This is a genomic window from Paralteromonas sediminis (genome assembly GCF_003820355.1).
Lineage (GTDB): Bacteria > Pseudomonadota > Gammaproteobacteria > Enterobacterales > Alteromonadaceae > Alteromonas_F > Alteromonas_F sediminis.
In genome coordinates this window covers 287324-344994 of record NZ_RPOK01000003.1, presented here as the reverse complement: position 1 = coordinate 344994, position 57671 = coordinate 287324, and the positions used below count along the sequence as shown (strand labels likewise).

General features: G+C 45.7%; 45 protein-coding genes (2 of these 45 running past the window's edge). 26 read left to right on the top strand and 19 right to left on the bottom strand.

Features of this window, described 5'->3' with window-relative positions; genetic code table 11:
- Positions 1 to 2283, top strand: the 3' portion of a protein-coding gene (locus tag DRW07_RS10635; protein WP_124028179.1) for a zinc-dependent metalloprotease. Its footprint begins 36 nt before the window's first position; the window shows 2283 of its 2319 coding nt (coding positions 37-2319); its start codon lies beyond the left edge, outside the window; its stop codon occupies positions 2281 to 2283.
- A gap of 96 nt (positions 2284 to 2379) precedes the next feature.
- Here the strand turns inward: DRW07_RS10635 and DRW07_RS10630 are convergent, their stop codons facing one another.
- Positions 2380 to 3408, bottom strand: a complete 1029-nt coding sequence (locus DRW07_RS10630) for a response regulator (RefSeq protein WP_124027895.1) — start codon at positions 3406 to 3408, stop codon at positions 2380 to 2382.
- A 169-nt stretch (positions 3409 to 3577) separates the two neighbouring features.
- Here DRW07_RS10630 and DRW07_RS10625 point away from each other — a divergent pair, with 169 nt between their 5' ends.
- Positions 3578 to 9682 (top strand): response regulator, encoded by a 6105-nt coding sequence (locus DRW07_RS10625; protein ID WP_124027894.1) that lies wholly within the window; start codon positions 3578 to 3580, stop codon positions 9680 to 9682.
- Between the two features lie 121 nt (positions 9683 to 9803).
- On the opposite strand, the gene DRW07_RS10620 is transcribed toward DRW07_RS10625, so the two are convergent.
- From DRW07_RS10620 to DRW07_RS10610, 3 genes are all read right to left on the bottom strand, one after another.
- Positions 9804 to 10298: a hypothetical protein gene (locus DRW07_RS10620; RefSeq protein ID WP_124027893.1), complete on the bottom strand. Its 495-nt coding sequence runs from the start codon at positions 10296 to 10298 to the stop codon at positions 9804 to 9806.
- 68 nt (positions 10299 to 10366) lie between these two features.
- Complete coding sequence (locus DRW07_RS10615; RefSeq protein WP_124027892.1) at positions 10367 to 11404, bottom strand: AraC family transcriptional regulator; 1038 nt, start codon at positions 11402 to 11404, stop codon at positions 10367 to 10369.
- A 102-nt stretch (positions 11405 to 11506) separates the two neighbouring features.
- Positions 11507 to 13513, bottom strand: a complete 2007-nt coding sequence (locus DRW07_RS10610) for a winged helix-turn-helix domain-containing protein (protein WP_124027891.1) — start codon at positions 13511 to 13513, stop codon at positions 11507 to 11509.
- 123 nt (positions 13514 to 13636) lie between these two features.
- Here DRW07_RS10610 and DRW07_RS10605 point away from each other — a divergent pair, with 123 nt between their 5' ends.
- Positions 13637 to 15454 carry an alpha/beta hydrolase gene (locus DRW07_RS10605; RefSeq protein ID WP_124027890.1) on the top strand — a complete coding sequence of 606 codons (1818 nt, stop codon included), beginning with the start codon at positions 13637 to 13639 and terminating at the stop codon, positions 15452 to 15454.
- A 27-nt stretch (positions 15455 to 15481) separates the two neighbouring features.
- On the opposite strand, the gene DRW07_RS10600 is transcribed toward DRW07_RS10605, so the two are convergent.
- Positions 15482 to 16039, bottom strand: a complete 558-nt coding sequence (locus tag DRW07_RS10600; RefSeq protein ID WP_124027889.1) for a PepSY domain-containing protein — start codon at positions 16037 to 16039, stop codon at positions 15482 to 15484.
- Positions 16040 to 16263: 224 nt separating this feature from the next.
- Complete coding sequence (gene ilvC, locus DRW07_RS10595; RefSeq protein ID WP_124027888.1) at positions 16264 to 17742, bottom strand: ketol-acid reductoisomerase; 1479 nt, start codon at positions 17740 to 17742, stop codon at positions 16264 to 16266.
- A 126-nt stretch (positions 17743 to 17868) separates the two neighbouring features.
- Here ilvC and ilvY point away from each other — a divergent pair, with 126 nt between their 5' ends.
- On the top strand, positions 17869 to 18741 hold the full coding sequence (ilvY, locus tag DRW07_RS10590) for an HTH-type transcriptional activator IlvY (RefSeq protein WP_124027887.1): 873 nt from the start codon (positions 17869 to 17871) through the stop codon (positions 18739 to 18741).
- Here ilvY and DRW07_RS10585 read toward each other — a convergent pair.
- Positions 18709 to 20229 carry a YifB family Mg chelatase-like AAA ATPase gene (locus tag DRW07_RS10585; protein WP_124027886.1) on the bottom strand — a complete coding sequence of 507 codons (1521 nt, stop codon included), beginning with the start codon at positions 20227 to 20229 and terminating at the stop codon, positions 18709 to 18711. The genes ilvY and DRW07_RS10585 overlap by 33 nt on opposite strands.
- An 81-nt stretch (positions 20230 to 20310) precedes the next feature.
- Complete coding sequence (locus tag DRW07_RS10580; protein ID WP_124027885.1) at positions 20311 to 20922, bottom strand: trimeric intracellular cation channel family protein; 612 nt, start codon at positions 20920 to 20922, stop codon at positions 20311 to 20313.
- 245 nt (positions 20923 to 21167) lie between these two features.
- On the opposite strand from DRW07_RS10580, the gene DRW07_RS10575 reads away from it, so the two are divergent.
- The 3 genes from DRW07_RS10575 to ilvA are packed head-to-tail and all read left to right on the top strand — an operon-like array spanning position 21168 to position 25492.
- Positions 21168 to 22100, top strand: coding sequence for a branched-chain amino acid transaminase (locus tag DRW07_RS10575; protein ID WP_124027884.1), 933 nt, complete (start codon positions 21168 to 21170; stop codon positions 22098 to 22100).
- Positions 22101 to 22115: 15 nt separating this feature from the next.
- Positions 22116 to 23966: a dihydroxy-acid dehydratase gene (ilvD, locus tag DRW07_RS10570; protein WP_124027883.1), complete on the top strand. Its 1851-nt coding sequence runs from the start codon at positions 22116 to 22118 to the stop codon at positions 23964 to 23966.
- A complete protein-coding gene (ilvA, locus tag DRW07_RS10565) occupies positions 23963 to 25492 on the top strand; it encodes a threonine ammonia-lyase, biosynthetic (RefSeq protein ID WP_124027882.1) in 1530 nt (509 codons plus the stop codon). The genes ilvD and ilvA overlap by 4 nt, the downstream gene beginning before the upstream one ends.
- Before the next feature lie 7 nt (positions 25493 to 25499).
- Here ilvA and plsB read toward each other — a convergent pair whose 3' ends face one another.
- Positions 25500 to 27938 carry a glycerol-3-phosphate 1-O-acyltransferase PlsB gene (gene plsB, locus DRW07_RS10560; RefSeq protein ID WP_124027881.1) on the bottom strand — a complete coding sequence of 813 codons (2439 nt, stop codon included), beginning with the start codon at positions 27936 to 27938 and terminating at the stop codon, positions 25500 to 25502.
- Positions 27939 to 28064: 126 nt separating this feature from the next.
- On the opposite strand from plsB, the gene lexA reads away from it, so the two are divergent.
- The 5 genes from lexA (at position 28065) to DRW07_RS10535 (ending at position 33311) form a co-directional block, all read left to right on the top strand.
- Complete coding sequence (gene lexA, locus DRW07_RS10555) at positions 28065 to 28688, top strand: transcriptional repressor LexA (protein ID WP_124027880.1); 624 nt, start codon at positions 28065 to 28067, stop codon at positions 28686 to 28688.
- A gap of 385 nt (positions 28689 to 29073) precedes the next feature.
- Positions 29074 to 30183 (top strand): cytochrome c oxidase subunit II, encoded by a 1110-nt coding sequence (gene coxB / locus DRW07_RS10550; RefSeq protein ID WP_124028178.1) that lies wholly within the window; start codon positions 29074 to 29076, stop codon positions 30181 to 30183.
- Between the two features lie 10 nt (positions 30184 to 30193).
- Entirely contained in the window at positions 30194 to 31825 is a 1632-nt protein-coding gene (gene ctaD, locus DRW07_RS10545) for a cytochrome c oxidase subunit I (protein WP_124027879.1), read from the top strand.
- 3 nt (positions 31826 to 31828) lie between these two features.
- Positions 31829 to 32410, top strand: a complete 582-nt coding sequence (locus DRW07_RS10540) for a cytochrome c oxidase assembly protein (protein WP_124027878.1) — start codon at positions 31829 to 31831, stop codon at positions 32408 to 32410.
- Between the two features lie 22 nt (positions 32411 to 32432).
- Positions 32433 to 33311 (top strand): cytochrome c oxidase subunit 3, encoded by an 879-nt coding sequence (locus DRW07_RS10535; RefSeq protein WP_124027877.1) that lies wholly within the window; start codon positions 32433 to 32435, stop codon positions 33309 to 33311.
- A 5-nt stretch (positions 33312 to 33316) separates the two neighbouring features.
- On the opposite strand, the gene DRW07_RS10530 is transcribed toward DRW07_RS10535, so the two are convergent.
- Entirely contained in the window at positions 33317 to 33529 is a 213-nt protein-coding gene (locus tag DRW07_RS10530; RefSeq protein ID WP_124027876.1) for a DUF2909 domain-containing protein, read from the bottom strand.
- Positions 33530 to 33556: 27 nt separating this feature from the next.
- Between DRW07_RS10530 and DRW07_RS10525 the strand changes: the two genes are divergently transcribed.
- The 7 genes from DRW07_RS10525 (at position 33557) to DRW07_RS10495 (ending at position 38886) form a co-directional block, all read left to right on the top strand.
- Positions 33557 to 34282, top strand: a complete 726-nt coding sequence (locus DRW07_RS10525) for an SURF1 family protein (RefSeq protein WP_240630600.1) — start codon at positions 33557 to 33559, stop codon at positions 34280 to 34282.
- Entirely contained in the window at positions 34275 to 34838 is a 564-nt protein-coding gene (locus tag DRW07_RS10520; protein ID WP_124027874.1) for a hypothetical protein, read from the top strand. The genes DRW07_RS10525 and DRW07_RS10520 overlap by 8 nt, the downstream gene beginning before the upstream one ends.
- A gap of 15 nt (positions 34839 to 34853) precedes the next feature.
- Positions 34854 to 35840: a COX15/CtaA family protein gene (locus DRW07_RS10515; RefSeq protein ID WP_276310714.1), complete on the top strand. Its 987-nt coding sequence runs from the start codon at positions 34854 to 34856 to the stop codon at positions 35838 to 35840.
- A 12-nt stretch (positions 35841 to 35852) separates the two neighbouring features.
- Positions 35853 to 36770 (top strand): heme o synthase, encoded by a 918-nt coding sequence (gene cyoE / locus DRW07_RS10510; RefSeq protein WP_124027873.1) that lies wholly within the window; start codon positions 35853 to 35855, stop codon positions 36768 to 36770.
- Positions 36767 to 37426, top strand: coding sequence for an SCO family protein (locus DRW07_RS10505; RefSeq protein ID WP_124027872.1), 660 nt, complete (start codon positions 36767 to 36769; stop codon positions 37424 to 37426). The genes cyoE and DRW07_RS10505 overlap by 4 nt, the downstream gene beginning before the upstream one ends.
- Positions 37413 to 38054: a GNAT family N-acetyltransferase gene (locus DRW07_RS10500; protein WP_124027871.1), complete on the top strand. Its 642-nt coding sequence runs from the start codon at positions 37413 to 37415 to the stop codon at positions 38052 to 38054. The genes DRW07_RS10505 and DRW07_RS10500 overlap by 14 nt, the downstream gene beginning before the upstream one ends.
- A gap of 79 nt (positions 38055 to 38133) precedes the next feature.
- Positions 38134 to 38886, top strand: a complete 753-nt coding sequence (locus DRW07_RS10495) for a substrate-binding periplasmic protein (protein WP_165870472.1) — start codon at positions 38134 to 38136, stop codon at positions 38884 to 38886.
- A gap of 181 nt (positions 38887 to 39067) precedes the next feature.
- Here the strand turns inward: DRW07_RS10495 and DRW07_RS10490 are convergent, their stop codons facing one another.
- Positions 39068 to 39793, bottom strand: coding sequence for a CPBP family intramembrane glutamic endopeptidase (locus tag DRW07_RS10490; protein WP_124027869.1), 726 nt, complete (start codon positions 39791 to 39793; stop codon positions 39068 to 39070).
- A 107-nt stretch (positions 39794 to 39900) separates the two neighbouring features.
- Here DRW07_RS10490 and DRW07_RS10485 point away from each other — a divergent pair, with 107 nt between their 5' ends.
- A complete protein-coding gene (locus DRW07_RS10485) occupies positions 39901 to 40809 on the top strand; it encodes a LysR family transcriptional regulator (protein ID WP_124027868.1) in 909 nt (302 codons plus the stop codon).
- Positions 40810 to 41241: 432 nt separating this feature from the next.
- Here DRW07_RS10485 and DRW07_RS10480 read toward each other — a convergent pair whose 3' ends face one another.
- The 4 genes from DRW07_RS10480 to DRW07_RS10465 all read right to left on the bottom strand — a co-directional run bounded on the left by DRW07_RS10480 (position 41242) and on the right by DRW07_RS10465 (position 46686).
- The gene (locus DRW07_RS10480) at positions 41242 to 41433 is read right to left on the bottom strand and encodes a DUF3185 family protein (protein ID WP_124027867.1); all 192 of its coding nucleotides are present in this window, start codon (positions 41431 to 41433) and stop codon (positions 41242 to 41244) included.
- Positions 41434 to 41475: 42 nt separating this feature from the next.
- Positions 41476 to 41766, bottom strand: a complete 291-nt coding sequence (locus DRW07_RS10475) for a hypothetical protein (RefSeq protein WP_205665390.1) — start codon at positions 41764 to 41766, stop codon at positions 41476 to 41478.
- A gap of 130 nt (positions 41767 to 41896) precedes the next feature.
- Positions 41897 to 43387, bottom strand: coding sequence for a tryptophan halogenase family protein (locus DRW07_RS10470; RefSeq protein WP_124027866.1), 1491 nt, complete (start codon positions 43385 to 43387; stop codon positions 41897 to 41899).
- A gap of 47 nt (positions 43388 to 43434) precedes the next feature.
- Positions 43435 to 46686: a TonB-dependent receptor gene (locus DRW07_RS10465; protein ID WP_124027865.1), complete on the bottom strand. Its 3252-nt coding sequence runs from the start codon at positions 46684 to 46686 to the stop codon at positions 43435 to 43437.
- A gap of 291 nt (positions 46687 to 46977) precedes the next feature.
- On the opposite strand from DRW07_RS10465, the gene DRW07_RS10460 reads away from it, so the two are divergent.
- Positions 46978 to 47892 carry an alpha/beta hydrolase gene (locus tag DRW07_RS10460; protein WP_240630563.1) on the top strand — a complete coding sequence of 305 codons (915 nt, stop codon included), beginning with the start codon at positions 46978 to 46980 and terminating at the stop codon, positions 47890 to 47892.
- On the opposite strand, the gene DRW07_RS10455 is transcribed toward DRW07_RS10460, so the two are convergent.
- A complete protein-coding gene (locus DRW07_RS10455) occupies positions 47889 to 48944 on the bottom strand; it encodes a polysaccharide deacetylase family protein (RefSeq protein ID WP_240630561.1) in 1056 nt (351 codons plus the stop codon). The genes DRW07_RS10460 and DRW07_RS10455 overlap by 4 nt on opposite strands.
- Positions 48945 to 48982: 38 nt before the next feature.
- On the opposite strand from DRW07_RS10455, the gene DRW07_RS10450 reads away from it, so the two are divergent.
- Positions 48983 to 50299: an MATE family efflux transporter gene (locus tag DRW07_RS10450; protein ID WP_338067760.1), complete on the top strand. Its 1317-nt coding sequence runs from the start codon at positions 48983 to 48985 to the stop codon at positions 50297 to 50299.
- Here the strand turns inward: DRW07_RS10450 and DRW07_RS10445 are convergent.
- Both DRW07_RS10445 and nfuA read right to left on the bottom strand, forming a co-directional pair.
- The gene (locus DRW07_RS10445) at positions 50291 to 50527 is read right to left on the bottom strand and encodes a hypothetical protein (RefSeq protein WP_124027864.1); all 237 of its coding nucleotides are present in this window, start codon (positions 50525 to 50527) and stop codon (positions 50291 to 50293) included. The genes DRW07_RS10450 and DRW07_RS10445 overlap by 9 nt on opposite strands.
- Positions 50508 to 51086 (bottom strand): Fe-S biogenesis protein NfuA, encoded by a 579-nt coding sequence (nfuA, locus tag DRW07_RS10440; RefSeq protein WP_124027863.1) that lies wholly within the window; start codon positions 51084 to 51086, stop codon positions 50508 to 50510. Before nfuA ends, DRW07_RS10445 begins: the two co-directional genes overlap by 20 nt.
- 166 nt (positions 51087 to 51252) lie before the next feature.
- On the opposite strand from nfuA, the gene DRW07_RS10435 reads away from it, so the two are divergent.
- Positions 51253 to 53862, top strand: a complete 2610-nt coding sequence (locus tag DRW07_RS10435) for a M14 metallopeptidase family protein (protein WP_124027862.1) — start codon at positions 51253 to 51255, stop codon at positions 53860 to 53862.
- Here DRW07_RS10435 and DRW07_RS10430 read toward each other — a convergent pair.
- Entirely contained in the window at positions 53859 to 54443 is a 585-nt protein-coding gene (locus DRW07_RS10430; protein WP_124027861.1) for a ComF family protein, read from the bottom strand. The genes DRW07_RS10435 and DRW07_RS10430 overlap by 4 nt on opposite strands.
- A 115-nt stretch (positions 54444 to 54558) precedes the next feature.
- Here DRW07_RS10430 and bioH point away from each other — a divergent pair, with 115 nt between their 5' ends.
- The 3 genes from bioH to zapE all read left to right on the top strand — a co-directional run.
- On the top strand, positions 54559 to 55389 hold the full coding sequence (bioH, locus tag DRW07_RS10425) for a pimeloyl-ACP methyl ester esterase BioH (protein ID WP_124027860.1): 831 nt from the start codon (positions 54559 to 54561) through the stop codon (positions 55387 to 55389).
- A gap of 116 nt (positions 55390 to 55505) precedes the next feature.
- Complete coding sequence (locus DRW07_RS18525; RefSeq protein ID WP_124027859.1) at positions 55506 to 56588, top strand: methyl-accepting chemotaxis protein; 1083 nt, start codon at positions 55506 to 55508, stop codon at positions 56586 to 56588.
- A 532-nt stretch (positions 56589 to 57120) separates the two neighbouring features.
- A protein-coding gene (gene zapE, locus DRW07_RS10415) for a cell division protein ZapE (RefSeq protein WP_165870471.1) crosses the window boundary here: on the top strand, positions 57121 to 57671 show its start. The gene runs 865 nt beyond the window's last position; the window shows 551 of its 1416 coding nt (coding positions 1-551); its start codon is at positions 57121 to 57123; the stop codon falls past the right edge of the window.

Here is a 57671-nt window from a genome sequence, read left to right as displayed (position 1 = left end):
GATGGCGCTGAAGACAAGGTCTATTTACAACTGATGGATTTTGACCAGGCAATGATATTTCAAAGCAGCTTGCCCCAAGGGTTAGGATCAAACGATATTGGTTTAGACCGCGGGCAATTAGGCGAAACCCGTTTGATTGAATTCGAACGGTATGGCAATAAGGTATTGTTAAAGCAACTCAACACACAATATCGCGCAGTTTCCGATAATACAGCCGAACAAGCCTCAATTGATGAAGCCTTTGCTGATTCGGTGATTGCAGGTTTGCCTGTTGTTGCAGAGAGCGACGGCGTTGTATTAGTCGATTACACAGATTTTTTGTTTAGCGACATTCATGGTATTGCGGTGCGATTAGAGCGTACCAAACAAGGTAACTTTAAGGTTGATGCTAAGCGCAGCGGTGTGTATCTGCCCCGTACCAAAGCATTTCCGAAGAATACTGAATTAGAGGCTTTAGTGACGTTTTCTGGCAACAATCCAGGTAATTACGTCCGTCAGGTTAGCCCAGACCCTGACTCGATTTCCGTGCATTTACATCACAGTTTTATCCAGTTACCAGACGATGGCTATGAACCTCGGCGCTTCCATCCCTTTTCTGGATTTTGGAAACACAGCTATATGGATTATTCGGTACCCATCGATCAACCCATGGAGCAAAAACTGATCCCTCGGCACCGTTTGGCTAAAGTAGACCCAACTGCGAGTAGCAGCCCAGCGGTTGAACCGATTGTGTATTATCTGGACCCCGGTATTCCTGAGCCAGTTATGAGTGCCCTGCGAGATGGCGCACTGTGGTGGAATGACGCATTTACCGCGATTGGCTACGAGAATGCCTTCCAGGTAAAAGTACTGCCTGCTGATGCCGACCCAATGGATGTGCGTTATAACGTGATCCAATGGGTACACCGTGCCACACGCGGGTGGTCTTATGGCACCTCAGTGGTAGACCCCCGTACCGGTGAGATTATCAAGGGTCACGTTACACTCGGGTCGCTACGCGTGCGTCAAGACTACTTAATTGCCTTAGGCTTAACCAGTCCGTTTGGTGAGGCAAATACCGATACCTCAGCACAACAAGAAATGGCATTAGCACGTATCAGACAGTTATCTGCGCATGAAGTAGGGCATACCTTGGGTATTGCCCATAACTTCGCCGCGAGCGAAACGGATCGCGATTCAGTAATGGATTATCCACACCCCAAAATTCAAATAGTACGCGGTAAAATTTCTTTAGAAGGGGCTTATGCTGTAGGTATGGGGCGCTGGGATATGCACACCATAGAATATGGTTATCAAGATTTTACTGACGCTGAAGCGGAAGTATTGGGCTTAGCACAGACGATTACTGCTGCCTATGAAAGTGGCATGCGTTACAAGTCAGACCCAGACTCCCGTTCAGGTCGTCACCCCAGTGCAGATGGTCATCTATGGGATAATGGTGCCGACCCTATTGCAGAATTTGAGCGAGTGGCTGCCGTGCGCCAGCACGGGCTTGAACACTTCGGACTAAATACAATTCCAGAGGGGACGCCGCTCTCTGATCTCGAAGAATTTTTAGCGCCTTTATATTTTGCTCACCGCTATCAGGCCGACGCCGTTGCTAAGTTAATTGGCGGTATTGATTATCAATATGAGGTGAAATCAGAACGCCCAATTCAAGGTCAAACCATAGTGTCACCTAAGCGTCAGAACAATGCGCTAAAAGCCTTGTTAGGTAGCTTATCACCCGAATTTTTAGCACTGCCAAACAGCGTTACACAAATCATCATTCCAAAGGTTTATGGCAGTAGTCGAAACCGTGAGTCTTTTGTTGGAAGAACTGGGCTAATGTTCGACCCGCTCAGTGCCGCGGAAGCGTCAGCAGCTAATACTGTGCAGCTGTTGTTACATCCTGAGCGTCTAAATCGGCTAACATGGCAGCGGACCATTGATGAACGACATCTGAGTGCCGAGGGTTTGCTTAATCAACTGTTGGACAAAACCTGGAAAGCGCCTGTTTCAGGTTCTGATGGCATAAGTAAAGCGTTGGCGAAGGGCATCAATGAACGGGTAAAATTGGTTGTGTTATACGCTGCTGTGGATACGCTAAATGCAGACAGCCTTAGCCCTGAAAATCGGCTTGCTGTGATGGGCACACTACAAGAGTTTACTGCGTGGTTAGCTCGCAACAATAATTCCAGTGTTGACAAGGCACTTCTGCGATTGCTCGAAACCTATTGGCAAACTGGTGAGTGGCATGGCACGTTTAAGCCAGTTAATATGCCACCTGGCTCACCCATTTAATGTATCTGGATTTTGGTGCCGCTGTGCAAACGAGCGGCACCTACTAAAGACTCACTCAAGGAACAATACACAGTCTTGATGTTGATTTACGTTGTTCTACTCATCGAATATGTCTCGGTACTGTTGCTGAATCTCACGTACTTTGGGTAAACAAGAGATAAATAGAGGAACTAGGGTGGGATCAAAGTGCTCACCGGCCTCTTCTTTTAATAATGCGACTGCTTTTTCTTCGCTCCAGGCTTTTTTATAGGGACGTTCACTGGTTAACGCGTCAAAAACATCGGCAATTGCAACAATTCGAGCGGATAAGGGAATTTCTTCACCTTTAAGTCCATTTGGATAGCCTTTTCCGTTCCATTTTTCATGGTGATTGATCGCTACTTCTTTAGCTAATTGCAATAAAGGTGATGGATGTTCGCCGATGATTTCCGCACCATAATTTGCGTGCATCTTCATGATTTCCCATTCATCTTCGTCTAGCTTTGCGGGTTTGAGTAACACGCGGTCTGGGATCCCTATTTTGCCGATGTCGTGCATCGGTGCTGCGTTGTAAAGTAGTTCACACCAGTCTTCAGGCTCACCAAGCGCCTCAGCAAGAAAACGTGAAAACCAGCTCATGCGAATTACATGCATGCCGGTTTCATTATCTTTGAACTCTGCAGCTTTACCCAAGCGACGAATAATCTCGACACGTGTTTCTTCTAGTTCTTCGGTGCGCTTTTTAACCAGATTCTCAAGATGCCTGGCTTGATCGAACATGGCTAGCTGTGTCTTTACCCGAGCGAGGACGATGGGTGGGCTGACAGGCTTGGTAATGTAATCGACAGCGCCTAAATCAAAACCTTTTTGCTCGTCTTCAATTTCTGATTTTGCGGTGACAAAGATTACGGGTATTTTGGCGGTGACAGGATCCGATTTCAGTTTTTGACAAACCTCATAGCCATCCATGTCTGGCATCATGATGTCTAGCAGAATTAAATCAGGTCTGTTTTTACCAGAGGCGAGTTTAAGCGCTACCTTGCCATTTAACGCCGCTTTAACCTTGTAGTGCGACTTCAATACTCCTGTCAGCACATCGATATTTTCTGGCGTGTCGTCGACAACGAGAACCGTCGCTTTATCCATTTACCACCTTCTTATACCTCTCACCGTCGTCTGTTACCTATAGTCAGTGGTTAAAAAGTTGTCAATGTAGATGAAATGAAAACCTCAAAAAATTCATCTTGTTATCGAAATAAACGCTAAGCTTATGACTGAAGTTTTGTATTGGAAATACAGTACATTGGGGTAGTAAATGAAAATGCGAATAATGTTGCGATGGTTCATAGCGAGTCTGTTACTGCTATGCGCACCTAGTTACGTTTCAGCAAAAGCCACTGAACTGGCTTTGACCCAGGAAGAACGCGCTTGGCTATCACAACATCCAGTACTTAGAGTGTCTAGTGAGAGAGACTATGCGCCCATGGACTTCCAACAAGACGGTGTATCAACAGGTTATTCAATTGACTACATGCACCTGCTGGCTAAACGTTTGGGTGTCGAACTTGAGTTTGTTTCCGATTCTTGGGCCAATTTAGTCGAAAGAACGCGCCAGCGTGAGATTGATGTACTGCACACAATATTTGATGTGGAGAGCCAAGATCGCCCTTTTCATTACACTCGAGCCTACAAAGACACCTCGACAGCGCTTGTTACGCGTTCGGATATAAGCAATTTAGCGACCATTGACGCCATTTCTAATTATCGTTTTGCAGTGATAAAAGGTGATGCTGTCACTACCCGGATACGTGAACGCTATCCCAATGGGCAGTTTGTTGAAGTAGAAAGCTATGAGGAGGCGCTAAAAGCATTGGCTTTTGATCGTGCTGATGTCACTGTCACGGAAAGGCCTGTAGCAAATTACCTTATTCGCAGTTTATTGCTAAGCAATGTCCAAATAGCGTTTGATGTAAAACTGGAAGGAAATGAAAACCAACAATACAAGATTGCAGTGAGAGATGACTGGCCAGAATTAGTACCGATTCTGGAAAAAGCGATGGACAGTCTTACTCCGCAGGACTTAGCAACACTCGATAATAGGTGGCTAAGCCTTACACTGCCGAGCGTAGACCCATCGTTGGAATTAACAATGGCTGAGCGTCAGTGGCTATTGCAAAACCCCGCAATTCGATTAGGCGTTGATCCACAATGGCCGCCCTTTGAGTGGATGGACAACGAAGGTGAATTTAAAGGCATTTCTGCAGACTACATTACGCGAATTCGAGAAATAACGGGTTTAAATATCACACCTGTCCAAAATCTTACCTGGCCGCAAGTTGTTGATGGATTAAAAAGTGGCAATGTCGATATGGTTGCTGCAATGACTTACAGTGATGAACGTGACACGTTTTTAGACTTTACGGCACCTTATACTGCGTATGCCACAGCATTTGTTACACGAATGGATACCCATGTTCGTGGTGGGCTTGATGATTTCGAGGATGAGCGTATTGGTACGACAAAGGGCTATATCTTTGATGACTTAATGCGCTTAGAAAATCCGTCAGGTAGCTTCAAACGCTATGCAACGCCTTCATCAGGGCTTGAAGCTCTCGCGCTGGGCGAAATCGATGCGTATGTGGGAAACCTGGCCGTGTTGACCTACTTCATGCAACAGAATAACTTGAATAACCTGCGTGTAGGCGGACGAGTAGAGGGTTTTGTCGCTACAGATTTGCACCTCGCCGTCCGGCATGAATTACCGCATTTAGCAAGTATACTGGATAAAGCTCTTGCATTAATTGACGATGAAGAGCGTATTGCAATTGCTAGAAAGTGGCGAGCAGAACAAAACTTTCAACCACCTGTAAGTCATCAAACTGCGTCCAGATTAGAATTTCGACATATAGTTAGTCTGGGCGCTGCATTTGTTCTGTTTGTTGGCTTAGGGCTTTTATTAGTCAGGTTACTTGAACGGTCCAAACAAAATCCACTTGCCTATCAGTTTACTTCTCGCAGAGCCAGACGCACGGCGATCTTGGCCAATGCACTCTTGTTCGTTATTTTAGTGGTAATGGGGTGGTATGCATTGAAGGCCATTCAAAACGATGTTCGCACCGATGCCAAAAATGCGCTATTGAACGGGTTAGATACGTCAACACAAGCATTAAGTGCTTGGGTACAAAGTCAGAAAAGAGAGTTGTCAGCAATAGCAAACAGGCCAAGACTTTCTAATCTTGTCAGCCAACATTTAACCTCTTTCAACACGATACAACAAGCAACTGACCAGCAGCCAATCGTACAACTAAAAACGTTGCTTGATGCGCTTCAGCAATCTACTCGAGATTCTCATTATGCTGTGGCCACTCTCTCGGGCGTAGTGATAGTGTCAAATGACGCCAGAGAACATGGCGCTTATCATCCATTGGTTAGCAACAAGCCTCGTTTATTTGAGCAATTACAACAAGGGCAGAAGGTACTTTCTCCTCCCACTCTTGACGATTCAGGAAAACCAGCGCTGTATTTTGCAGTGCCGATTACGGATAGTCAGGGTTCAGTGATTGCTGGGCTCATTAACAGTCTGGACGCAGGGGCAGAGTTCACTGAAGTCATTCAACGTGGTCGTGTAGGCAATAGTGGGGAGGTGTTCGCTTTTAACCGAGATGGTGTCATTTTATCGGAAAGCCATTTTGCTGACGATTTGGTACGCGTAGGGCAATTCCAAAATGCCCCAGTAAGTAATGCCAGTTCAAACCTCACAATGTATCGAGATGACCGCGGAGTGAAGATGGTTGGTGCTTGGTTATGGAATGAACAACTCAACGTTGGGTTAGCAACAGAACAAAACTACGACGAGGCGTTTGCTGTTTTGCGCACCGCCACCTGGACAATTATTATCATTATTGGCATTACCAGTACTATTGTAATGGCATTAACTGTCATGACGATTGTATTAGGTAGCCGGGCTAATAAAGCGCTGAAACAAGCTCATGACCAGCTAGAAGACAAAGTTAATGAGCGCACTGAAAAACTCAGTGAGGTCTTGAAAGACTTATCCATTCAGGAGGCGCGTTATCATTCACTGGTCAATAACATCCCCGGGTTGGTTTATCGTTGCGAACTGGATGAGCATTGGACAATGCGATTCATGTCCACCTTTTGTGAGGAATTTACGGGTTATCCTGCCACTGACTTTATTGAAAATTCTGTACGTACCTTCGCCAGCGTCATTCATGTTGATGACCAAAAATATGTTGATGACACAATAGCTGCCGCTGCCGAGGATACCGGTTTCTATATGATCGAGTATCGATTATTGCATGCTTCTGGTGAAATCAAATGGGTTATGGAAAAAGGCCAAGTTGTTAAAGATGAAGATGGTGTGGCAACGCATTTAGATGGCTTTATTTTTGATATTTCTCAGCGCAAAGCGACTGAGCATGCATTGTTGGAAGCGAAACAATCATTGGAATTTGTGCAATATGCTGTCGATAATGCGGTTGATATGGTGTTTTGGCTGGAAGCTCATTCCGGTGACTTTATATACATCAATAAAACAGGGGCAGACCGATTGGGTTATTCGCCAGGTGAAGTAAGAAAACTCAATATCGCTGATGTGGATTGCCAAATTACCCGTAAAACATGGCCCGAGTATCTTGCGCGATTAGCGTCTGGTGATCTCTCTCAATATGAATCCGAGTTCATATGTTCGTCGAAAGAAAAGTACCCTGTTGAAATATCTGCACGTTTTGTCAATTTTGGACATTACGGACGAGTAATTGCATTTGTACGAGATATTCAAGAACGCAAGCAAGTAGAGGAGCAAATCCAGTTGGCCAACCAGCGCCTGGAAGTGGCTGCAGACGCGTCCAAGCTAGGTATTTGGGACTGGCATGTCGAAGATAATTATACGGTATGGGATGACCGGTTATTCGATATGTATGGTCTTGAAAAACAAACACCTTTGAACTACGACAGCTGGAAGAATGCCATTCATCCTGATGACTGCGATGCCGTTATGGCACTCATGAACGACGTTGTAGAGAAAAAGATTAGTGCTCGCCATGAATTTCGCATTTTACGGCCAGACGGCACTGTGCGTCACATTTATGAAGCGGCATTGCCCCATCTTGACGATGACGGCCGAGTGCGTCATGTGATTGGGACAAATCTCGATGTCACGCGTCAAAAAGAAATAGAACAAGAACTGCAACTTGCCAAGAGTGCAGCTGAGTCTGCGAATCAGGCTAAGTCCGACTTCCTTGCCAATATGTCTCATGAAATACGAACACCCATGAACGCGATCATTGGAATGTCTGAATTAGCGCTAAAAACTGACCTTGACAAGCGTCAACGCAACTATGTTGAAAAAGTCAATCGTTCAGCAGTTAACTTGCTCGGTATTATCAACGACATATTGGACTTTTCCAAAATTGAAGCAGGCAAAATGGACCTGGAGGAAATCGAATTTTCCCTAGAAGATGTCATGCACAATTTGGCTAATCTTCTTAGCATTAAAACGCAAAGCAAAGGATTAGAGGTATTATTTGATATTGCACCAGATGTACCGCAAAGACTGATTGGTGACCCGTTACGCCTAGGGCAGATATTAATTAACTTAGGCAATAATGCCGTGAAATTTACGGAGGAAGGTGAAATTGTTGTCAGCGTTCGCATAGATAAGAAGGCTCCAAACGCTGTCACATTATACTTTTCGGTGACCGATTCAGGTATTGGGATGAACCAGACACAACAGCAACGACTGTTTCAGTCTTTCAGTCAGGCAGATAGCTCAACAACTCGGCGATATGGTGGGACTGGTTTAGGGTTAACGATTTCCAAGAATCTCAGCGAGATGATGAACGGTAAAATTTGGGTCGACAGCAAAGAAGGGGAAGGCAGTACCTTTCAGTTCACTGCAGAATTTTCACTCCCAGACCCAGAGCAGCCTTCATTATTGCAAAGCACCAGACACAACCTCGAAGGGCTGCGAGTCATTGTTATAGACGACATTGATGTCGCGCGCGACATCATGCGCGAAATGTTGGAAAGCTTTAACTTCACCGTGTCTGAATACTCAAGCGGCCAAGTATTGCTGGAGCAACCCGGTGAAGTGTTTGATGACTGTGACTTGATTGTAATGGATTGGATAATGCCTGACCTAGACGGTGTACAAGTGAGTCGCCGTTTACAGCAAATGGGGATTGCCGTTCCAATTATACTTGTGACAGCCTATGCAAGAGAAGACGCCATTGAGGCTGCTAAAGATATAGAGCTTGCGGGAGTCATTAGTAAACCCATAACCGCATCCACAATGTTAGATACGGTCATGCAAGTGTTTGGTCGTCAAATAATCAAGGCCAATAAGGTCGAACAAACAAGCATTGATGAAATGAACGCCGCGAACAAAATCCGCGGAGCCAAATTGTTACTGGTGGAAGATAACGAGCTAAATCAGGAACTCGCTGTTGACTTGCTAGAACATGCTGGCGTCAATGTTGATGTGGCTGAAAATGGACAAGTGGCGTTAGATATACTGAAAACAGAGACTTACGATGGCATCTTGATGGACTGCCAGATGCCTGTATTGGACGGATACACAACGACAAGACGAATTCGTTCGCAAACCAAATTTGCTGATTTACCTATTATTGCCATGACTGCCAATGTGATGGCCGGCGATAAGCAAAAAGCCCTAGAGGCGGGTATGAATGATCATATAGGTAAACCAATTAACGTTGTTGAAATGTATCAAACTATTGCCAAGTGGATAGTACCAGATGAAACAGCGCAAACAGATACAACAAATACGCAGGTTGTTCGGCCTGCCGATTCCGCAGAAACACTTCCTTCTTTGCCGGGTATCGATACTGTGGCGGGGTTATCTACCGCCAATCAGAATGTTGCACTTTACCGGCGCTTATTGAGTAAGTTCAATCACAACCAGAGAAACTTTATTCAGCAATTTTCTCAAGCCTTGTATGACAATGATTTAGCCTTAGCAGAACGCAACACACATACACTAAAAGGGCTAGCTGGAAACATAGGCGCTACCAAAATCCAGTCAATCGCGGCGGAACTTGAACGGGCTTGTAAAGCCAACCAAACGTCACGGTTAGGTAATTTACTCTCAGCCCTAGAGAAAAAATTGGACGAGGTTTTTGAAGGGCTCACAGCGCTATCTGACAAAACACAGGACAATACCGAAAAAGAAATAGATTTTTCTTCCATCCAGTATGAGCTTGTAAAGTTACGTGAATTGATTGAAGAGAACGATACGGAAGCGTTAGATGTCATAGCTGATCTACAACCCGTACTGACAAAGAGTGAACACGCTGATGTCTTTAGAAAAATCATCAACAGTGTGGAAAATTACGATTTTGACACTGCGCTATCCCTGTTAGAGGGGATTGAAAGATAGATTAGACCAAAGATAGCATGATAATGCCCAGTGACTTCGGGACTGCAACCACACTTAGGTTACTAGGCTCGCGAAATGAAACTAAGAGTAAATCGGCACTGCAAGGCAGCGCCGAACATTACTATGATTGATGTTCAAGCCACTGCTTGTAAAAAGGTTTTAGTCGGTCAGAGAAGTAGAGGTACTCTGTGGGTTGATAGCGAAAACCAAATCCTCTTTCTAGGTAAAAGTCTGCCATATTGCCCATTGAATAATCTGCACTAATACCCTGTTGCGTGAGTGTTGCTTTGGTGTGCTGTAAGTGCGCCATAGGGCTTAGCACCCATACGATGTCTAAGCTGTCATCAGCAAATACCCACTCGCTTAGCCCATCGTGTTTCAACGGTGCATAGTTTTTACAATCAACCTGAGTCTGCGACTCTGTTGCTGTGGGAACCTCTAAATCTAAATTTCTCTTTACCGACACTGACGTGCAATGCGTCTCAAGGTGAGTTAATACTGCTGACAGCTTTTGGCCGAACGGAAAAAAGGTATTTTCGGTAATAGTAAGTGGATTGGCCACTGCATGATTAACGGCCAACAAGGAAAATAAGAAAGGGAGTATCGCTTTTCGCATAATTAAGTCTCTATGTGATTAAAGGCCTGATTATGGGGAATTGCTACATGGTTTCGTGCGCTTTTACGCTATTTGCGGATATCCGAACGTTCGGATTTACGATATTGCGTAGGTGTTTGTCCGGTAAATTTCTTAAAGGCCGTATTGAAGCTGGTTTTAGAGTTAAAACCTGCTTCAAGCGCAATATCCAACACACTTTTAGAAGGTGTGTGAATTAAGGCGACCTCACAGTCTTGTACTCTCATTTTATTGATGAAATCTGCAAAGTTTACATTGAGCCCTTGGTTCAGCAATGTTGAGCACGTTCTTTCTGTCTCGCCAAATGCTTCGGCTAACCGAGATAAGGTCAGATTTGGCGTACGATGCAGTGCGTTTGACTGTACAAAACGCACGAGTGCATCAACTTTATCTTCATTGTGAAGTTTGTTTGTTTTGACGGTAGGGGCGTCTGTTCTAAGAGAATCAGCTTCAATGAGAGCGGGTAATTGTGGGATGGTAAGCTGGCGCAAGAACATAATGTGCAGCATGACAAAAACACCAATTAAGGTGATTTCATGTTGCTCGAGGCCCAGCAATACCGGCGATTTCACTTGCATATTAGCCCACATATCGTACATAAGTAGCGAGGCAAACAGGATCACCATTATTCGGGTATAACTCAATGTCACACTTACCGGCTCTGAATGCTGATGAGGCAATAATTTGTAGGCGCGATAGACTGTAAGCGCAGATAAACCAACATAGATAAACAGTTGTATACCAATGACTGGCGGCAACCAAGCAGGTTGTATCCCAAGCAGATTTAGCGCATTGATCACAAAAAACAGAGCGAAGTGAAGCACGTCAGGCCAGAGTGAAAGATGGCTGAGAGTCAGGCTTCGTATATAAATGTAAAATGCTGGGCCGTAAAAACTGGCCCAACCGTAACTGTAGTCTATAGCAGTACCAAAAGAGACATAGATGAGGTTTAGCGTCATGTGCAACGCCATGCCTAACAGGAAAAGTGTTAATCCGACAGGGGACTTTTTCAATAGCGTATACACACCGTAGATGGCAGCCTGAAGCAACACAATAATATAGACAAGCTGAAGAAACGTGATACTCATTGTTTGTAATAGGTTGCCTGTTCTGGTTTTTGCTTTGCAATATATAAAATTGACGTCATCAAAGAAAGTCTATGGCCGTTTGCCCTTAGCATAGACAATAAACTAATTGAAAACTAAGGCCTGAATATCACCTTGTAAGGGTTGCAACTGGGCATAGACAATACTTTTCTCATCTTGACTGACAACGTATTGATGAAGAAATCTGTCAGGTGTTGGCATAACAAGATGCTCGGCTCCTGAATCCAGGTCAAACCGCCAAATACCTGAGTCGGGTCGGTAAAAGTATACTCGGCCATTTATGAGTTGCCAGTTGAGCCAGTTAATATTCTGGAAGTCTTCCACAAGCTTACGCTCTTGCCCATTGTCTAATGCCCAAAGACCATCGTGGTTACGCTTGGAGTAGATCAGGCGTTCTTGGTGCATATAACCGCTGTATCCGCCTTGCTGGGTAATTTGATGATGTTTTTGATTTGCCTTATCAAACAACCATATTTGCCATTGGCCTGACTTATTGCTGCTGTAGATAACGCGATTGGCGGTGGCATGATAATTCGCGACATAGGCCTTGTGGTTTGCTTCAAACACGCTAGTGACATTCTGAGCATCTAGATTATATTCATATAATGCACCTCCACGTTCAAACAGCAGGAACTTTCCGTCTGGGCTGGAGGTAAAACGTCTGAATCCAAATTCAAAAGGTGCAGGTAGGGAGGCGGAAACCTTGTTTTTTAATTGCCATAAGTCATGCGTGGCCAACGCATCCGAAATAAAAATCAAACTACCGTCAGGCATTAAACGGGGAAGTCGGTTTAAGGCTGCGCTGCTATGGATGACTTGCGTTGATTGGTCGTTCACACTGTAACGAAAAAGAGTGCTGCGAGGTTGATACTGAGTGGCTAAAATACTGGGGTGTTGGCCTGACATGCTGCCTGTGAGTGATTCGATGGGGTAGCTGAACTGCTTAACCAGCCTGGTAATCTGGTCGTCTGCCAATAGGTGTAAGTCTCTTTTATTGGCGACAAAGAGCTGCTCATTCTCTAACGCCCACGCCATGGCGTTTACAGTATGCGAAAGAGAATAGGTCGACTTTGTGACAAGTGAAACGGTATCCAGCACATGGATTTCGCTTTGTTCAGAGCCTAGATATCTGGCAAAAGCCAGTAAGGGCAGTGAGGGGTGTGAAGCCAGCAAAAAGTCACCCTTCATCTCACTTAGCCCAACAGGCAAAGACACTTGCTCTAGCGCCTGAGTAGCTATCTTCAGTTTATAAATGGAAAACGGAGAAGCGTTACTCTCTCTTGCTTGAAGGAACAGCGCCTCTTCATCATGGGCCCAAGCGAGCTTAACATCTGAAAATCGGTCACAGTTGAAGACAGTATTTGCATTTGCCCCATTGATATCTGTGGTCAGAACCCTACACTGGCCGTCATCCTGCGTGACCAGCGCGATGTTTGCTGACAAAGGGGATAAGCGAACAGAAGATACGCCGCCGAGTGGTAGAGGGATGATTACTGGCTCAGTATTCGCGCGCTTTAGCAATAACTGACGTTCACCGTCTTGAGTGTGAGATACATACAACACATCGCCATTTGCTGCACTGCTCAGTTGAATTTCAACACCGTCATGAGCGCTAAACCGCATTAATTGAGAGGAGACGTGGTGCCCAGTTGAGGATTCTTCCTCTATGGCTGAATGCCACATGTTGTAGGCTAGGGCGATACACACTGTGAACACGACTACACTAAGGAGTAGAGCAATCGTCGACCTATTTGGTTTTGCTTGCTTCTCTTTTTTTGACGGTGCCTCTTTAACTTGCGCACTAAAACGGTACCCAAATTTAGGTTTGGTTTCTATAAAAACGGCATTTGGTACCAAGCGCTCGAGATGGTGACGCAGTTTTGAAATGGCTTTATTGACAGCGCCATCCGTGATCACCTGCCCTTGCCATGCCAGTGCGACCAACTCGTCTCGTGATAACACTTTGTCTCTGTGGTCTATGAAAACGGTCAATAGTTGAAAGGATTTGGCTTCTAGAAATACCTTGTTTTCACCGTGAGATAGGCTGCGATCTTCGGTGTTAAAGACGATTCCATTGATGAGGTATTTCATTAGTAATTATATGATTATTCGTACTATTTTGCTTGGTAAGCAAAAGGTAACAGAAAATTCCGCAAAGCGTTATGATGTCAATGTACCAGTTTACGTAACCTCTTGGCAAAACAGGAGGAACAAATGAAAAAATCAAGATTACTTTGCTTATGCGGTTTGCTAAGTCTGATGGTAGGCTGTGGTTCAGCGACCAAACCCGATACCAGTTTACCCCCAGAGCAGGGAGATAACCCTCCCACCAGTGTGAGAAACACGCTCAATGGTTTGCAGTATACGTTAGCAATGCCAAAGGGGGGCCTTAAGCAAGGAAAAGCCTATAAGCTACTTCTTGCTTTTCATGGGTCTGGCGGTACGGATTCAGGTATGCAGAATATGGCCCGTTTTGAGCAGCTCAGTGACGATTTTCTGGTGGTATACCCCAAGTCTCAGGAAGTAGAGTGGGATGAAGGATGTGAATGTAACATCGCACACAGGCTTGGTGCGAAAGACGTTGAGCGAATAACTCAACTGATTGATGAACTTCACAACACCTACACGCTGCTCCCCAATGAAAACTATGCGGTAGGTTTTTCTCAGGGAGGGTTGTTTAGTCAGAATATGCTTTGCAAACACAGTGCGCTTTTTCGTGCAGTTGTAACTGTAGCCGCGCCTATGTCAGAGCAATTGCACGCAAATTGCCATGTGAACACCCCAACGCATTACATGTTAATTCAGGGTACCCGAGACCAGGTTCTGCCTTATTACGGAAGAAAAGACAACAATTTTGGCCTTATTTCTGCGCCTGAAGCCGTGCAATTTTTTGCCTATCAAAATATGCAGGCACCGGAATACAGTGAGCAGGTTATCAGTAGTCGAGTAACAGAAGCCGTATATCAACAAGGTGATATGGTGAATAAATTGGTCAGCATTGAGGGCGGTGAACACAGCTGGTCTTTTGAGGGGTACCGCACCAGTGAACAGGTACTCACATTCTTCAATCAAAGCAGTGCTTATCCGCTACCTGATTCGTCTTCACTTTATTCTGTAGGTTCCGATTATTATCATGTGAGAACCTTGGGGGACAGCACAGAGAAAGGCGACATAGTGATCCTGTCTGGTGCAAATCGTTTTTTTCATAGCGATTCTGCCTGGGCCGCGTTGATTCAGCCGTTGCTGGCCGAACATGCCAGAGTGCATGTTATTGACAGATTGGGCAATGCATGGAGTTCGAATACGGATGCGCCGTCGTTTTCTCGGTTTGCCACAGACTTGCCTGTCTTACTCAAACAACTAGGTAGTAAACAGGTGACGTTTCTTACTTTTGCAAATGGCAACCTTGCTGCCTTGATGTATTTAAATCAGGATAACCCTGATATTAATGTGAAAGGAATGGTATGGGTAGACCCTGATATTTTACTACCACACGCTGTTGCACAGTATCAAAGTGGTGCAGTGGCGGGTTTACGTAAATACCGAGATGAATATATTGCTCACGTCGCCGAAGGTAATTGGACAACAAAATCGGCAGACAGGATAGCCATAGAACGGCAAGAGATCGCTGCGTTAATTCCACCACACCGACAACCAACAATGGACTGGGCGTATTACGATAAAGTGACGGCACTCAGAGTGAATCTAACCCATCAGTTGGTGCGCATAAAGGAGATGATGCACTACCATGATGATTTAAATACCGCTTTGAATATGCAGCACCAAATCACAGTCCCAATTAGTGTGATAGACAGCGACTTTGAACGGCTGGACATTGCGCAGGCCTCTGATGAAGTCAGGCCGAGACTGGTTAAGTGGCAACAACAAGGCACACAGTGGAGTAAAGACATCACTTATCAAACTGGCGGACAATACTATCCGCTGGAAAATGCCTCTCATCAGGTGTTGTTTGAACATCCTGACGTGGTGTTGAGGGCAGTATTGGCGATGACAAACAATGACAATAACTAGCTGATATACCGCATTAGCGATGATGTGTTAGCTGATTAATACAACCAATAAAAAGGAAGCAAAACCAATCAGGGACGATGTTAAGGCTAGCTTTTTTAAGTGTGGTACTTGAAGAGCCATCATAAAGCCAGATACAAGTAAAAGCCCTAAGGATATGGCAAATAGTGACGCGAATATCTTGAATGCAGTTCCGCCTTTCGCTTTGTGCAATTGAACAAATGTGCGATACCAACTTGTGTGCTTGATGGTGAGTATCGCCTTTTTTTCGGTTGGCCCAGGCATTAAGGTAATGTCTTTCGACGAACCTGACCACTCTAAGTAGAAGTGCTGTCCAATGGTTTTTATCTTTGCCTTGCCTTCCGGCTTTGAGAGACCTTTACTAGACAACTCTGATAATGCCAGCGCTTTCAATACATCAACATCAGACGTTAACGGGGTTTGTAAAGCAATGTCATAAGATTCTTCATTATAACTTCCCTTTATACCCCACGTGTAAAGCGAGCCCGTTAAGGCAAACATCACAGTAACTGGCAAAATAAAGGCGGCAAGTATGGAATGCACTTTCATTAACTGTGGGCGCTTCATGGCAACGGAACCCTTTGAGACCAAAAGTTTACGTTGGCATTATATCTATTAGTGTGCAGGACGTGTGGAAAACTAAGCTGATGTTTGATTTGTATCATAGTTTGACCGTTAACTATTTCTGAAGGGAAAAACAAAAAAAGCCCGGCCAAAATGACCGGGCAAAAGGGCTTGGTTTAAGCACCTAACGACAGAAAAAGGTTCTCGCTGCCAAGCGGATCAAGGATTTATTCAACAATTGCTTTCATATCAGTCATGTACTGACGCAATTCAGCCCCGACCACTTCCACGCCGTGTGAACGGATGGCTGCGTTTACATCTACGAGTTTTTTGTTTTCTACAGAATTAGATTTCACGGATATTCCTTTGCCGATAACGTCTGTAGAAACTGACGGCATAAAGGATTCGCGTAATAATGGTATCGCGGTATTAGCAAACAAATAGTTGCCGTACTCCGCAGTGTCTGAAATCACAACGTTCATTTCATACAAGCGCTTACGTGCGATGGTGTTTGAAATCAGCGGAGTTTCGTGCAGTGACTCATAATACGCGGATTCAGGCAGAATTCCGGCTTCGACCATGACATCAAATGCTAATTCAACACCGGCTTTTATCATGGCAACAATAAGGATGCCGTTATCAAAAAACTCTTGTTCATCAATGCTACCGGTATAGTTAGGCGCATTCTCAAAGCCTGTTTGGCCAGTTTCTTCACGCCATTTCAACAAGTTTGCGTCGCCATTGGCCCAGTCTTCCATCATAGTGCGGGAGAATTCTCCGCTGATAATGTCGTCCTGATGTTTCTCGAAAAGTGGGCGTAACTGCACTTTAAGTTTTTCGCTCAATTCGTGTGCGACCAATTTTGCCGGGTTACTCAGGCGGTCCATCATGTTTGTTACACCGCCAATTTTTAATGCTTCGGTAATGGTTTCCAGACCTTGCTGGATTAGCGCACCGGCATATGCCGCGTCAACGCCTTCTGCTGTCATCTTTTCGAAGCAGAGTACAGCGGCGGTTTGTTGCATACCGCACAATATTGTTTGCTCGCCCATCAAATCGGATTTTACTTCCGCAACAAACGACGATGCCAGAACACCCGCTCGGTCACCGCCAGTTGCACTTGCCAGCGCTTTAGCAATATCCCAGCCCTTATTCTGCGGATCATTTTCAGGATGTACGGCAATCAGTGTCGGCACACCAAACCCGCGCTTATATTCCTCACGCACCTCTGTGCCAGGACATTTAGGCGCACACATGACAACCGTGATATCACTGCGAATTTGCTGACCTTCTTCAACAATGTTGAAGCCGTGTGAATACCCTAATGCAGCACCTTCTTTCATTAACGGCATCACGGTTTCAACCACGTTAGAATGCTGTTTGTCAGGGGTTAAGTTGTATACTAAATCTGCTGTTGGGATGAGTTCTTCATATGTACCAACGGTAAACCCATTGCCTGATGCACGTTGGAACGAATCGCGTTTTTCATCTATTGCCGCCTGACGCAAGGCATAGCTTACATCAAGACCTGAGTCACGCATGTTCAACCCTTGATTCAGGCCTTGTGCACCGCAGCCAACGATGACAATTTTTTTGCCTTTGAGCGCATCACAGCCCGCCACAAATTCATCGCGACGCATAAAACGACACTGACCAAGTTGAGCAAGTTGATCGCGCAAAGATAAAGAGTTGAAGTAATTAGCCATAATTTTCCTATTCAAACTTTTTCATCGAAATAACAAGCGTTCGACGATGGTTGTGACTCTACGCTAGTCATAGTGTTTTTAAAAATGATATATTCGCAATACAGTGTTGCAAATAATGAAATAATAATGGATTTTCGTAGTCTTCAGCTGTTCCGACATCTGGCTTCAAGCTTGCATTTTGGCGAAACCGCCTCGGCGCTTTACGTTTCACCCTCTACCTTAAGCCGAATTATTCAACGGATGGAAGATGAATGCGGTTGCAGTTTGTTTACCCGTGACAATCGTAGCGTCACTTTAACCCATGCTGGTGAACGCATGGCAAGGTTTGCCGACAGTGTGCTGGGCGAATGGGAAGGCTTACAACAAGATATGCAAAGGGAACAAACCCAACTGCAAGGTGAGGTGTCTTTATACTGCTCAGTAACCGCGAGTCAAAGCCACTTACCTAACATTATTCGGCAACTTGCAGTGAAGCATCCAATGGTAACGCTCAAACTTCAGACCGGCGATCCCGCGTTTGCCATACGGCATGTTGTAGAGAAGCAGGTTGACGTTTCCATTGCTATCAAGTCACCGCAAATAACCAATGACTTGCATTTTATGCCTTTAGACGACGTGCCTTTAGTCATGATAGCACCACGGCAGTGGCGCATTAGCAGCTTGGAGTCGGTTGATTGGGCGTCACACCCTGTTGTTATGCCTGAAACGGGTCCATCAAAAGGGGTGGTTTATCAATGGTTTAAAAAACAGGGTATCCAGCCCAACATTTATGCGAATGTCGGCGGTAATGAAGCCATTGTGTCTATGGTAGCGTTGGGCTGTGGATTGGGGTTTGTGCCGCAAATTGTACTCGACCACTCAACCGCAGCCAGCCAAGTGTCGCGCGTGCCAGTGCGAGACATAGGTGCCTACACGCTGGGCTTCTGCTGCTTGGCCTCACGAAAAAATCAACCTCTTGTGCAGGCCCTATTTAACATGGCTACTGAACTCTCTTATTAGTTTGTCCAATGCTCTGTAGCTCATGGCTTCAGCAAAGTGATTGCGACCCACAGCATCACAATTGGCCATGTCAGCAATAGTGCGTGCAATGCGCAAACAGCGATGGAATACCCGCAAAGACAGTTCAAGTTGTAGGGCAACGTCTTGAAAGTATTGCACATCGGCGGTGGTGAGTGCGCAGGCTTCTTCAAGTTTGTCGATGGGGAGTTGAGCGTTTAAACAGCCTTGCCGTAGTCGTTGCTTTTCTCTTGCCAACTCGCATTGGTTATACGCTTCTTGCGCCGTAAGCGAAGAAGGTGGGCGTAAGCGTCCAAAACCAAAATCGTCGAGCTTAGGAACTTCAATTTGTAAATCGATCCGGTCTAATAGCGGGCCGGACAGTCGATTTAAATAGCGTAATATCTGGTCAGGTGAACTACGCCCATCCAGTATGTCACCCGTTGGACTTGGATTCATTGCTGCAACAAGCTGGAAGCGCGCTGGATAGCGGGCTTGTGCATTTGCCCTGGCAATGTTGATGTCGCCGCTTTCCAAGGGTTCACGCAGTACGTCCAAGGTGTGTCTGCCGAACTCTGGCAGTTCGTCCATAAATAGCACCCCGTGATGTGCTAGGCTCACCTCGCCGGGTTTGGGTGGGCTACCGCCACCCGTTAATGCAATTGACGATGCGGTATGATGCGGCCGCCGGAAGGGTCTTTGGGCCCACGTTTTCTCGTCTAACGATTGACCCGCTACTGACCGAATACTGGCGACTTCCAATGCCTGTTCGACACTAAGCGGAGGCAGTAAATCAAGTAATCGGCTAGCGAGGAGGCTTTTACCTGTGCCCGGTGGACCAACAAAAAGCAGGTGGTGGTTTCCCGCCGCAGCAATCATTAGTCCTCTTTTGGCGTGCTCCTGGCCAACAATGTCACACCAATAGGGTTCAGGAGGCGATGGTGCATGGCACGCCTTCTTACAATGGGTGAAATGTAAATGACTACCTGATAAATGGGTAAAGGCGTCTAGCAAACTGGCTACAGGTAAGCATTTCAAGCCATTGACCAAGCTTACTTGCGGCACGTTATCCTTAGGTAAAATCAACGGCGTACCCTGCTTTTGGCAGGCAACTGCAAAAGGCAGCGCACCCGCTATCGCACGTACGTCACCACTAAGAGCAAGCTCACCAAACACTTCAATATTTTCACAAGCGCTTGCAGGAATTTGCTCACTGGCACAAAGAATACCTAGCGCAATAGGGAGATCAAAGCGCCCTCCTTGTTTGGGTAAATCAGCTGGCGCTAGGTTGACGGTGATCCGTTTCGCAGGCAATTCAAAACCGCTGTTTATCAGAGCTCCTCTTACTCTGTCTTTGGCTTCTTTTACCGTGGTTTCTGCCATACCCACAATATGAAAGCCGGGGATACCGTTGGCCAAATGTACTTCAACGTTGACGGGAGGCGAATCCAAGCCAACGATGGCGCGTGTGCGAATAACAGCCAGTCCCATAACACCTCACGGGAAGTTTTACATCTGGCTAAGCCTACGCTGAGGTTTGGTGGTTTCATACTGGACACGGGGCCAGTATTGTTAAGAGTGTTGTTTAAACACGGGCACCTGCCAGTGCCAGCGCATGGCAGCAAAACGAAGCAATACCGTCGTGACGAGTGCACCAATCCCGCACCACAATGCTTCCAATCCCACAGCGAAAAGTGCTGCGTAACACAAGCCGCCAATAATACAGGTTATCGCATAAAGCTCGCCGTTAAATACCAAAGGTACTTCTCGGCAAAGAACGTCTCTGATAAGGCCGCCAAATACGCTAGTGATGGTGCCCATTGCTATGGCAACCTCCATGGGCGCACCGGTTAGCAATGCTTTTTCTAGTCCAACTACGTTAAACAAGGCTAAACCAAACGCGTCGGCAATAAGCAAGTAGTGGTAGGGAAAACGCACAGACACGCGTAACCAGATAATGGTTGCCAGTGCGGCAAACAAGGTGACATATAAGTAATCTGTGTTCTGGATCCAGAATATTGGCAGGTCCAACATCACATCGCGCAACGTTCCGCCACCAATGGCTGTCACTGAGGCCAGTACTACAACACCAAACCCGTCCATCTTTTTTTGATACGCCATCAGTGTTCCTGAAATGGAACAAACTGCCACGCCTGCCAGATTTAACCAATGGAACCAATCCATCCAAATCTTCCCTATAAAAATACTTGCAACAATAAATGCCTTCATGCTACTTATACAGGACATCCCGATATTAGCCAATCGGGTCAGCCTTTCTTGTATTCAAACTTTTCTTGAGCGAACAGCTAAGCGTCGTCTTACGTCCACTTTTGTCGAACTAATACACGTTTGATGGTTGGGACCGAGTGTTACCTAGGGTATTATCGGCCGGTAAATTTTCAGTCGATATACCGTCAAAGGACAATTTTATGGCTAAACAACCTGCAGAACACATTTGGTTTAATGGCGAAATCATGCCGTGGAAAAACGCAACCGTGCATGTTATGACGCATGCAATTCACTACGGCTCTTCTGTGTTCGAAGGCATTCGTGCATACAACACTCCGGATAAAGGTACTTGTGTATTCAGATTGCAGGAGCACAATCGCCGCCTGTTTGATTCTGCAAAAATCTATCGCATGACCATTCCATACACGCTTGATGAAATTAACCAGGCGACGCTTGATATCATTCGCGCAAACCAGCTTAAGTCCGCTTATATCCGTCCTATCGCCTTCTATGGTGACATTGGTATGGGTCTTCAGGTGCCTTTTGGGCAGGAAACTGAAGTGACAATTGCGGCTTTTGAATGGGGCGCTTACCTGGGTGATGAGGCACTGAAAAATGGTGTGGATGCGGGTATTTCTTCTTGGAACCGTTTGGCTGCCAATACTATGCCTACGGGTGCTAAAGCAGGTGGAAACTACTTATCTTCACAGCTTATTTCCATGGAAGCTCGACGTCATGGTTATGGTGAAGGCATCGCACTCGATCGCAATGGATATGTGAGTGAAGGCGCAGGCGAGAACATTTTTGTTATCCGTAATGGTGTGGTCACTACCACGCCGAAAACGGCAGCAATTTTGCCTGGCATTACTCGTGACACAGTAATGACCTTGCTAAAAGAGATGGGTTATGAAGTGCGCGAAGAAAATATTCCACGCGAGTCTATGTACGTTGCCGATGAGATCTTAATGTGCGGTACCGCGGCAGAAGTGACACCTGTTCGCAGTGTTGACGGTATACCTGTAGGTAATGGCGGTCGTGGAGAAATCACTAAAGCCGTTCAAGACCAATTTTTTGGTTTATTTAACGGTAAAACAGAAGATAAATGGGGCTGGTTGACGCCCGTTTACGAATAAATGTAGAGAGGAACTATGCCGGTTTTACGCTCGAAGACGACCACTCATGGTCGCAACATGGCTGGCGCGCGTGCTTTGTGGCGCGCGACAGGTATGAAAGATAACGACTTTGGAAAGCCAATTATTGCTGTGGCTAACTCGTTTACCCAGTTTGTGCCAGGTCATGTACACCTTAAAGATCTTGGTCAGTTGGTTGTTAAGAGCATTGAAGAAGCCGGCGGCGTTGCCAAAGAATTTAATACCATAGCGGTGGATGACGGTATCGCGATGGGGCACAGCGGTATGCTTTACAGCTTACCGTCCCGAGAAGTTATCGCTGATGCCGTAGAGTACATGGTCAATGCACATTGTGCTGACGCGTTGGTGTGTATTTCAAACTGCGACAAAATTACCCCCGGCATGTTAATGGCTGCCATGCGTCTCAATGTACCTGTGGTATTTGTTTCCGGTGGCCCAATGGAGGCCGGCAAAACCAAGCTTTCTGACCAAATTATTAAGCTCGATTTGGTTGATGCTATGGTCGCGGCCGCTGATGACAATGTGAGTGATGAGCAAACCGACCAGATAGAACGGTCAGCCTGTCCGACTTGTGGTTCTTGCTCAGGCATGTTTACGGCTAATTCCATGAACTGCTTAACCGAGGCCCTGGGTTTGGCATTACCAGGTAATGGCTCATTGCTCGCGACGCATGCCGACAGAGAAAATCTGTTTAAACAGGCGGGTAAAGTAGTAATGGATTTGTGTGAACGCTGGTACAAAAATGACGATGCAACAGCCTTGCCGCGAAACATTGCTAATTTTAATGCGTTCGAAAACGCTATGAGCTTGGACATTGCAATGGGAGGTTCCACCAATACCATTTTGCATTTGCTAGCGGCTGCCAGTGAGGGTGAAATTCCTTTTACTATGAATGATATCGACCGGTTGTCGAGAGGTGTTCCGCATTTGTGCAAGGTGGCGCCGTCAACACCCCAATACCACATGGAAGACGTTCACAGGGCGGGTGGTGTGCTTGGGATCCTCAAAGAGCTGAGCGTGGCGGGACTGCTTCATGACGACAGTCATCATATATTGGGCGGTACTATCAGGTCAGTGATTGAAACTTGGGACATTACCCGTGAGGACAATCAGGTCGCCCGCACTTTTTACAGCGCAGGACCTGCTGGAATACGCACAACAAAAGCCTTTAGTCAGGACTGCCGATATCCGACGGTGGATGATGATCGCGAAGGCGGGTGTATCAGAAGTAAAGACAAGGCTTACAGTCAAGACGGTGGCTTGGCGGTATTGTTTGGCAACCTCGCTGAGAACGGCTGCATCGTAAAAACAGCGGGCGTTGACGAGTCTATTCTTACGTTTACTGGTCGTGCGCGTATTTTTGAAAGTCAGGACGATGCAGTGACCGCCATTTTAAATGATGAGGTCGTTGCAGGCGATGCGGTAATTATCCGCTATGAAGGGCCGAAAGGTGGGCCAGGCATGCAAGAGATGCTTTATCCTACATCGTATCTCAAATCCAAAGGCCTAGGTAAAGCGTGTGCGCTTATTACCGATGGTCGCTTTTCCGGAGGCACGTCAGGGCTTTCTATTGGTCATTGCTCTCCAGAGGCGGCCAGTGGTGGTGGTATTGGCCTGGTAGAAGAAGGTGATGTGATTGAGATAGACATCCCGAATCGTACGATTAATATTGCTGTTTCCGATGCTGTATTAGCCGAACGCCGTGCAAACATGGAGGCCAGTGAAAAGCCATGGAAGCCGAAAGACAGACATCGCCCCATTTCTACCGCGCTGAAAACGTTTGCATTAATGGCAACCAGTGCTGATAAAGGTGCCGTTAGAGACGTTTCAAAACTGGAGCAGTTATGACATTGGAAGCAGCGGACTACCTAAAAAAAATTCTGCTGTCGCCTGTGTATGATGTTGCTGTCCATAGTGATCTGGACCTTTTGCCTAGGCTCTCTGCTGAGCTGGGCAACCAAATTTGGCTCAAGCGGGAAGATCAGCAGCCAGTAAAGTCGTTTAAGTTACGCGGTGCCTACAGCAGGATTGCTGCGCTCAGCGAACAGCAAAAGCAAGCCGGTATTGTAACGGCGTCTGCCGGTAATCATGCCCAAGGCGTGGCCTATGCGGCACGCAAAAGTGGCATCAACGCGACTATAGTAATGCCTGAAACTACCCCTGATATTAAGGTAGAAGCGGTTCGCCGTTTTGGTGGTTCTGCCGCCAATGTTGTGTTGCATGGCACCAGTTTTGATCAAGCGAATGCACATGCTCACGCCCTGAGTGAGAACAAAGGCTTAACGTTGGTTCCGCCTTTCGATGATCCTGACGTTATTGCTGGTCAGGGCACAATAGCTAAAGAGATCTTAGAGCAAAATCCGCATCTGGATACTTTGTTTATTGCTGTAGGAGGAGGGGGACTGGCAGCGGGTATTGCCGTTTATCTCAAGCAACTCAAGCCAGAAATTCGACTCATTGCGGTAGAAGCTGAGGAATCTGCTTGTTTACTCGCTGCAAAACGAGCCGGAAAACCAGTCACTCTGCCTAGTGTGGGGATTTTTGCCGATGGTGTGGCAGTTAAAACCATAGGAACAGAGCCATTTAGACTGTGTCAGAAATATCTAGACGATATTATTACAGTAACGAACGATGAAATTTGTGGTGCGATTAAAGATATCTTTGACGATACAAGGGTGATTGCTGAACCAGCCGGTGCAATGTCCATTGCGGCAATCCGAAAGTATGCAAAAGAATACAATCTCAGTGGCGCTAACTTAGGCGGGATCTTATGCGGTGCGAACATTAATTTTCACACCTTAAGGTATGTCTCAGAGCGTTGTGAATTGGGTGAACAAAAAGAAGCAATTTTCGGAGTGGAACTCAAAGAGCAACAAGGAGAGTTCAAACGATTTTGTGAAAGCTTAGGTGGCAGGGTACTGACAGAGTTTAATTATCGTCACAGTCATCAGCAACGTGCCAAGCTGTTTGTGGGGATCAAGTTAAAGCAGGGTTTGGAAGAATATCATGCTCTGTTAGATAGCCTTGAGGGTAAAGGCTATAAGCCAGTCGATTTATCTGATAATGAGCTTTCTAAACTTCACATCAGACACATGATTGGCGGCAGCACCAGCGTAGCCGAAGAAGAGTGTGTTTTTACCTTTGAATTTCCTGAATACCCAGGCGCACTGATGAATTTTCTCAATACCTTGGGCGAAAACTGGAATATCACCCTGTTCCATTATCGTAACCATGGCGCTGCATCAGGTTTGGTCATGGCCGGATTCTCGATAAAACCAGAAGAGCGGGCCGATTTTGACCAACATCTATTGGCCTTAGGATATGACTACGAGGAAGTTACCAACAACGCGGCTTACCAGTTTTTCTTGCGGTAGCGGTGCTTTACACCTCTACCGTCTCCAGGTGCTGTACAATTTCTGGCTCGACTAACTCAAGCACATCACGTCTCAGTGCCGTACTCTCTTCTGAAATGCACAAATTCCCATTGCCATCACTGTCTAACCAGTGATTCTCTTTCAGTGCGGCGGTGAAACTTGAGAATACGTTCTTGTCGTAGAACTCGGGTGAGCTAATACCATACAGGGCTGACAGTCGCTCAGCCACGTCCCGACTTTGTTTTTCCAGTTGGGCGCGGCCTACTGATTTGTGTTTGTGCAAGAGGGTTAGCACCACAGCATAACGCTGAAACGTTTCTCGCATACAGCGGCTAAGTAGCCAGGCCGCATTGTAGTGTTCTGAGCTGGATTCGGGAGGCGCCAAATACTTTCCCTTTTGCTGAAGTAAACCAATCTTTTTCATGGTATCGATCAGCTCTGCAGTATAAGCAAGGGCCTCATCCTGATTTCGATATAAAAACAGTTCCTTTTGCAATAGGGGGTATAGGGCCGCTACCAGTTGCAAAATTAGCGATTTTTCTGCTCGTGTACTGACAAATACCTTTGCCATAATCAATCCCGGCAAAGAAAACAGGTGGATAATATTATTGCGGTAGTAGGTAAGGAGCGCCGCGCCACCTTTAAGAGGTGAAATGAGTTTGCCAAAATCGTCCTGCTCTACGGCCAATCGCTCAAGAGACAAGGTTTCATGAAGTAGTGTGACCGCGTCTGAGTCGGGGAGAGTGGCATCCTGGCTAAAAGGCGCCTGGTTTAGCAGATCAAGAAACGCTTGCATAGCCAGCTTGAGCTCTCTTTCACTGAGCACATGATTTTTACTTGAAAGCAGGCACAAGCTGGTTAATGCCATACCGTTAACTGCCGCGTTCGTATTAATGTGCGTCATCACAGAAGAAGCCAACTCATTGACTGTGGGTGTAAGCCAAGCGGGCTTTTTATCTGGATCGCTACTGATACTCTCACGCCAGCTCGGTACCGATTGGTCCAGAAACTGGTTAAGATTGATAGGCGTGCCAAAATTAACATATCCGTGTCCATAATTTTTCAGTTTGCGAATGGCTGAAAAAATCTGGGCGGGTGATTCTTTTTTCTTACTTTTTCCCTTCAGTTCACTCTGGTAACTTTTTACTTCCATGACATTTTCATACCCGATATACACTGGGACTATGCTGACAGGGCGATTAACCCCCTTAATCACAGCCTGCAGGGTCATAGCCAACATGCCTGTTTTGGGTGGAATGAGTCTGCCGGTTCTACTTCGGCCACCCTCGGGGTAATATTTAACTGAATAACCTTTGTTGAATAACAGCTCAAGGTATTCCTTAAATACGGCCGTGTAGAGTTTGTTGCCAGCAAAACTTCGTCTTAAGAAGAATGCGCCACCACGCCTGAATATGCCCCCTGCTGGCCAAAAATTTAAATTTATGCCGGCAGCGATGTGAGGCGTGACTAAACCCTCATGATAGATGACATAAGTCAGTAGCAAATAGTCCATATGGCTGCGGTGACAAGGCACGTATATGATCTCATGTCCATTGCGAGCGAGATCCCTGACTCTGTCTGCATGACCTACACTAATACCGTTATAAATTTTGTTCCAAATAAAGGTTAGGGCTCGATCACCAAATCTGATTAAACCTTCACGATAATCTGCGGCGATTTCATCGAGGTAATCAAGTGCCTGTGTTCTGGCTTGTGATGGTGTAATTTTTTTTGCGTCAGCCTCATCGGAAATGGCATTACGAACGCTCTCAGAACCTAACACTGCATTATTTCTTTCTTGCACTTCCAGCAATGTCGGACCCGTCATTGATTGGCGTTTTCGTTGAAAGTGAGTACTAGCCAACCTGACGAGCTTTTGAGCGATGTCGGCGTCACTGCCACGTTGCTCAGCCATATTGCGGGAATGGACAGCTTTACTGTAGCTGATGAAGTTATCTCTGCCTAAAAACAAAACAATAAAAAACTTGCGTAACCAACTTGGTGTAGCCGTGTGTGTAATAAGGTCAGTAAACCCTGGTTTGCCTTTTCCTGGTGCGCGTCCCCACGTGACATAGACGGGTACGATTTGAAGGTCGATAGTGGCGTTTTCTCTGTGCCGTTGAAACAGTTCGGTGAAGACAGATTCAATCCCTGTGCTAGCTGCATTTTTCTTAAAGAGGGGTTGGGTGCCTCGCAAAAACAAACAGCGGGGGTAGGATTCGCCTTCAATGTCAAAAGATTCTGTCGGATCGGGCAACCCCAGGCGTTTGGCTGACATTGCCAAGGTCAATTGATCAGTCACAGAGTTATTGTGCATCAGATACATGACGGGCTTGGCCTTGTCCAGACCCAACTCGCTGATATTAATGGGAATATCTTTTGACCTTACCAGCCACTTTACTGGCCATTTAAATGTTTTCAGCAGTGCGTTACGCATCCACGACATGCAAATAAACCCTAACCTAGTTAAAATAAATCGGCGCGAGTGTAGCACAAATTCACTATTTATATGGTTGCAGATTGTAAACAACTGTATATACTCACAATAACTGTATGGAATAACAGGCTGTTTATGCGTCCATTAACTCAACGTCAACAAGAAGTATTCGATCTCATCAAGGCATCAGTACAAGAAACCGGTATGCCACCTACCCGCGCAGAAATTGCACGTAAGCTAGGTTTTAAGTCTGCTAACGCAGCAGAAGAGCATTTGAAAGCGCTTGCCCGTAAAGGCGTGATTGAAATCCTGCCAGGCACCTCAAGAGGGATTCGCATCCATGCTGAGGAAGAGCCTGAAGACAATGTGGTTGGGCTTCCATTAATTGGTAGAGTGGCAGCGGGTGAGCCCATTTTGGCGCAGGAAAACATAGAATCGAATTATCAGGTCGATCCTATGTTGTTTAAGCCAGGTGCAGATTACTTACTGCGTGTTTACGGCGAAAGTATGAAGGACATTGGTATCTTAGACGGTGATTTGTTGGCTGTGCATAAAACTACTGATGTCAGAAATGGTCAGGTAGTAGTAGCCAGAGTCGAAGATGAGGTAACAGTAAAGCGACTAGAAAAGACCGGTAGCAAAGTAATCTTACATGCAGAAAATAGCGCATTTTCACCTATCTATGTCGATCTAGCATCGCAGGAATTTAATATAGAAGGTCTTGCGGTTGGGGTTATTCGTAACGCAGATTGGATGTGAAAATAAACCGAATGGCCTAAAAAATGAGCGGCGAGTGTTTTTTATACACTTTGCTGCTTTTTTTATATCTCAACTATACCACTCCCTCTCTCTCATAACCCCACTGCTGTTTGGTTTTCTTTACATTTTTTGTTTCATTTTCAATGTGTTCAAAAGTACAGCAATCTTGACGCTTATTAAAAATAATTCGGTTTTTTCTTCCTACTTCATCTAAAAAAACTGGACTCTAAACTCAATTTGGGCGATTCTTGTACACTCTTTAACAAAAGCGTAACAAATAGACTCTAATAATATTTACAATAGTCTATTGGACTCGTTCTTTAATTGAGCGACGTGACGGAGGTGGGTAGTGCGTAGACTCGCAAAAAGTGCCTTAACTGCATGCATGATGATGTCATCAGGTGTATATGCAGAGGCGCAGCAAGCAGTTTCTGATATCAATTTAAGACCAGGCGTAACCGATATTTCATCTCAGGTGTATGACTTACACATGATGATGTTTGCCATTTGCGTAGGTATTGCGGTTCTTGTGTTTGGGGTCATGTTTATTTCCATGTACTTACACCGCAAATCCAGAGGGGTTAAACCCGCCAATTTCCACGAAAATGTAAAAGTCGAAATTGCATGGACTGTAGTGCCATTTATTATTTTGATTGTGATGGCTATTCCTGCTGCGAAAACACTAATTGCCATGGAAGACACTTCTGCACCCGACATGACAGTACTTGTCACCGGGTCACAGTGGAAGTGGCACTATAAGTACATGGATAGCGACGTGGAATACTATTCACTATTGGCAACGCGTCGCGAAGAAATTGAGAATAAATACGACAAGCGAGATAACTACCTGCTTGAAGTTGATCGGCCCCTTGTTATACCAACCGGACAAAAAGTACGTTTTCTGATCACATCAGACGACGTTATCCACTCATGGTGGGTGCCCGACTTTGCCGTCAAAAAAGACGCTAACCCAGGGTTTATCAACGAAGCCTGGACACGCGTAAACGAACCGGGCATCTATCGCGGTCAGTGTGCTGAGCTATGTGGTAAAGATCACGGTTTTATGCCGATTGTAGTTATTGCCAAAGAGCCTGCCGAATATGCGCAATGGGTGTCTGAGCAAGAAGAAATGCGCGCGCTAGCGCGAGAAGAAGAGCAGCGCTTGTTAGCTATGAATATGGATATGTCGGAATTGATGGCGGAAGGTGAACGCGTTTATAACGCAGTGTGTGCGGGTTGCCATATGCCAAATGGTGAAGGCCTACCTGGTGTATTCCCTGCCATTAAAGGTAGCAATCTAGCACTCAATGACATGCCTGGACACATCGACATTGTACTTAATGGTAAAACCGGTACAGCGATGCAAGCGTTTGGCAACATGCTGTCGCTAAAAGAACTGGCTGCTGTTGTTACCTACCAGCGCAACGCATGGGGTAATAACACTGGCGATGTTGTGCAACCAAAAGACGTTAATGCGATAGCAAAAGGCGAATAGGAGCGAAATTATGAGTAATGTAGCAGACTCAACCGCGTCTAACGACGCTACGCTTGATGGCCACCATGGTGATGCTCATCACGACGATCATCACGACCATATTCCAAAGGGGATCAGTCGTTGGTTGCTAACCACAAACCATAAAGACATAGGTACCTTGTATCTGTGGTTCGCCTTTATTATGTTTTTGGTGGGCGGAGCAATGGCAATGGTTATCCGCGCTGAACTCTTTCAGCCCGGCATGCAAATTGTCGATCCTAATTTTTTCAACCAAATGACCACAGTCCATGGCCTGATAATGGTTTTTGGTGCAGTCATGCCCGCTTTTACAGGGTTGGCTAACTGGTTAATCCCTATGATGATTGGTGCGCCAGATATGGCCTTACCAAGAATGAATAACTGGAGCTTCTGGATTTTACCTTTTGCGTTCCTTATTCTGCTTTCATCGCTGTTTATGGAGGGGGGCGGTCCGTCGTTTGGCTGGACTTTCTACGCGCCTCTTTCGACTACATATAGTAATGATTCAACCGGTCTGTTTGTATTCTCTGTGCACATCATGGGTATCTCATCCATTATGGGCGCAATCAACGTGATTGTTACTATTTTCAACATGCGTGCGCCTGGTATGACATGGATGAAAATGCCTTTGTTCGTATGGACCTGGTTGATTACAGCCTTCCTGCTCATTGCGGTAATGCCGGTATTGGCTGGTGCTGTTACCATGGTTCTTACAGATAAGTATTTTGGTACTAGCTTCTTTGATGCCGCAGGCGGCGGCGACCCTGTTATGTTCCAGCACATCTTCTGGTTCTTTGGTCACCCTGAGGTATATATAATGATTTTGCCTGCGTTTGGCATTATCTCTCAGATCATACCCACTTTCTCACGCAAACCGCTGTTTGGATACGCATCTATGGTGTATGCAACTGCGTCAATTGCATTGTTGTCGTTCATCGTATGGGCCCACCATATGTTCACAACTGGCATGCCCTATCAGGCTGAAATCTTCTTCATGGTAGCCACCATGCTTATTTCGGTGCCGACTGGAGTGAAGGTCTTTAACTGGGTCGCTACTATGTGGCGCGGCTCGATGACCTTTGAAATTCCAATGATGTTCGCCATTGCGTTTGTAGTACTTTTCACGATTGGTGGCTTGTCAGGCTTGATGCTGGCTATAACGCCCGTTGACTTCCAATACCACGATACTTACTTTGTGGTTGCTCACTTCCATTATGTGCTGGTCACAGGCGCGGTATTCTCCATTATGGCAGCGGTGTATTATTGGCTTCCCAAATGGACCGGAAAAATGTTTGATATCACCTTGGCTAAATGGCATTTCTGGTGTTCGCTTATTTCGGTCAATGTATTGTTCTTCCCAATGCACTTTGTTGGCTTGGCAGGCATGCCTCGCAGGATTCCTGACTATGCGTTGCAGTTTGCCGACTTCAACAAATGGATAAGTATTGGTGGCTTCGCGTTTGGCTTGTCGCAACTCATTTTCCTAGCGCTACTTATTAAAGCGTGTCGCAAACAAGGCGAGCCAGTTTCTGACCAGGTATGGGACGGTGCTGAAGGTCTTGAGTGGGAAATTCCCTCTCCAGCCCCCTATCACACGTTTGATACACCACCGGTGGTGAAATAAGTCATGGCACTGCAATCAGAAAATCACAACATGGTGTTCAGGCTGGTGATAATCACCTGCGCCATGTTTGGTTTTGGTTTTGCAATGGTGCCTCTGTATGACGTGTTTTGTGATATCACGGGAATAAACGGAAAAACCAACGAAACAGCAGTGGTATACAGTGCACCTGAAATTGATACATCACGCGAGGTGGCGGTTGAGTTTATCACTCGTACACATAAAGGGATGCCGTGGGAATTTAGCGCGACAACCCAACGCATTGTGGTTCATCCAGGTGAGTTAAACACCGTAGAGTTCTATGTCAGGAACCCAGCAAGACGAGACATAGTAGCGCAGGCGATACCCTCTGTTTCACCGGGAACTGCGGCTTTGTATTTGAACAAAACGGAGTGTTTTTGCTTCAATCATCAGCCGCTCGCGGCAGGAGAGGAAGCACTGATGCCCATGCAGTTTTATGTAGACCCACAAATACCTGATGACGTTACTGTTTTTACTGTGCAATACACCTTGTTTGACGTAACGGCGAGGGCTGATGACCCCAAGTCGCTTGACAACCCTTTCCTATCTGGCAGCAATGCAGAGTAGGCAGGGCAAAGGAGAATAATAAATGCAGCAAGAATACGAAAGATATTATGTACCCGCGCAAAGCATCTGGCCCATAGTGGGCGCGGTTGCTTTATTTTTGATTGCAGTGGGTGCCGGTAATCTGGTTGTTGAGATATCGAAAAACTCAGAAGGCTATGGCGGCTATGTGCTTATGGTTGGCTTAGCAATATTGATTTTTATGGTTGTTGGTTGGTTTAGAGACCAAATCAATGAATCTATGTCAGGCTTGTACAGTGCCCAGTTAGGGCGTTCGTATCGACAAGCTATGATGTGGTTCATTTTTTCAGAAGTGATGTTTTTTGCTGCGTTCTTTGGCGCCTTATTCTATGCAAGAATGATTGCTGTGCCCTGGCTTGGCGGCTCGTCAAACAACGCAATGACTAATGCTGTGCTGTGGCCTGGCTTTGAGGCGATGTGGCCGCTCCTCACAACACCAGACGGCACAACGACCACACAGATGAAATGGTCCGGTTTGCCAGCAATCAATACTGCTATCCTGTTGGTTTCATCGGTGACACTCCATTATGCTCACACAGGTTTAGAGCAGAACAAGCGTAAGCAGCTTACTGCCATGCTTGGTTTTACCATTCTGCTCGGTTGTATATTCTTAGCGTTACAGGTGTATGAATATATTCACGCTTATCGTGATTTAGGTTTGACTTTGCAGTCTGGCGTTTACGGAAACACCTTCTTTATGCTCACCGGGTTTCACGGCATGCACGTTACATTAGGTACTGTAATACTCATTGTGCTGTTCTTCAGGGTATTGAAAGGTCACTTCACGCCAAAAGAACACTTTGCTTTTCAGGCTGGCGCTTGGTATTGGCACTTTGTTGACGTTGTATGGGTAATGTTGTTTATCTTTGTTTATATACTGTAAAAGAGTTAATACGGTCTGGGGTTGGGTTCAATCAACCCCGTTGCTACTGCCACCAAAATAATGACAAAAATAACGGTAGATACAAGCACTCTGCGTCCAATGAATTTACTCATGGGCTGTCCATCGGGGTCATTCTTTAGCATTACCCGCATGGCCAAAAATAAATTCACAATCATGAACAGCAAGAGCCCGACAAGCAGGATTTTTACGAATAACATATAGGTGCTCTTTACAACTTGTTTACAATGTTTACACGCTATCAGGGTTCCGCGATCATTTCGAGTTTATTCTTGTTGTTGATTGTTGCCATTTTGCTGAGTCTAGGTGTTTGGCAGTTATCCAGAATGCAAGAAAAGCAAGCGTTCTTATTGGACCTTGAAGAAAAAAAAGATCAGCCGGCCAAGGCGCTTATCGACGTCATTGACCGCAATGAAGCGCGAGAAAATGTATTGGTCAATGTCAGCGGTACATTGCTGCGAGAACATGTCTGGATAGTCGATAATCGTCCGATGGAACGTGAAATCGGTTATCAGGTTTTGGTTGTAGTGAATACACCTGCGGGCAATGTGCTACTTGATTATGGCTGGGTTGCCTCGTCGGGTGACCGTAATATATGGCCTGAGGTTACATTACCACAAACACTCAATCGAGTGAGAGGTGTCATCATTGAACCCACTGCTAACCCGTTCGTGAATGTTGAGATGTTCGAGTCCAAACCCTCTGACTCTGGTCAGGTTTATCGGATACAAGGTATCGATATAGCGCAACAAAGCAAGCAGTCTGGTATTCGTTTGTCACCCTTTGTGGTTAAAATTCTTGGGCGTGACGAGCAGTTTATCAGGCATTGGGAGCCAGTAGTAATGCCACCTGAAAAGCACCTTGGTTACGCTATTCAGTGGTTTGGGCTCGCCGCTGCCGCACTCATTATTGGCGCTATCGCCATCGGAAAAACTAGGAGCAAACATGTCTGATACAAAAACGGGTGGATCTCGCAAAACGCTCATCCTCTTAGTCGTCGTTTTTGTCCTTCCTGTTATCTTGGCAAAACTGGCATTAGACAACGATTTTTTTAACCGAGGCGCAACGAATCGAGGTGAGCTACTCCAGCCTACGCTCAACGCACAGTCGTTGTTTGGTGAATTACCGAAAAAGTGGCGAGTGGTTTATGTGGTGCCTACTACCTGTGACCAAACTTGTCAGAATGCTATTTACAGTATTCAGCAAGTAGACTTGGCCTTAGGTAAAGAAAGCGACAGAGCGAATGCAACGTTAGTCATCACACCTGAAAGTGCCAATGTTGAAGAATGGATTGCCAAAGATAACCGCACTGAGGTGTTAAATACAAAACAAGAAAATGTTAATAAGGTGTTTAATTCAGCGCATAGGAATGGTATTTTTTTGGTTGATACTATGAACAACGCAATGTTGCGGTATAACCCTCATGCAGACCAACAACAAGCCATTATGCAAAGCAGGGATGTGTTGTCTGATTTGAAAAAAATGCTTAAGTTATCGCGAATTGGCTAACCAGGACAAAGTGAAGTGAAAAGTTGTCGTCTACTTGTACTGCTCAGTATTTTATTCACATTAATGGTTATTGTTTTGGGTGCGTATACGCGCCTGACTGACGCCGGTTTAGGTTGTCCTGACTGGCCAGGTTGTTATGGGCATCTGGTGGTGCCTCAATCTGAAGAGTTAGTCAATGCAGCAAATGCGGCTTTTCCAGAGCGACCGGTAGAGCAAGAAAAAGCCTGGAATGAAATGATCCACCGCTATTTTGCTTCTGCACTTGGCTTGCTTATTGTTGCCATTGCGATATTGTCGTGGCGCAATAGGGCGGAGCAAAAGCCGATTAAATTGCCCCTATTTCTGGTTGCTCTAGTCATCTTTCAGGGCATGCTTGGCATGTGGACAGTTACGTTAAACTTGTTACCCGTTGTGGTAATGGGGCACCTATTGGGTGGGTTTACGGTACTCAGTTGCCTGTTGTTACTGTACTTGCGCTTAACACCATACAGGGCGCCGACGGGTGATGCGCATTTAGGTAAATACGCTACTTACGCCTTGGTGGGTATTGCAGTAGTAGTGGTACAAATTGCATTGGGCGGTTGGGTGAGCGCAAACTACGCTGCTTTAGCGTGTACAGAATTCCCAATTTGTGAGGGAAATTGGTCATCCAGACTCGATTTCGCGGGGGCGTTCAGTGTACCGGAAGCGCAGGATTATGAGTTTGGTGCGCACGATTATGCTGAGCGCATGACCATGCACATTGTGCATCGCATAGGTGCTGTTATAACGTTTGCTTACTTATGTTGGCTGGGTTTAAGTTTGTACGTCAAAGCTTCTTCCTCACTTATTAAAGGGTTGTCTTTGCTCATGCTGCTTGTGTTAGTTGTGCAAGTCGTGCTTGGCATTAGCAATGTAGTCTTCAGCCTTCCTCTGGCCGTCGCTGTTATGCACAACGCTGTTGCGGCATGTCTTTTGTTGGTTATGGTAACCATCGCATACACACTCATGCGAAAAATATAGGTATTCTTTTATATGGCTAAATCCGACGTTTCGCTTTCCGCTTCAAAACCCGTTCAGGAGTCTGTGACGTGGCGAGATTTTTATGAGCTGACCAAGCCACGAGTTGTCATGCTGTTGTTATTAACCGCCTTGGTTGGTATGTGCTTAGCTACGCCAACGTGGGTTGATAGCGTTACACTTATTGCAGGCATGTTGGGTATCGGTTGTCTTTCTTCTGCGGCAGCGGTTATCAATCATGTTGTTGATCACCGAATTGACAGCCAAATGGCCAGAACATTCAATCGGCCTGTTGCAAAAGGACGGGTATCAGTTAACCAAGCTCTGGTGTTTTCATTTGTACTTGCCCTGATTGGATATTTAGCACTGGAGCTGTGGGTAAACCGACTAACAGCATTGCTTACGCTCGCCAGTCTTGTGGGTTATGCCGTAATTTATACTATGTTTCTTAAACGTGCTACGCCGCAAAATATTGTGATTGGCGGGCTGGCAGGCGCTGCACCACCCTTGTTAGGATGGACCGCAGTGACCAATGAGGTTCATGCACACGCATTACTGTTGGTGTTGATAATCTTCACATGGACACCTCCCCATTTTTGGGCCCTCGCCATTCACAGAGAAAAAGACTATGCGCGCGCAAATGTGCCTATGCTACCTGTTACCCATGGTGTAGCGTTTACTAAAACATCGGTGTTGTTATACACGGTGTTATTATGTGCTATCGGTTTAATGCCGTATTTAATTGGTATGTCTGGCGTTATCTACCTGGTCGGTTCCACTGTGCTAAACCTCATTTTCTTAGGTTATGCAATTCAGCTTAAGTATTTTGCAAAACCTGATACAGCGATGGCGACCTTCCGTTTCTCCATCATTCACCTCATGGTATTGTTTGTTGTATTGTTACTTGATCACTACATTCCAATAACCCTATGAGCCAAAAAACTATTGTAGGTATTGTGGCCGCTATCGCATTGATAGCGGGCATCATCGCTAGCGTCTATGTGTCACCTCCAGGCGATATTAGTGCCGTAGGTGACAGACCTGAGTATATGCAGGTTTATCCTGCTCCGCGTGCCTTGTCAGACTTTACACTCACGCAGCACACAGGAGCTCCCTTTACAGTTGAAAACCTAAAGCAGCATTGGACACTCGCATTTATTGGTTACACTTATTGTCCAGATATTTGCCCTGTGACTATGTCTGCGCTTGCCGGTATATATCCTGAACTAAAAGAAATGGAAGGCAATGCGCCCATACAGGTGGTGTTTATCTCCGTCGACCCCAACCGTGATTCGATAGAACGCCTTAGTGAATATATTGGTTTTTTTAATAGTGAATTCATTGCAGTTACGGGCGAGCACGCCCAGCTGTTCCCCATGGTGAGAAGTATGGGCATGATGTACGCTATTTCCGAAAGTACTGATAACCCTAACTACCTCGTCGATCACAGTGGCTCTGTTGTGGTGATCAACCCTCAGGGCAATGTGGTTGGACGATTCAAACCAGAAGTCAAAGCTGGGCAACTTTCTATTAGTGATGTCGACCAAATTAAGGCTGATATGCCTGCAATTATAGATGGAAGTTACTGAAAACATTAGGATTAGGCGTGCCAAAGCAGACGACGGTTATGCTACCGTTGACCTGATCATGCTCTCGGCCCCTCAAGTTCTTACTGAAATCTTTGGCAATGGTGACCAGACAGTAGCCAAATCCTATTTAATGCATGCATGGGAATGTGGGCAAGGTCAATATGGATGTCAGGCGCATTGGGTCGCCACTCACAATGACCAACCTATAGGGGTGGTGACTGCTTGGCACAGTAATATGCCAAAAGCGTTTGGCAAAGCCACCCTGGCATCTTTAAATGCGTTTTTCGGTATAGATGAGACTGCACAAGTTTTTGCACGCTCAGCAAAGATCACGGAACAGATAACGCCGCCGGCATATCAAGAATTGATATTTGGCCATTTAGCGGTATCACCTAGCTTTCAGGGACAAGGAGTAGGTAAAGCGCTAGTTAACTATATGGAAGAGATAGCAGTTCACAATGAAAAGCGCCGTTGTGTGTTAGATGTGGAACGTCAAAATAAGAGTGCGATAGGTTTCTATGAATCACTCAGCTACCTTGAAGTCCAGTCCCTCTATCCCGCAGGCTTTCGCTATATGAGAATGGCAAAAAGGCTAGAAGCTAGTGCAAAATGGGTTGGTGTGATTTAAATAGGTTTTGAGGCAAACAGGTTAGAAGATATACTAATTTCAAAAAGGCTCAGGTCGACAAAACATAGAAATAAAAAGATTGCTTTTGATATCTGGCTTGGTGTTTAGCAGTCTGAGTGCCTATGCAGAGCTTCCTGCCTTTGAGGTCTGCTTAGATCCCTTCCCTCCTCGTCAAATAGTCATTGATGGTAAGGAGCCCAAAGGCCAGAATATAGAAATTATTGAAGCAATTGGTAAGCAAGTTGGGTTTCTCCCAAGCTATACCGTCAATACGCCTTTTAAACGTTGCTTGCTAAAAATGGAATCAGGCGATACAGATTTCATGGTTGGACTAGTAAAAAACGACGACCGTTCCCGTTATATGGCCTTCATTCCCTATATGCAGGAAACAACTAAGCGTTTCTTTTCATTAAAAAAAAGACAAATTACAATCACAAAAAATGAAGATTTAAAGGGGTTAAAAGTCGCTTTAATTGAGGGGTTTGCTTTCAATAAACAAGTTACACCTCTGTTAAACCATGCAGACTATGTTTACGTTGAGTCACTGGATAAAGCATTTTATTTGTTAACGTCTGGGAGAGTTGACCTCGTATTTGCTTCAGAGTACATTGCGCCTGAATTTCCGACAGCCCCTATCACGCAACTGCAACTTATTTATTCTGATTATGCACTGAAATTCGACAACTATGCCAGTATCGCTATTTCTAAAAAGTCTGAAGCAATGATGCATATTCCTGCCATCAAAAATGCTGTAGAAAAGCTCAATCATGAAGGTGTTATTGAAACCATTATTAAAACCGGCTCCCTTCAAAAACACAGTGTTCAACACTAGCACTATCTTATTAATAGTATGTGCAGTTTACTCATCATAATGATGAACTTATCTGTATCGGCTCTACTGTTTTACTGTCTCATTGATAACAAGATCGGCTTCTGTGTCAGCCGAGTTTACCGAAAGAATCAGCATTGTATGCTAACACCTCAATAACTTTTTTAGAGGTGTCTCGGTAGATTTATAGTGAGCGATGAGTCGTAACATCAAAGCGCGCATGTTTATGGACTATATATCCCAATATGCCACCGTAGATATCCATTAGGGCGTGGAGTGCAATAACGACCCACAAAGATTCAGTAAACACATAAATGCCTCCCAATATCAAACCGACAATGCCGGTTCTGAGCACGTTTTGCCAGCCTTGATAAAGATGACACAAGCCAAACAGAAAACTGCCCAATATCAAGCTCAATATAGCGCCCAAGTAATCAGAAAAGACGAGCAGGAAAAAACCTCTAAACAGTAATTCTTCGCAAAAACCTGCAGACATTGATAAGCCCCCGGCAAACCACCGTAGTTCACGTTTATCCGCAGGCATCATCCACTGATGTTGACTCATTGCATCACTGAGCTGTTTAAACTGCTCAGTGCCAGGCGAAATGCTTTGAATGCTCCAAAACGCATAGGCAAACGCCAATACCACAATGAGCACACCAACCCAATTTCTCCAAGAGTTATGCCAGGCTAACCCCATTGTATCTGCGGGTACGATTTGCATTCCGATTAGCAATAAAAGTACGCTGCTTGGCAACCATAAGAAAACCATTGTTTCTTTGTATAGTTTGACCTTGGATTTATGACCAGCCTGCACGGCCATCTTTCCCTTGTCAGCTTCCCAAAGGCTGTAAACAATCATGGCAACCATCATTGCCAGTACTAACCATTCTCCTATATGCAACGCCATCGTAATTAACCTCTTTTCAATTTGTGTTCACAACGGCAGGATAGTGAGTCGCATGAGTTAAATAAATAAATTACTATATTAGAATAGTTAAACTAAAAGTTTATATTATGCTTAACCCGAAAGAATTGGCTATATTCTGTAAAGTCGCCACAACTGGTAACATGTCTCGTGTTGCAGAGTCCGAAGGCAGAACCGTGATGGCAATCAGTAAACAGATTGCGCGTCTCGAATCTCAGCTCAATCAGCCTTTATTTATTCGATCCAGACGTCAATTGGTCCTCACTGAGTTTGGTAAGGCATTTAAATATAAAGCAGAAATTTTTTTGGAGCAGCATCAAGGGCTTTTGCATTGGAGCCAAAACAATGTTTCGGCAGTGAATGGTGAGCTGCGTGTGGTCTGTCAAAGCAATGACATCGTTACCGAATCGCTTGTTCCCTGGGTTGCTGAATTTGCCGAACGTTACCCAGACCTCATTCTTGGCATAGATGTTAAAGAATCGCTCATAGATATCCGCGAAGATGAATATGATGTTTTTTGGGCAGTAGGAGAATACCTAGGCAATCGATATCCAGGTTTAAAGCGTCGGTCTATTTGGAAAAGTCGCTATGGTGTATTTGCTTCACCGGCTTACCTAAAAAAATTTGGTGTTCCCTCTCATCCAAACCAGCTTAAAGAACATAAGGTTATTGGTTACCTCCACAATCAACCTAGCAATGTCTTGGTGCTGCAAGACAAGAATAAAAAGCCACTTTATGCAACACCACATTGTCAGATTAAAACCGTTGCAGGCATAGTAGAACTTGCTGAAGCCGGCCTTGGATTAATTAATGCGCCAGAAGAATCCAGACATATTCAGCAATTTATCAAACAGGGAAAGTTAACGCCTGTACTTAAAAAATACTGGTGGGATGACGCAGAGGTCTATGCGTATTACCATCCATCAAACCCCATACAAACAAAAGTACGTGTGTTTTTAGACTTTTTTATGTCGAAGCGACAAGACTGGCAGTTTTGAACACTCCTGCCTACCTTAATTTTTTGTATTGCGATAAAAAAATTCCACCAACACTGTCATTGCGATTTGCGCGGCAATGGCTGGCAAAATAAAAAATAGGTCAATTCTGATATTGGTGCTAGGTGGTAATGATATCTCTACAACCCCCCACATCAAAAACATGGCTAATAACGTTATCCATCCATAGCGCCGGAGTTTCTGTTTGCTTGTGATGAAGGCCGGCTTAAACAGCCGGATCATGATTAAACTTATTATGGTAAGAATGGGGAGGAGTATAATTGTTGCGGCGCTTACTAGATTTATAGTACGCCATGGCTGCTCATCCAGTGTTGTTGGCATGCCTATCACAGCGTTACAGCTAAACAGCACCATACAGCACACAAAAACAGCTACTAGCCTCATCGAATCCTTCCTATTTGCTGTTGCTAAATGCTACTTTACTCTGAGTACGCCGATAGCGATACAGATTGCGCCACCAACCATGCCTGCCCATGCCTCGATTGGCGTGTCTCCGCTTAAGGCCCGCCCTATTTGTGCGCTAGCAGAGTCGTATATGTTGTAACCCCATATCGCCAGTGCAATACCAATAATGATCAAAACAAGACCAATAACCTTATTTGTCATAGTAACTCCTGCACCAACTCGGATAAAAATGGGTATGTCGCGTTAACTTCCGAGAGAAAAAAATAAACCGACAGACAATTCAACCCAAAGGTAAAGAAACGCCAGTAAAACGGTAACGGCTAATACGCGGTAATATTTTGTAGGGGCCTTTCGCGCCAGTAATATCAGCATACCGCCCAATGATAAGAGTAAGCCCCCCATCACTAAAAAATCTGCCCCAGTCCAATAGACTTCACTGGTAAACTGCATAGCGGTCAAAGGAATGAGCAGCAATACGCCAGTTGCAGCCATTAACCAAATTAACGCGCTGTCTTTCTGTAATAGTCTTTTCACGGGTAAGCCCTCACTCGTTGATAGGCGCTTAAAAGTGAATAAATAGTAACACTCTTAACGAACAAAAAAACAACATTTGTCCAATTGAGAGACGATAGATTAGCTTATCTTGCGTAATTCTTTGTACCGTTCAGCTTTTCAGCAGCCTGGTTAAGTAATCTATATGAAATGGAAAGTTGTCAGTCAATGACACAATTTGATGACGTATGCTGGAGATATATTTATCGAGTTGCTCGTCGCTCATTGTGTTAACCATATACATGCTATTTTCTGGTCTAACGCCTTGGCCAAATAGCACACTGAGCCAGTTAGTGTCGGCGAACAGGTCACCGTCTTCATAATGGATGTAACCTGTTTTCTTAAATAGGGTGATCTTTTCTTCAAGACTATCAGGTAACCTCATTTCTGAAAGCGAGCGCCAAAATGGATCATCGCGATGGTTTAGAGCATAGTGAAGAATAATAAAGTCTCTTATCCGCTCCATTTCAAACGTTGCCTGTGCATTGAATCGTTTGGCCATGACCTCGTTAGTGTCAGCATTTGGAAACAGCGTTACTAAGCGGGATATCGTCGTTTGAATAATGTGAATGCTGGTTGACTCCAATGGTTCCAGAAAACCACTGGACAACCCTACGGCCACACAGTTTTTTTCCCAAAATCTCTCGCGCATGCCAGCTTCAAAATGCAATTTCCGTGGTGCCATCAGTGGCTCACTGTCTATTTGCTCCAATAATAGTGCTTCGGCCTCTTGATCTGTCATGTGTTCACTGGAATAAACTAAGCCATTCCCAACTCTGTGCTGCAAAGGTATGCGCCATTGCCAACCCGCGTGATGTGCCTTTGCTCTGGTGTATGGTACAAAGTTATCTTGGGTCAATGCAGTAGGCAGGACTTGAGCACTGTCGGTTTTTAACCACTGTTTCCAAGAAACGAAGGGGACACGAAGGGCCTGACCTAAAAGCATCGACTTAAACCCAGTGCAATCAATAAAAAAGTCACCTTCCAATACACTGCTATCAGCAAGGTTTAGCGACGAGATAAAGCCCGTTTTTTGATTTAAGTTAACGCCGGTAATATCTGCTTGAATGTGCTTAATCCCGCGCTCAGTTGAATATTGCTTCAAAAATTCAGCGTACAATCCTGCATCAATGTGAAGCGCATAACCCATACCGCCAAGAATGGGATTAACTTTCGGGTCTGGATGCACGAAGCGTCTCTTTCGACCGCTCACGGCACACAAGCTCATGTCTTCTAACTTAGCGGTAGGGTTGCTCTTAAGCCAACGAAACCAATAGTGATAAAAAGGAAGCCCCGCGGCTTGGTCACCTAACGCACCAAAGCCATGAATATAATCGTTACCTATCTTCTCCCAATCAACAAACTGAATGCCGAGTTTGTAGGTTGCTTTGGTTTGTTTGATCAAATGACGTTCATCAATGCCCAGGAGCCGATTAAAGTGCATAAAGCTGGGTACTGTTGCCTCACCAACGCCCACTGTAGGGATGTTGGGAGATTCTACAAGGGTTATCTCGAACCCTGCCCGGCCCAAGCTTTTCGCCAATAGTGCCGCTGTCATCCAGCCGGCAGTTCCGCCGCCGGCAATGATAATTTTTTTCCACATAGTCAGTTTACTTCTTTTATTACTGTCTAAGACGTCACCACGTATGTTTAAAACGTACCTCTGATAGAGATCGCATAGCGGCGGTCGGTGGTAAAAGTAAAGGCATTAGTCAGCGTGCCTTCCTGATTTTGCTGATATTTGGTTTTTGTATCTTCGCCCAACAGATTACTTACTTCAAAGCCCACACGTAAATTGTCGCTGAGTGAATAGTAAATACTGGCATCCATCAGGCCTTGAGCTTCAGAGTAGACTGGCACAAATTCTGTTGCTTCGCGAAGGGCAAGCAAATATTCAGAGCGCCAAGTATAAGCAAGTCGAGCAGAAATACCTGCATATTCATACATGCCCACAATGTTGAAGTTTTGGTCAGAGTATCCTACCAAGGGAAGATTCATAAATTGACGGAAGCTATTGCGACCGTCAGGCTCAAGCAATGTACCGTCGGCAAACCGCGACTCTACCGCTGGGTTATCATTGGGATCTTCAAGGCCATCTTGGTCGATATAAGTGTAATTAAATTGCAGACCTAAACCGCTCCATGCACCGGGTAACATGTCGTAAAATTGTGTATAGGAAAGCTCATATCCGCGAATAGTGCCTGAGCCTGTGTTATTGGGGCCGTAGGCTGACACGGGTATATTGTCAATCGACGCGGCAAAGCTCCGGTTCCGAATTATTCCTTCAAGCTCTTTATGGAATACACCCACAGTAACCGCGCCTGTGTCTGCAAAATACCATTCACCGGATAGATCAAAACTAGTCGATTCCTCTGGGTCAAGATTTGGATTGCTCGCATTGCCAGTTACTTCAAAATTGGTGAGATCAACAACCGGATTGGTTTGGTCATCTCTGGCTTGTGTTGGGTCTTGCAAAACGGTGTCGTAGTCTAATGTCACGAACATACGGTTACGTGAATCGAGCAGGTTAGGATAGTACAGGCCCTTAGACGCACCAATGCGAACGACAAAGTCATCATAAATCCCAAAATTCAAATTTAGGCTTGGCAACAGGGTTGAATAGTCATGTGTTGAAGTATCGAAGTCTGCCCGACCGGAAGCCAAGTTAAAGAATTGCGTATATTGGCTTTGCATAATCTGATACACGGGGCCATCAACCGGCCCTCGCGCGTCGGGTGTTGGTAGCGTAATTGCCCCGGTTGACTTCAGTTCATAATCGACAGAGCGCAAACCCAGATTACCACTAAGATAGACATTTTCTGAGATATCAGCTTCAAAATCGGCTCTAATGTAAAACTCGGTACGCTGGGTATTATTCTTACTGATATGCCTAGACGCAAACGCACCTTCTACTCGATCTGTCATATCTTCATAAGGCAAGGCGCAATTGCCGCTCTGGTCGAAAGCTCTGCCCTCTGCCCAGTATTTCCCGCATCCCTCTCGTAAGGTTTGATTGAAATTCTGTGTCATTTCCATACTCGGGAATAGGAAACTTGTATGCGGGCCCATGACTGTTTTACCGTCGTAATGATCAGCAAAATCGACCCTGTCAAAGAGTTCAGGCGCTACTTGTGGTGATGTTCTAAATGCTTCAGTTGCGTCCCATCTTGCCGCCAGGGCTTGCCAGCCCTCGTACTCAGTATTACGCACAATCAGCGATTTCTCTGAGTAATAAAGACCCGCTTGGATTTTAGTAAACATGCCTCGCTCAAGCACATACTCAATATCTAGCTGATAGGAGTCGGCATCGGCGTCGTTGGCCTCTTCTTGTGGCAAAGCAGAATAAACGCTAGTAACTGGATGGGTATTCTCAGGCACCGCAGGTGGGTTTGATATGGTTTCACTCAAGAATTCAACCGAGGGGGTTGAGCCTCTTAAGTCTAAGAAGAAGGGTGCATGAGTAATAGAATCTGCGCCACCGCGTATGGCTGCTCCAATCCCATAATTCGAGATAGTCTGCTCAGAGCGAATATGCTGATAGTCAAAGTAGACGGTAAGTGCGTCAGTGGCGTTAAAACGAATATTGATTGACGTGTCGTCGATCTTACTTTCATTGAAGTTATAACGGGATGAAAACAGTGTATTGTAGTCTGTGGTGGTTAAATTACCGACTCCCGAGGTTAGGTAGCCATTATTATCAACCGTCACTGGACGACCATTTTCTGCATCGTCAAACCACTTAATACCATTAGGCACGGCGGGGATAAAACCCCGTTCGCCATTAAAGAATACTCGTTCTTTCCATTCTAAAGATGCGTTTGAATGGATGTGTTCAAGGGTAACTAGTGTACGTTCGTCATTGCTTTCCCACTGCAGCGATGCGGTTAAACCTTCTCGTTTACGATTATTTTCAGCGGTACTTAAGGTTATGGCTGCAGGGGTATACCAGGTTTCACCATCAGGCTGGCCCTCTACTGCTTCCCCTTCATATAAGGGTACAAAGGCATCAGCGTCTTCCTGGGTATATTGATTAGCGACGACATCACCACAGCCACTCCAGGGGGCAGCATTGGGTACACATGGGCCGTCAAAAGAACCGGCTACGCGCGTGACTTGCGGTGTGCCCCACTCGTCATATGAAGCGATAGGAAGCGGTCCGCGGCTGTGATAATTCCCTAAACCGAAACCATCACCACGGGTTCTAAATTCAGATCGTGACCCTGCTACCAGCACGCCAAATTTACCTGAATTTGTGTCCCAATTGTCGGAAAAGAGTGCGTTAAATGAGGGCGTAGTTTCTTCGCGATAGTCACCTCGGTTTGCTTTTAGCCCATAGGCAAAAAGTTGCTCGTCTGAGTCAAAAGGTTTGCGAGTAATTAAATTAACGGTTCCTGCAATTCCACCGGAAATCAAGTCAGCGGTTTGGTTTTTTACTACTTCAACGGCACCGAGTAGCTCAGCAGGAAAATCTTCATAACTCAAACCGCCGTTTGGGTTTGCACTAAATGCATCACGCCCGTTGATTTCACTGCGAACTCTGTCTAGGCCTCTTACCAGAACACCGGTTCCTTCATCGGCATAGTGCTTGGGGTCATCCGACGCCGCGAAACGTTCTATGGTGACGCCTGGTACTCGTTGCAGTGCTTCGGTAACAGATTTGTCGGGTAAGGCGCCTATGTCTGTTGCCGTAATCACGTCTTTAACGGTATCGGCAAGTCGCTTAAGTTCCTGTGCTGACGCAATACTGTTTCGAATTCCGCGTACTTCGATGGTTTCGATTGCCTCATCGTCGGCAGATCGCGACTGCGTTTGCTCTTGGGCGACCCCGGTAGCGGTAAACGTTGTGGCAAACACCCCGCATATCGCAACATGCAACGCGCTCTTTTGAAATTTCCTAGACATTCTTTTTCCTCAGAATTAGCGGTTATTTATTGTAGCTGCTCGCGATGCACAACTTTTCGGACAGCGTTGTCATTATTGTTCTTTCTACACCTTAGGCACATTGAATTCAAGCGTGGAGACAACAAATGTTATTAATATGTAAATGCATTTGTAACGTTTAAAGTACTAATGCGCCATCATATAAAACCTGCATGGTATCTAGCCTTATGAAAGCAATTGAATACGTATGCTTGTAGTAATCATGTAGCAAAGGCCCTATAAAGGATCAAGATTACTGGCGAGGAAACTTACGTGGCTTATTTACGACTTTTATTGCTTCTGGTGTCTCTTTCTTTTATGAGTAATGCGGCCCAGGTTGCAACGGGAACCTTACATACTATTGACGCATTCGAATCAGCGTTCATCGGTCAGCGTACGGTACAAGTATGGCTTCCTGCTGGCTATTCCAATGCAGTGAAGTACAGTGTGTTATACATGCACGATGGCCAGATGCTCTATGATGCAAGCACTACCTGGAATGGCCAGGAATGGGGTGTTGATGAAATCGCTGGAAGGCTGCAGGCTGAGGGCAGAGTTAGGCCGTTTATTGTGGTGAGTGTATTCAATGGCGGTGAGCTACGTTATCCGGAATATCTGCCACAAAAACCTTGGGAGGCATTGTCTGCAAATCAACAAACGGCGTTAAACACCGGTGGACGCCAATCTATCGTCAGTGAAAAGTCTATTCGGTCTGACAAATACCTCAAGTTTTTAGTAAAAGAACTGAAGCCCTATATCGACAATAAATATTCCGTATTGGCTGATAGAGACAATACGTTTGTGGCGGGCTCAAGTATGGGCGGCCTTATTTCGCTTTATGCTTTAGGTGAATATCCTGACGTGTTTGGTGGTGCTGCTTGTATGTCGACCCACTGGCCAGGTTCAAGCAGACCGGAATGGACGGTCATCACAGACGAGTTTATGCGTTATCTGAAAAATACAGTGCCCGCGCCGGGAAATCATAAGTTGTATTTCGACTATGGTGATCAAACACTCGATGCCGTATATCCGCCCATGCAGCAATATGCTGATCGTATTATGCAAGACAAAGGGTACGATCAGTCGAATTGGCTAACGGTGTTTGACAAAGGTGCTGCCCATACAGAGAAAGCCTGGCGAGCCCGTCTACATCAACCTTTGTTGTTCCTGTTTGGTAACGACCTTTAATCAGGATATGTGCCGTCTTCACGAGCCACGAAAAAGGGCTGAGAGTACCAGTAAAAACGGCCTTTGTGTAGATTGCTGGGAGCGGTACAATTCACTCTTGAACGCCCCTCAGGTAACGTGTCAGGCACCCGAGCACTAACGGTTAACGCGTCTATACGGCTATCAATCGGTTTCCCACGATAAAAGCACTGAACCTGGGAGAGCCGTACATCCTGACTATTAATGGTAAAAGAAAGCGTCACATTATGGCGCTCAGATAATTCAGGATCTATGGGTGTTGAGGCGACAACCGGCATTGCAAGACTCTTCATTTTCGTTTCTAAAGAACGCATGTTCGCGTAAATGCCCGCTGATGGGAACCGTGGTAAAGCAGCAAAATCGCTAAGGGCAGAAATGCCTCCTGAATGCTGAGCAAAGCCAACATAACCCTCGTTGAGCACTTTTTCTGCTAATAGTGCATTGTATTCCCCGAAGGGGTAGGCAAGGTATTTGGGTGCGTAAGAGACTTGTTGTTCTAACGTTTCTTGCGCCTGCTCTACATGTCGCCATACCCGGTCAAGCCAAGCACTGTCAGTTTCCTTGGGCTGTTTGTCGAGTAAATGCAAATGGCCGATAGTGTGGTTTGCAAACAGTACGCCCTCGCGCTCCATTTGCCTAACTTCCTCCCATGTCAGTTGAGCCGGCTCTACACCAATGCGATCGGGGTTAATAAAAATGGTATACGAGAATCCATATTCTTTAAGTATAGGATGGGCATTTTCAAGAATGTTGCGATAACCATCATCAAATGTAATCACTAAAGATTGAGGAGGCAAAGCAATGCCTTTTTTTATTTTGTTAATGGCTTCCTGTAGTGGCAAAACAGTGAAATGTTTTTTGATATAAGCCATATGCTCACGAAAGGTTTCGGGGCTCACCGAGGTACTGGGCGGCGTATCTGTGGCAACGTGGTGGTAGATCAGCCCTACTGTACTAGACTGGTCAGGTGTGCTGTTTGCTAACGCCTGATTGAAACAAAACACAACACCAATAAAACACAGAAAAGATTTCATGATAGGCTTGCTACACCACAGATAATTCATTGTATTCATTGTCCCTTTTAACGACTCACTTAACACACTGGCCAACCCATAAAAAGCTATTGGCATTGTCTGCCCCTATGGTGCTGGCCAATATTACCACACCGCTTGTTGGGCTTGTTGACACTGCTGTATTAGGGCGAATGGACGCGCCTAGTGCGTTGGCGGGCGCGAGCATCGGTGCGCTTATCATAACGCAGATCGTTTGGATATGTGGCTTTTTAAGAATGTCGACAACCGGTTTATCAGCACAGGCTTATGGTGCGCAAAGCAAGCAAGAGCAGGCGAAAGTACTGTATCAAGGGGTATTTATTGGGCTATTGCTGGCGGCCGTTTTATTGCTTTTGCACAGATATATTTTTAACGCTGGCTTGCACCTCTCTGAACTGTCGGGCGAGGCAAAACTCGCAGCTGAGGCCTACTTTACAACTCGAATTTGGGGCCTACCAGCCGCTATGACAAACCTCGCGTTAGTGGGGTGGATGATCGGACGGCATTTAACGCGCCAAGTTTTGTATATCCAAATTACAGGTAATCTTTTGAATGCCGGACTGAATATTGCGTTTGTATATGGACTAGGCTGGCAGGTAGAAGGTGTGGCATTCGCGACTGTATTGGCAGAGTACACCCTGATGTTGCTATCCATTCTAGTATGTCGAAGGCACATTCAGGGCGCAGGTGTTGAACGAACGTGGTTTAGCATGAAGGCATTAAAGAATGTATTGTCTTTAAATACGAGCATGTTTTTACGAAACCTGGTACTGCAAATTTGTCTGGCATTTCTTACCTTACAAGGTGCGCGTTATGGGGTTACCGCTGCTGCAGTCAATGCAATTGTCTTGCAATTTTTCGCACTTATCGCACTAGGGTTAGATGGTATCGCCTTTGGTGTTGAAGCCATGGTAGGAAAAGCAGCAGGCAGAAAGGCATCTGCAATGTTAAGAACAGATATTCTTGTAGGCGTGTTTTGGTCGGGCCTTATTGCATGCATCTATGCGTTTGTGTTCGCCATAGCGGGTGACTCGATTGCTGCATTACTTACTGAGCACCACAATGTCTTAAACGCCTTATCCGCTTATTCCCTGGTTATTATTCTTTTGCCTTTAATCGGGCACTGGTGCTTTTTATTTGACGGTGTCGCGATTGGATTAACCCAAGCCAGTGCAATGCGCAATACTATGTTTGTAAGTGCCGTAGCGGGTTTTTTCCCCGTGTGGTGGTTTTTTAAAGACAGCGGGAACATTGCGTTGTGGTATGCGATGTTGAGTTTTTTGGCACTAAGGGGGCTGACGTTAGGTGTATCGATAGTGCGTCGATATTTACTTTGAATGCTTTTTATTGAAGCGTTTCGCTGCCGTAAGACGAAACCATATCATGGGCAAATAGCCGGTCATCGCTACGATGAAGCCACCAATGAGCAAACCTAATCCTAGATAGCGCATGAGGGTGATGTCAGACGCATCGGACAAGGTGAGTGCTAGGCCAATTAAAAATACAACAAAGCCAGCAACGAAGCGTCGCCAGCCTTTGTGTTGATCAGTAGTAGGAGTGCTCACCTGCTTCGTGTTCAGTGGCATCTCTGACCCCGACGATTTCGCCATCAAACTCAGCAAGCATTTGTTTTTCAATGCCTTCTTTCAGCGTAACATCCACCATAGAGCAACCATTGCAACCACCACCAAACTGCAAAACGGCATGTTTGTCTTCGGTAACTTCAACCAGCATCACTTTACCACCATGGCTGGCAAGCTGAGGGTTTATCTCTGATTCGATCATATAGTTGATACGCTCTATTAAAGGCGCATCATCTGCCACTTTGCGGGCTTTAGCATTGGGGGCTTTCAAGGTCAGTTGCGACCCCATTTGGTCTGTTACAAAGTCAATTTCGGCTTCTTCCAGAAAAGGTGCACTTTCCTGATCAACAATGGCCTCAAAACCATCAAATGGCAGTCGTGTGTCCGTGCTTTCTACCGCATCTGGCGGGCAATATGAAACACCGCATTCAGCAGAAGACGTACCAGGATTGACCACAAACACCCTAATATTCGTATTAGGCTCTTGATTAGCCAGTAATTTTGCAAAATGTGCTTGAGCTTGTTCAGAGATTGCTATCATTTTTCAACCTATAGCACTAATAGAACGCATCGACCATTGGCGTAATCCATGCGATGCATACTATTAAACATATGTTCATTCATCGTGTAAGATGCCAAGTGTACCAAATTTACTTGACTAAAACACTCAAGTATTAAAAATAATTTATAAGAAAGGAAACTACGTTGTGCTTAAATCCCTGAAGTTGTCTTTTCGTGCTGCAATGCTGACGTTTGCGTCGGCATTACTGTTCGCACCAAGTCTGCATGCCCAATTTGCAGTGGAACCCTATTTTGAAACTGGCAAGCCCGCCAGTGACTATCTGCCCGCTGATACCACCTTTAACCCTGCGATAAAAACACCCGAAGCTTTCTTTGGGTATAACGTTGGTAAATGGCATGTTCGTCATGACCAACTTCTTGCCTATATGCAATATTTGTCTGATGCTTCTGACCGCGTATCGCTTCAAAACACCGGCAAGACACACGAAGACCGCCAGCTGGTATTGATGACTTTTTCAGCGCCAGAGAAACAGGCACAACTGGAACAGATTAGGCAGCAGCATCTTACGACTATCCAGTCAGGGAAAGCAGGCAAAAGCACCGATCCTTTGGTGTTTTATATGGGCTACAGTATTCACGGTAACGAGCCATCAGGCAGCAATGCCGCTTTAGTCGTGGCTTATTACCTAGCGGCTGGGCAGGACAGTAGAATCGATGCATTACTCAATCAGGCAATTGTGTTGTTTGATCCGTCGATGAACCCTGATGGTCTGTCTCGTTTTGCCCAGTGGGCAAACCAGCATAAAAGTAAGCAACTGAGTAAATCGCCTTTCCACCGTGAGCACAGCGAAAACTGGCCCTCTGGCAGAACTAATCACTATTGGTTTGATTTGAACCGGGACTGGTTGTTACTGACTCACCCAGAATCACGTGCAAGAGTAACTCAATATCAGAAATGGCGTCCTCATGTCCTCACCGATTTCCATGAAATGGGTACTAATAGCACGTATTTCTTCCAACCAGGCATTCGCTCACGCAAGAACCCGCTTACACCCGATGCTAATGTTACCCTGACCGAGGCGATAGCGGCTTATCACGCGAAAGCGCTCGATGCCACAGACCAGCTTTATTTTACCGAAGAAAGTTTTGATGACTTTTATTTTGGCAAAGGCTCTACCTATCCGGATGCGCACGGCAGTATTGGTATTTTGTTTGAGCAGGCCAGTAGCCGCGGACACCTACAGGCCTCTATTAATGGCGATGTGGCGTTTCATCAAACCATTCAAAATCAAATCACCACGTCGCTGAGTACGTTTGATGGTGCGTTGGCAAATAAAGCGGCGCTTATCGATTATCAGGCAAGCTTTGCCAGACAAACGCAATCCTTGATTAAAGAAGACGAGACTGCCGGAGTGATCATTGACCAAGGTAAGGACCCGGCACGTTTTGCTGAATTCTTAGATCGTCTTGATATGCACCAGATTCGCTACCGTACAGTCACTGAAGATCTGTCTGTTGATGGGAAGAACTACGTGGCAAACAACGCGGTATTGATCGCTTATGACCAACCCCAGTATCGACTGATTAAATCACTGTTTTCAGAGCGTACAGACTTTCCGGACAACACCTTTTATGACGTGTCAAACTGGAACTTTGGCTATGCGTTTGGCCTCACCTACAGTAAGCTGAGCAGCCGACAAGCGAGAGGGCTCGACACCAGTGAAGGCAGAGCCTCTCTGATGCAAGCTGAACAAGTGGCGGGCATTGAAAACGCGGTGGCTTATGCATTTGACTGGCACCACTATTTTGCGCCTGCTCTCACTCAAAAGTTACTGCAAAACGGGTTTACGTTGCGTGCAGCAAACAAAGCCTTTACGGCAAAAATAGGTGATACCACACGCCGCTTCGAGCCAGGCACAATGTTGATCACCAAAGCACTTAATCAACAGGAAAGAGCCTTTGCAGGTGCACAGGCCCTAGCTGAAACCTTGAGTATACCGCTTTATCCGATTACCTCGGGCTTAACACCACAGGGGATCGACCTAGGTAGCCGTAACATGGCAGTAGTGACTATGCCTTCTATTTTGATCCTAGGTGGGCAAGGCACTTCTCAATACGAGGTAGGCGAAATTTGGCACTACATTGACACACGTGTAGGCGCGCAGATTGCCATGGTTGACCTGAATAAACTGAGCAGAGTCGATCTGTCGCAGTTTACCCATGTTATTGCCGCGTCTGGCAATTATTCAGCGATAGGCAAAGATACAGCAGCTGCATTGACACGTTGGGTGAAGCAGGGCGGCACGCTAATTGGTCAAAAGAGCGCCCTTCGCTGGTTTAAGAAGCAAGAATGGCTTGACATCAATATCATGGAGAGTGCTGAGGTGGATGCACTGTTCGCTACCGAAGGACTAAGTTTTGCTGATCGCGACGCGCTGCGTGCGAAAAAGCGTATTGCCGGTACAGCGTTTGAAGCCAGCATTGATAACACCCACCCTTTGTTCTTTGGTATTACGACAGACACACTGCCTTTTTTTAAAACCACAAGCATGATGGTAGAAGATACGTTCGACCCCTTTGAAACACTCGCAACATATACCAAGCGCCCTTTACTAGGAGGCTATGCAGCGTCTGAGTTAGTAGAGCAGGTCAAAGACAGTGCTGCTGTGGTGGTTCAGCCAAGTGGTCGTGGCCGTGTTATCGGGTTCGTAGACAATGTGAACTTTAGAGGGTACTGGTTCGGCACCAGTAAACTTATGGGCAATGCACTCTATCTTTCACCACTAATGAACTAACGTTTATATGGTGTAACGGCCATGACCCACGCTTCTATTAGGATATGTGGGTACTGGCAATGAATGGCTCGGGCTAGTGACATTAGGGTTGCGCCCGTAGTTACCACATCATCAATTAATACCAAGCGCTTTACCGTTCTGGGGAGCGCTTTTATTTTGAATCCTAAATCACGGCTTATCCTGTCCTCTCGAGCCAGTTTATGTTGCGCTATTAACATTGATTTTCGTTGAGCGAGGACACTTACATCGTCAATCTTAAGCGAATGGGCAATGTGTTTGCTCAATAGGGCAGCCTGATTATAGCCTCGGGTAAATAAGCGCCAATTGGTAGCAGGAACAGCCATCACGGCATCAGGTAACACCTCAGGCTGCTGTAATGCACGATTCATGAACCACTGTGACAATAGCAGGCTGATCATAGGTCGACGCCGAAATTTCATGTGGTGGATCAAGCAATCAAGTGGCCAGGTATACCAGCCCAGACAGCGAATATCTATGATGGGGGAGTGCACCACTAAACTAGCCACCTCAAGATGTTTGTTTTTGTGTGGCCGTGCCTGACGTGTAATTGCTGAACGCATATCCTTGTGACACACATCACAAAACAATGCTGAGCTTACATGAGAGCACAATAAACAATGCTGGTGAAAAACGTTAAAGCGGTGCATCATAGTAAGAACACAGGAGAAGTTGCATATGCAAGACAGTATCACTTCCATGCCGCTAAAAACCCGTACTGAAGGAATGGGCTTGGATCTGTTTTTGTTACATGGGTGGGGCACAAATAGTAAAGCTTTTGACGCTTTTATCCCGCACTTACGTCAGCACTATCGCATCACTACTATAGACCTGCCCGGTTTTGGTGAAAATTACAATAATTTGCCAGCTGACTACACGCTTGACAGTATCTGTGAGCAATTGGCCAGCGTCATTGAAAACAAAGGGATAATGATTGGCTGGTCGCTGGGCGGCCTGATAGCACAGCAGTTTGCACTTAATTACCCCGATAAAACGCTGGGCCTTATAGGTATAGCCACTACCCCTTATTTTATGCAAAAGGCAGGATGGCCGGGCATTAAGCCTGAAGTGATGAGCCTGTTTACAACACAATTAACAAAGAGTTACAGCCGCACCGTTGAGCGTTTTCTTGCCATTCAGGCAATGGGTAGCCAAACGGCGAAACAAGACATAAAAGCGTTGCGAACGGCGATGGCTGAATTACCTGAACCAAGTACAGTAGCATTGGAAAAAGGTCTAGGCTTGCTGCAAAGTGCTGATATTAGAGGCCAAATAAGCAGAATTTTGTGTCCGACATTGCGTATTTATGGCCGACGTGACACCTTAATCCCAGCCAGTGCTATCGATCCAATTCATGCGTTACATCCACAGTCAGATAGTGTTATTTTGGCTGATGCAGCCCATGCGCCGTTCATGTCGCATCCGGCACAATGTCAGCAAATTATCAGGCAATTTATTGAGAGAGCGGTAGCGGAAAACAATGGGGCAAAACCCAGAGCTTATGGATAGAGATTTCTGGTGCATTTTCAATTATAGGCTACGCTTATTGCTAGAGAAAAATACCCTGTTGCCGATAACCTCATACAAATTAGTAAATTATAAATACATCCTTTGGAGTTATATCAATGCTGGTTTTGAAATCTTCACTTGAAGCAAAAGAAGCAGAGCTCGACACGCAGATTCGCAGAAACGCAGAATTACAGTCAAGAATCGACGAGCTTGAACACGAAAAAATGGCCCTTGAAGAAGCGCTTCACGAGCAGCAAGATGTTGCTGGTGGCACTGATAACCAGGCATTGATCAATAATATGCTCGACACACTTCAGCAAATACGCGGTATTCAGGAGTCTGTTCAGGCCAGTGTCAACCAAATGGGTGACGGTGAAGATAATATGAGTAGCCTGTTCGATATTTCAGGCACCTCGTTAAAAGAAATCACAAAGAACATGGAAACTTTAAGTACGCGCATGACGCAAATGAACGAGAGTATTTCTGGTCTGAGTGAAACAGCAGATAACATCAACAAATTTGTAAGCACCATAACCAGTATCTCTGATCAGACTAACCTGCTAGCGCTTAACGCAGCCATTGAAGCTGCCAGAGCCGGTGATGCGGGTCGCGGTTTCAGCGTGGTTGCCGACGAAGTAAGGGCGCTGGCTACAGAAACTAATACCTCTGCCAGTGAAGTGGCTGACTTGGTTCAAAAGATTATTCAGTCAACGCGAGTGGCTGTAGACGCTGTGGGTGAGTTGCAGGAAAACAATGAGCATTTATCAAGTGGCGTAGAGTCGCTAAACGGCAGTTACGAAGAAATTGTCAGTCGTTGTAATGTTATGCAATCAAACCTAGCTCAGTCTTCTGCGTTATCCGTTGTGCAGTCGGCGAAGCTTGATCACATTGCTTGGAAGGGTACTGTGTATTCTGCGGTATGTGGGCGTACTAGCCGCCCCTCAGATGATTTCTTTAGCCCTTCTTCAGGCTCTCTTGGACGCTGGATGAGTGCGCAAGCGGGAACGCCCATCGCCACTAAGTCTGCATTCCGCGAACTAGATGGCCCTAATACCAAAGTACACTCAGAAGGTGCAGCAGCACTGAATGCTATCAGCAGTGGCAATCCTGACAGAGCTGCGTCACATCTCCAAGATATGGAAGTAGCCAGTGGTCGCTTGCTAAGTGCTCTGGATCGCTTGGGCCATGAATTGAGTTGATGCTGACTGAGCAATAGATTTGCAAAGTCTAAAGGTAAGTAAATAAAGGGGACGTTGTAAGCCAGAGCATAGTGTTTGGAACTTTTGTTCGCACATGAATACACAGATCAGATGTATAGAAGACCGTCACCCGTTGTAAGGTGGCGGTTTTTTTGTTGTGGAATTTAAGTTCGGTTTAAATACAAGCTCACATGAAGGCTAAAAGGTTAGCGGAGGCTATCAGTTCTGCTATTTGGAGTTGGAGCTTTGTGCCAATTGCGGTCATGAGGCTCTTTTAGGAGACGCTTGTCTTGAAAGCTTAATTATGTGGGAAAAGTTGATTAATAGACAAAAATATAAGACTTTCAATCCTTAAAAAACATTAGATAGATAACAATATGTAAAGCACGTCCCACAATAAGGCTATTTTGATTTATATTTTTCACTTGAGTCTCTATTACAAATTCATTTGATACCCAAACAGAAATCTAGCGTACCAAACCACCATGTTGATAAATTCATCAGGTCCATGATGAAATAGGTGAAGAAACATATGGCTGCACAACATCGCGTCGCTCGGCGGTCCACCCCGACAGGTCCCGTGACAGCAGCATATGAACGCAAGGTGGATGCGGGGGAGGTACGACGAGATGCTGCGCAAGTCGCCCTGGCGGCAAAGCTCGATGCCCTGCACGAGTCTCTTAACTCGCTCCCATCAGTACCAGTACGTAACTACGAACCGACAGAGAGCAGCTTTAAGAACAGCAGTTCACTGTTACGGTTACTGGCACGATCCTTGGCACCCGCTCAGTCTTTTCTTCGAAAAAAGTTCCATTTGTGGTCTTTTGGTCCACCACCGCGAGGTATGTATATTCATGGCCCGGTCGGGGTCGGTAAGAGCTTTCTAATGGATCTCTTTTACGCGTCGGTTTCTGTTTCTATAACCAAACGCCGCGTCCACTTTCATGAATTCATGCTAGACGTCCATCATCGAATCTTTGTCTACAAACAGAAGAACCCACGAGATGATGCGATTCCTGTCATTGCTCAGCAATTGGCACAAGAAACCCAACTCCTCTGTTTCGATGAATTCCAAGTAACAGA

What these genes read in the sequence shown, in the direction of transcription:
- DRW07_RS18525 (WP_124027859.1), top strand. Translation starts at nt 55,506, where the DNA reads ATGCTGGTTTTGAAATCTTCACTTGAAGCAAAAGAAGCAGAGCTCGAC.
- bioH (WP_124027860.1), top strand. Translation starts at nt 54,559, where the DNA reads ATGCAAGACAGTATCACTTCCATGCCGCTAAAAACCCGTACTGAAGGA.
- DRW07_RS10520 (WP_124027874.1), top strand. Translation starts at nt 34,275, where the DNA reads ATGTCTGATACAAAAACGGGTGGATCTCGCAAAACGCTCATCCTCTTA.
- plsB (WP_124027881.1), bottom strand. Translation starts at nt 27,938, where the DNA reads ATGTCGTGGATGCGTAACGCACTGCTGAAAACATTTAAATGGCCAGTA.
- DRW07_RS10465 (WP_124027865.1), bottom strand. Translation starts at nt 46,686, where the DNA reads ATGTCTAGGAAATTTCAAAAGAGCGCGTTGCATGTTGCGATATGCGGG.
- DRW07_RS10470 (WP_124027866.1), bottom strand. Translation starts at nt 43,387, where the DNA reads ATGTGGAAAAAAATTATCATTGCCGGCGGCGGAACTGCCGGCTGGATG.
- DRW07_RS10540 (WP_124027878.1), top strand. Translation starts at nt 31,829, where the DNA reads ATGGCACTGCAATCAGAAAATCACAACATGGTGTTCAGGCTGGTGATA.
- ilvY (WP_124027887.1), top strand. Translation starts at nt 17,869, where the DNA reads ATGGATTTTCGTAGTCTTCAGCTGTTCCGACATCTGGCTTCAAGCTTG.
- lexA (WP_124027880.1), top strand. Translation starts at nt 28,065, where the DNA reads ATGCGTCCATTAACTCAACGTCAACAAGAAGTATTCGATCTCATCAAG.
- nfuA (WP_124027863.1), bottom strand. Translation starts at nt 51,086, where the DNA reads ATGATAGCAATCTCTGAACAAGCTCAAGCACATTTTGCAAAATTACTG.
- DRW07_RS10480 (WP_124027867.1), bottom strand. Translation starts at nt 41,433, where the DNA reads ATGACAAATAAGGTTATTGGTCTTGTTTTGATCATTATTGGTATTGCA.
- DRW07_RS10625 (WP_124027894.1), top strand. Translation starts at nt 3,578, where the DNA reads ATGAAAATGCGAATAATGTTGCGATGGTTCATAGCGAGTCTGTTACTG.
- DRW07_RS10580 (WP_124027885.1), bottom strand. Translation starts at nt 20,922, where the DNA reads ATGGATTGGTTCCATTGGTTAAATCTGGCAGGCGTGGCAGTTTGTTCC.
- coxB (WP_124028178.1), top strand. Translation starts at nt 29,074, where the DNA reads ATGATGATGTCATCAGGTGTATATGCAGAGGCGCAGCAAGCAGTTTCT.
- DRW07_RS10535 (WP_124027877.1), top strand. Translation starts at nt 32,433, where the DNA reads ATGCAGCAAGAATACGAAAGATATTATGTACCCGCGCAAAGCATCTGG.
- DRW07_RS10530 (WP_124027876.1), bottom strand. Translation starts at nt 33,529, where the DNA reads ATGTTATTCGTAAAAATCCTGCTTGTCGGGCTCTTGCTGTTCATGATT.
- DRW07_RS10630 (WP_124027895.1), bottom strand. Translation starts at nt 3,408, where the DNA reads ATGGATAAAGCGACGGTTCTCGTTGTCGACGACACGCCAGAAAATATC.
- DRW07_RS10615 (WP_124027892.1), bottom strand. Translation starts at nt 11,404, where the DNA reads ATGAGTATCACGTTTCTTCAGCTTGTCTATATTATTGTGTTGCTTCAG.
- DRW07_RS10585 (WP_124027886.1), bottom strand. Translation starts at nt 20,229, where the DNA reads ATGGGACTGGCTGTTATTCGCACACGCGCCATCGTTGGCTTGGATTCG.
- DRW07_RS10500 (WP_124027871.1), top strand. Translation starts at nt 37,413, where the DNA reads ATGGAAGTTACTGAAAACATTAGGATTAGGCGTGCCAAAGCAGACGAC.
- ilvD (WP_124027883.1), top strand. Translation starts at nt 22,116, where the DNA reads ATGCCGGTTTTACGCTCGAAGACGACCACTCATGGTCGCAACATGGCT.
- DRW07_RS10455 (WP_240630561.1), bottom strand. Translation starts at nt 48,944, where the DNA reads ATGAAATCTTTTCTGTGTTTTATTGGTGTTGTGTTTTGTTTCAATCAG.
- DRW07_RS10430 (WP_124027861.1), bottom strand. Translation starts at nt 54,443, where the DNA reads ATGCGTTCAGCAATTACACGTCAGGCACGGCCACACAAAAACAAACAT.
- cyoE (WP_124027873.1), top strand. Translation starts at nt 35,853, where the DNA reads ATGGCTAAATCCGACGTTTCGCTTTCCGCTTCAAAACCCGTTCAGGAG.
- ctaD (WP_124027879.1), top strand. Translation starts at nt 30,194, where the DNA reads ATGAGTAATGTAGCAGACTCAACCGCGTCTAACGACGCTACGCTTGAT.
- ilvA (WP_124027882.1), top strand. Translation starts at nt 23,963, where the DNA reads ATGACATTGGAAGCAGCGGACTACCTAAAAAAAATTCTGCTGTCGCCT.
- DRW07_RS10505 (WP_124027872.1), top strand. Translation starts at nt 36,767, where the DNA reads ATGAGCCAAAAAACTATTGTAGGTATTGTGGCCGCTATCGCATTGATA.
- DRW07_RS10525 (WP_240630600.1), top strand. Translation starts at nt 33,557, where the DNA reads ATGTTTACACGCTATCAGGGTTCCGCGATCATTTCGAGTTTATTCTTG.
- DRW07_RS10485 (WP_124027868.1), top strand. Translation starts at nt 39,901, where the DNA reads ATGCTTAACCCGAAAGAATTGGCTATATTCTGTAAAGTCGCCACAACT.
- DRW07_RS10620 (WP_124027893.1), bottom strand. Translation starts at nt 10,298, where the DNA reads ATGCGAAAAGCGATACTCCCTTTCTTATTTTCCTTGTTGGCCGTTAAT.
- DRW07_RS10610 (WP_124027891.1), bottom strand. Translation starts at nt 13,513, where the DNA reads ATGAAATACCTCATCAATGGAATCGTCTTTAACACCGAAGATCGCAGC.
- ilvC (WP_124027888.1), bottom strand. Translation starts at nt 17,742, where the DNA reads ATGGCTAATTACTTCAACTCTTTATCTTTGCGCGATCAACTTGCTCAA.
- DRW07_RS10575 (WP_124027884.1), top strand. Translation starts at nt 21,168, where the DNA reads ATGGCTAAACAACCTGCAGAACACATTTGGTTTAATGGCGAAATCATG.
- DRW07_RS10605 (WP_124027890.1), top strand. Translation starts at nt 13,637, where the DNA reads ATGAAAAAATCAAGATTACTTTGCTTATGCGGTTTGCTAAGTCTGATG.
- DRW07_RS10490 (WP_124027869.1), bottom strand. Translation starts at nt 39,793, where the DNA reads ATGGCGTTGCATATAGGAGAATGGTTAGTACTGGCAATGATGGTTGCC.
- DRW07_RS10600 (WP_124027889.1), bottom strand. Translation starts at nt 16,039, where the DNA reads ATGAAGCGCCCACAGTTAATGAAAGTGCATTCCATACTTGCCGCCTTT.